The sequence below is a fragment of the Streptomyces sp. NA02950 genome, assembly GCF_013364155.1.
Lineage (GTDB): Bacteria > Actinomycetota > Actinomycetes > Streptomycetales > Streptomycetaceae > Streptomyces.
Genome location: NZ_CP054916.1, coordinates 1,313,131 through 1,370,801, shown reverse-complemented (window position 1 = coordinate 1,370,801; position 57,671 = coordinate 1,313,131). Strand labels below are relative to the sequence as shown.

The following is a 57,671-nucleotide window of genomic DNA, read 5'->3' as shown; positions in this document are numbered from 1 at the left end:
GACCACATCGACGTCCGCGCCAGGATCCGCGACGGGCTGATCCACCACGTGGTGCTCCAGCTGTCCGGCGACGGATTCACCGCGCTCGGGGTGATGAACCGGATGAGCGGCTCCGCCGAAGAGGTCCTGGAGGTCTCCGGCCAGGACACCAAGCGCCAGGTGCTCAACCTCGCCGAAGTCGTCGACCACAAGGGCCAGCCGAGTGTGCGCCGCCGCGGCGACTGGGTGCCCGTCGCCCGGCAGCGCGGTATCGAGCAGATCACCGACGCCTTCCTCGACGCCGTGCGCGGCGGCACCCTGCTCACCGCCGAGGACGCCCTGCGCACCCATGAGCTGTGCGAACGGGTCATCAGGGACGCGATGGAATGCGCCGGCCCGACGGCCTCCTGAGCGCCCGTACCCCCTCGTACCCGGCGTAGCCGGCCAGCGCGGCCAGCGCCCCGTACACGATCCACGGCCCGGTGCGGACGTACGGGCTGGTGCCCTGTCCCAGCGGCACCGTGTAGACCGTGGCCGCACTGGCGTCGGTGCCCATCCGGTCGCCCACCGGCTCACCGCGCGGCCCGTAGACCGCGCTCACCCCGGTCAGGGTGGCGTGCACCATCGGCCGCCAGGTCTCCGCCGCCCTCAGTGCCGCCAGCGAGGCGTGCTGCTCCGGCGCCCAGCTCTGCTGGAACGTCGAGGTCGCCGACTGCACCACCAGCACCTGGGCGCCGTCCCGCGCCAGGGAGCGGCTCATATCGGGGAACGCGGACTCGAAGCACACCAGCGGCCCGATCCGGAAGGCCTCCGGCAGCCGCATCACCACCTGCTCGGTGCCGCGCCTGCGGTCCTCGCCCGCGGCCTTGCCCACCGAGGTGGCCCAGCCCAGCAGCGGCCGCGCCGGGATGTACTCGCCGAACGGCACCAGCCGCATCTTGTCGTAGCGGTCGCCGGTGGGCCCCTTGGGGCCGATCAGCACCGAACTCTTGTAGATCCCGGGCCGGTCGCTGCGCCTCGCGTCCACGTTCACCAGCAGATTGGCGTCCACCGTGCGGGAGAGCGCGGCCAGTTCGCGGCTCAGCCGCGGCCGCTGCCCCAGGTCCTCACCGACACTGCTCTCACCCCACACCACCAGGTCGAGGCCGCGCCCGGCCAGCTGCCGGGTCAGTTCCGCGCTGCGCTCGAAACGGGGCAGCGGGCCGCGGATCACCCCCGGCTGCACCACCGCGATCCGCGCCGTACCGGACTCCTTCGCCACCGGCGCCCAGGCCCACACCGCACCCGCGGCCATCCCGCACGCGGTGATCCCGGCCACCGCCACCGCACGGGCCCGCTCCACCGCGATCAGCACGGTCAGCGCCACGTTCACCAGCACCAGCAGATAGCCGATCAGCCAGACCCCGCCCACCGAGGCCAGCCGCAGCGCGGCCGGGACCTGCCACTGGCTCGCGCCGAGCAGCCCCCACGGCCCGCCCAGGTACTCCCAGGACCGCACGAGTTCGACCATCAGCCACGCCGACGGCACCAGCACCAGCGCCGCCGCCACCCGGCCGGGACCCGGCCGCCCGTGCAGCAGCCGGTGGGTCAGCAGGCCCCACGGCGCCCACAACAGCCCCAGCAGCGCGGCCAGCACCACGATGAACACATGCAGACTCGGCATCAGCCAGTGGTGTACCGCGAGCAGAAAACCCGCCCCGCCCAGCCAGCCGTCCAGCATCGCCCGGCGGCCGGTGGGCGCCGAACGGACCAGCAGCAGCCACGGCACCAGCGCGACGTACGCCAGCCACCACAGCGATGGCGCGGGAAACGCGAGCGCGGGCAGCGCACCCGCCGCCACGGCCATCCCGCCGCGCCACCACCGCGAGGCGAGCCGAGGCCCCCACCGGTCCCCGCCACCGACCGACCACCGCACCCCGGATGCCCCCCTCCGCACGGACTTCGTCCTGGCGGACGGCCAGGCAGACGACCAGTGTGCGACAGGAAGCCGATCATCGATAGGGCACGGCCGCGCCCGAGCGGATCTCCGTGCCCTCATACCGCTTCCGGGAGGTCTTGTTCGGCCCAGATCAGCTTGCCGCCCTCGGTGTAACGGGTACCCCAGCGACGGGTCATCTGCGCGACGAGGAACAGTCCGCGGCCGCCCTCGTCGGTGGTGCGGGCGTGGCGCAGCCGCGGCGAGGTGTTGCTGGTGTCGGCCACCTCGCAGATCAGCATGTCGTGCCGGATCAGCCGCAGCCGGATGGGACCGGTGCCGTGCCGGATGGCGTTGGTGACCAGCTCGCTGACGATCAGCTCGGTGGTCGGCACCAGCCCGTCCAGCCCCCATTCGGCGAGCTGGCGTACCGCGAGGGAGCGGGCGTTGGCGACCACGGCCGGGTCCGAGGGCAGATCCCAGGAGACGACATGGCCGGGACCCAGCGCGCGGGTGCGGGCCAGCAGCAGCGCCACGTCGTCGTTCTGCCGCCCGGTCATCAGGGTGTCCACCACCGTCGAGCACAGCTGCTCCAGCGGCATCCCGGGCTGGCCGAGGGTGTTCTTCAGCCGCTCGAGCCCCACGTCGATGTCCTGGTCGCAGGTCTCGATCAGCCCGTCGGTGTACAGCGCGATCAGGCTTCCCGCGGGCAGCTCCAGCTCCGCGGACTCGAACGGCAGCGAGCCCAGACCCAGGGGGGGACCGGCGGGCAGCGGCGGGAAGGACACCTCGCCGTCGGGGTCCACCAGCGCCGGGGCGGGGTGGCCGGCCCGCGCCATCGTGCAGTGCCGGGTGACCGGGTCGTAGACCGCGTACAGACAGGTGGCGCCCAGCACGGCGGCGGCGAGGCCCTCCTGCCCGGTCTCGACCCCGGCCTGTTCGGCCTCCTCCTCGGTGAGCCGGATGACCAGGTCGTCCAGATGCGCCAGCAACTCCTCGGGGGGCAGGTCCATATCGGCGAGGGTGTGCACGGCGGTGCGCAGCCGCCCCATCGTGGCCGCCGCGTTGAGGCCGTGTCCGACCACATCGCCGACCACCAGCGCCACCCGCGCCCCGGACAGCGGGATCACATCGAACCAGTCGCCGCCGACCCCGTTGCGTGCGTCCGTCGGCAGATAGCGCGAGGCCACCTCGAGGGCCTGGCCGCCGGTCAGGGCGTGCGGCAGCAGACTGCGCTGGAGCGCCAGCGCTGCGGTGTGCTCACGGGTGTACCGCCGGGCGTTGTCCACGCACAGCGCCGCCCGCGCCACCAGCTCCTCGGCGAGCAGCAGATCGTCCTCCTCGAACGGCACCGGATGCCGGGAGCGGATGAACGAGGCCACGCCCAGGATGGAGCCGCGGGCGCCGATCGGCGCCACCATCAGCGAACGCATCCCGAACTCCCGGACCTTCGCGGTACGTGCCGGGTCGTCCCCGCTCCACGCCCCGATGGACGCGTCCATGGCCGGGTCCAGCAGCGCCTCCCCGGAGAAGAAGCAGCAGGCGAACGGGGACGCGGGGGAGATGGCCACACCGTCCCCGCGCTCCGCGATGGACTCCGGGCACCCCTCGCGGATGGAGCTCTGCCCGGCGCGGCAGAACGCGGGCAGGGTCTCACCGGGCTCCGACAGCGGCTCCTCACCGCGCAGCACCGACTCCAGCAGATCGACGGTGACGAAGTCGGCGAGGTGCGGCACCGCGAACTCGGCCAGCTCCTGGGCGGTGCGCATCACGTCCAGGGTGCTGCCGATCCGGGCGCTCGCGTCGTTGAGCAGCGCCAGCCGCTCCCGCGCCCGCCAGCGGTCGGTGACGTCCATGCCCATGTAGCACACGCCCACCGCGTTGCCGTCCGCGCCGTCGAGGCGGAAGAAGGAGGTGGAGTAGGCGTGCTCGCGGTGCGGGTCGGCCAACGTCCAGCCCTGGTACTCGTAGTCGATCACCGGTTCGCCGGTCTTGAGCACCTGCCGCATCTGCGCCTCGATCGCCTCGGTGTCCAGACCGGGGAGCATGCTGCTGGCGATCCGGCGGCCCAGCCGCTCGGTGCGCGGCACCCCGCCGTAGCGCTCCAGGGTGTCGTTGATCCACACGTACCGCAGATCGGGGCTGAGCACGGCCATGCCGATCGGGGCGCGGGTGAGGAACGCGGTGAGCAGTGAGCCGCTCACCGCCCAGGTCGGGATCTTCGCCATGTCGATGGCGGAGACCAGCCAGCACTGCCCGCCGTCCGGTCCCGGCATCGAGCAGACCCGCAGGCCCACGTCGATCCGGCGGCCGTCCCGGTGCCGGATCTCCTCCATACCGCCCCAGCTGCCGTGGGTACGGCACCGCTCGGCGACGGCCAGGGCCTTCGCCGTGTCCTCCGGTGTCGCCAGCAGTGTGGTGGCCGGCCGCTTCAGCGCCTCGGCCGACGGATAGCCGAGCAGCTCCTCCGCCGCGGCGGTCCAGCCGATGACGGCCCCCGTCGCGTCGATCAGTGCCGTAGCCGCATCCGCCATGTCGAAGGGGACATGCGTCTCGGTCGGCGCGATTCCCTCGGGGATGGCCATCGCACCCGTCCCATCTGCGGATACATTTCTCTTAATACTATGACTTCTTTCCCTTCTGGTCCCGGTGCTCACCTCCGACGGCGCGGGACGGTGGAAGTGATCCAAGGCCGCCCAGTACCGCCTCCCGGAATCTCATCGTCCGGAATCTCTTGACAACGTTCAGGTGTGCGATCGAGGATCGGCCCGTGAACTTGTCAGACAGCCAGACAGGCGGGAGCCCGCTCCGTCGAGTCAGCGCGATGGAAGCGGTGCTCGCCCACCTCCGGAGCGCCATCGAGCGCGGTGACTACGCGGTGGGGGACAAACTCCCCTCCGAGGCGGAGCTGTGCCGGCGCCTGGAAGTGAGCCGTCCGGTGCTCCGCGAGGCCCTGCGGGCCCTCCAGACCATGGGCCTCACCGCCTCGCGCACCGGCAAGGGCACCTTCGTCATCTCCAGCGGCCCGGTGGAGGACCCCACCTTCGGTGACTACGCCGCCAGCGACCTGATGGAGGTACGCCGCCACATCGAGATCCCGGTGGCCGGATACGCGGCGCTGCGCCGCTCCGCCGAGGACCTCGACCACCTCTCCCATCTGCTGGAGCGGATGGAGCGGGAGACCGACACCACCGCCTGGGTGGCCATGGACACCCTCTTCCACCTCGCCGTGGCCCAGGCGGCCCGCAACCCGGTCTTCCGCAGGGTCATCGAGGAGATCCGCGACGCCCTGGCCCGGCAGTCGGCGTTCCTGAACGAACTCGGCGGCCGCCGCGAGCAGTCGAACCGGGAACACCGGGCGATCGTCGAGGCGCTCACCGACGGCTCCGAACACGACGCGGTGGAGGCCATGGCCCACCACCTCGAACGGGTCGAGACCACCCTGACCTCCATCGTGCGGCCCGCCGCGGCGGACGGCCCCACGGCCCCGGACGCACCGTAAGCCCCCCCAAGCCCCCGGTCCCCGAGCCCCGTCACGTACCGAAGGCACCACGTACCGAACGCACCAAGCGCACCAAACGGAAGGCGGACAGCAGGCGTGAGCGAGCAGTCCCTCCGGCAGGAAGTACGCCACCAGACCCCCACCGAGCCGCCCCCGCGGCACATCGACGCTGGAGACATCGGTTACAGCAAGTCCCTCAAGGCCCGGCACGTCAACATGATCGCCATCGGCGGCGCCATCGGCACCGGGCTCTTCCTCGGCGCCGGCGGTCGGCTCAAGGACGCCGGACCGTCGCTCGCCGTGGCCTACGCGGTCTGCGGCATCTTCGCCTTCCTGGTGGTGCGGGCCCTGGGGGAGCTGGTGCTGCACCGGCCGTCCTCCGGTGCCTTCGTCTCCTACGCCCGGGAATTCCTCGGGGAGAAGGGCGCCTTCGTCGCCGGGTGGATGTACTTCCTCAACTGGGCCACCACGGGGATCGCCGACATCACGGCCGTCGCCACCTACACCCACTACTGGGGCATGTTCACCGACATACCCCAGTGGGTGATCGCCCTCATCGCGCTCGCCGTGGTGCTCTCGGTCAACCTCATCTCCGTGAAGATCTTCGGTGAGCTGGAGTTCTGGTTCGCCATCATCAAGGTCGGCGCACTGGTCGTCTTCATGGCGATCGGGATCTTCCTGCTGGTCACCCGCGAGCAGGTGGCCGGTCACAGCACAGGACCCAGCCTGATCACCGAGCACGGCGGGGTGTTCCCGCACGGTGCGCTCCCGATGCTGCTGGTCATCCAGGGCGTGGTCTTCGCCTACGCCTCCGTCGAACTCGTGGGCGTCGCCGCGGGCGAGACCGAGAACCCGGAGAAGGTCATGCCCAAGGCGATCAACTCCATCATGTGGCGGGTCGCCCTGTTCTACGTCGGCTCCGTGGTGCTGCTCTCCCTGCTGATGCCCTCCGGCTCCTACTCCGCCGACGAGAGCCCGTTCGTCACCGTCCTGTCCAAGCTGGGCGTACCGGCGGCCGGCGGAGTGATGAACCTCGTGGTGCTCACCGCCGCCATGTCCAGCCTCAACTCCGGTCTCTACTCCACCGGCCGGATCCTGCGCTCGATGGCCATGTCCGGCTCCGCGCCCACGTTCACCGGTGCGATGAGCCGTACCCATGTCCCCTACGGCGGCATCCTCCTCACCTCCTTCTTCTGCGTACTGGGCGTCGGCCTCAACTACGTGGTGCCCAGCGACGCGTTCGAGATCGTGCTCAACTTCGCCGCGCTCGGCATCCTCTCGACCTGGGGCATGATCATGCTCTGCCATCTGCTCTTCTGGCGGCGCACCCAGACCGGTCAGCTGACCCGGCCCGGCTACCGGCTGCCCGGCTCCCCGTACACCGAGATCGTCACCCTGGGCTTCCTCGCCACCGTCCTGGTCCTGATGTGGGCGGACGGCGGACCCAGCCGGATCACCGTCATGTCGCTACCGGCGATCGTGGCGGCCCTGGTCATCGGCTGGTTCGCGGTACGCGCCCGGATGCGCAACCCCCGATGAACCGTCCCCCTCAGGATCCGCGACTCCCCGGCCGGGATCACCCGGCCGGGGAGCCTCCCGTCACCCACCCCTCCGACCACGAAAGCACCGTGATGACCACCTCACTCGGGCTGCCGACCGACGCCGCCCGCCGTACCCCCGCCGAGCCCCCCGCCGTCCGTGCGCCCCGCCATGTGCCGCTGGCGCACGTCGTACGCGGCGGGGTCATCGAGGGCGTGCACCACGGCTCGGCGGTGGTCCTGGGGCCCGACGGCGGCGCGGTGTGCGCGACCGGCGACATCGAGGTGGCGTTCTATCCGCGCTCCGCGCTCAAGCCCGTCCAGGCCGTCGCCCTGACGCGGGCCGGACTGCCGCTGGACGGCGAACTGCTCGCGCTCACCGCCGCCAGCCACTCCGGGCAGGAGGGCCACCAGAAGGGGGCGCGGCAGATCCTGGAGCGGGCCGGACTGACCGAGGACGCGCTGCGCAACGTCCCCGATCTGCCCTACGGCGCGGCCGAGCGCGAGGCATGGCTGCGCGCCGGACACGGGCCCACCCGGCTCGCCCAGAACTGCTCCGGCAAGCACGCGGCGATGCTGCTGACCGCCCGCCTCAACGACTGGCCGCTGGAGGGATACCTCGATCCGGCCCACCCCCTCCAGCAGCTGATCGCCGAGACCGTGGAGGACCTGACCGGACAGCGGGTCGCCCGGGTCACGGTCGACGGCTGCGGCGCACCGCTGTTCTCCATATCCCTGCACGGACTGGCACGGGCCGCCGCGCGGATCGCCACCGCCGCCCCGGACACCCCCGAGGGCCGGGTCGCGGCCGCCCTGCGCGCCCACCCCGAGATGCTCTCCGGCACCGGACGCGATGTCGCCCGGCTGATGCGCGCCGTTCCCGGACTGATCGCCAAGGACGGCTTCGAGGGCGTCCAGATGGCCGCGTTGCCCGACGGGCACGCCGTCGCCGTGAAGATCTCCGACGGCGCCGACCGGGCCCGGATGCCGGTCACCGCCGCACTCCTCGCCCGCTGCGGCGTCGGCCCCGAGCTGCTCGCCGAGTTCGCCACCGCCCCGGTGATCGGCGGCGGTGCCACCGTCGGCCGGCTTGCCGCCGTCGACACCCTCGCCCCGCCCGCCGTCTGACCCGCCCCTCCGCCACCCGCTCCTCCGCGACACAAGGAAGCACGTACAGCCATGACCTCCACCGTCGGCCACCGCCGCGAACACGATCTGCTCGGCGACCGCGAGGTCCCCGCCGACGCGTACTGGGGCATCCACACCCTGCGCGCCTCGGAGAACTTCCCCATCACCGGCACCCCGATCGCCGCCTATCCGCACCTGGTCAGCGCCCTGGCCGCGGTCAAGGAGGCCGCGGCCCGCGCCAACGAGGACCTCGGACTGCTCACCCCGGCCAAGGCCGATGCCATCGCCGCCGCGTGCGAGGAGATACGCCGGGGGCGGCTGCACGACCAGTTCACCGTCGATGTGATCCAGGGCGGCGCCGGCACCTCGACCAACATGAACGCCAACGAGGTGATTGCCAACCGGGCCCTGGAGCTCCTCGGCCACGCCAAGGGCGACTACGGCCGTCTCCACCCCAACGAGGACGTCAACCTCAGCCAGTCCACCAACGACGTCTACCCGACCGCCGTCAAGGTGGCCACCATCATCGCGGTGCGTGAACTCCACGCCGCCATGGAGACGTTGCGCGAGGCGTTCGCCGCCAAGGCCGAGGAGTTCCGCGACATCCTCAAGATGGGCCGCACCCAGTTGCAGGACGCGGTGCCGATGACCCTCGGCCAGGAGTTCTCCGCCTACGCCGTGATGCTGGAGGAGGACCAGAGCCGGCTGCTGGAGGCCGCCGGACTGGTGCACGAGATCAACCTCGGCGCGACCGCGATCGGCACCGGCCTCAACGCGCCCGCGGGCTACGCCGAGGCCGCCCGCGGCCATCTCGAGGCCATCACGGGACTGCCGCTGGTCACCGCCGCCAACCTGGTGGAGGCCACCCAGGACTGCGGCGCCTTCGTCCAGCTGTCCGGTGTCCTCAAGCGCATCGCGGTCAAGCTCTCCAAGAGCTGCAACGATCTGCGGCTGCTCTCCTCCGGGCCGCGCGCCGGACTGGGCGAGATCAACCTCCCCCCGATGCAGGCGGGTTCCAGCATCATGCCCGGCAAGGTCAACCCGGTCATCCCCGAGGTCGTCAACCAGGTCGCCTTCGAGGTGATCGGCAACGACGTGGCCATCACCATGGCCGCCGAGGCCGGCCAGCTCCAGCTCAACGCCTTCGAACCGATCATCCTGCATTCCCTCTCGGAGAGCATCACCCATCTGCGTGCGGCCTGCCTGGTCCTCGCCGAGCGCTGCGTCGCGGGTATCACCGCCAACACCGCACAGCTGCGCGCGACCGTCGAGAACTCCATCGGCCTGGTCACCGCGCTCAACCCGCACATCGGCTACAGCGCGGCCACCAGCATCGCCAGGGAAGCCCTGGCCACCGGCCGCGGCGTCGCCGAACTCGTGCTGGAGAAGGGCCTGCTGCCGCCGGAACGCCTCGCCGCCGTGCTGCGCCCGGAGGAGGTCGCCGGACAGCGCTGAGACGGTGCCGGGCGGGGGAGGGCCACGGTGGCCTCCGGTCCGGTGTCACTCCCGCCCGGCCGGTGTCGCCCCCGGCGCCTCCCGCAGCCGGACCACCGCCGGGGCCGCGCTCAGCGGCAGCAGGTCCCGGGGCCGGTCCGGCCGGGTCACCTCCAGCCGGATCCCGTCGGCGATGCGGTACGGGCGGTGCGCCAGCACCGCCCCCAGCCGCTGGCGCAGCCGGGACATCGCGGCCCGTACGGTCACCGTGCGCGTCGGATCGCCGAACAGGTCCAGGGCGAGCTGCGCCGCCGTACGCCCCTCGGGGTGGGCGGCCAGCACCAGCAGCACTTCGGCGTGGCGGGCGCCCAGCTGATGGGTCCAGGCGCCCGCGGGGCCCGAGAAGGTCAGCGACCAGTGGTGCGGATGGCGCACGTCCAGCAGCAGTCGGCCGGCCGCGGCGGGGGCCCCGTCCTCGCCGTACTCGCCCTCCAGGACCCGCAACAGATACCCGCCCGGGAGCGGTTCGACCGTGCAGGTGCCCAGCGCGGGCAGCCACACCGGTCCGTCCGCCGCCTTGGGCAGCAGCAGCCGGCGGTCCTGGGGGTTCACCCCGGTGACCCCGGCGACCCAGCCGTGCGGATCGACAGCGACGGCCTTGTCCCGGATCCGGGCGAGGACCGGCGCTGCGATCGCGCGCAGCCGGTCCAGCTCCCGGCTGTGGGCCAGCCGCAGTTCGCCCTCGGCCCACCGGGCGGTCGCGGTGACCAGGGAGAGCACGGTCGGATGGGCGGTGGAGGCCGGTCCGCTGATGTCGATGACGCCCAGCAGCCGCCCGTCCCGCGGGTCGCGCACCGGCGCGGCGGCGCAGCTCCAGGTGTGGAAGGCGTGGACGAAGTGCTCCGCCGAGTGCACCCGGACCGGGGCGCGGACGGCGAGCGCGGTGCCGACCCCGGTCGTTCCGGCGACTTCCTCGGCCCACTGAGACCCCTCGACCAGCGCGATGCCGTCGGCGTGCCGGCGGATGCCGCGATGGCCGTCGATCCACAGGATCCGCCCCTCGGCATCAGCGATGATCATCAGATGACCCGCCGCCTCCGCCGCCTCCAGCAGCCCGCTGTGCAGGGTGGGCAGCACATCGGTCAGCCGGGTCTGCCGCCGCCGCAGCTCCAGTTCGTCCAGGCTCAACGGACGCGGAGCGCCCCCGCGGTCCGGATCGAGTCCCAGCCGCAGCATCCGGTCCCAGGACTGCCCGATCACCGGGCGCGCGGGCAGCGGGAGCCGACCGCGGCTCAGCGCGGTGTCACGCATGACCGCCATCAGACGGGCCGATTCGGCCGGACTCAGCGCGGCCAAGGGATCGGCGTGGCGCGGGTGCTGGATTCGCATGGGTTGCGGCCTTTCGTTACACCGCGGCCCGCCACGGTGGCGGGCGGCGTGTCCGCCGGGCGCCGGGTGCCATGGTGCAGCCTCACATCCGTGCTGAACAGGGCTTCGTTCTCCCGGTGATTGTAAGGTGGCCGCCACCCCCGAAGGCACCGTGCGCGAGCCGGATCCGGCCCCGGTGCGGGCCGCGGCGGGCGGAACCGGCCCCGGGCGGTCCGCAAGATCGTCCGGATGGGTGACCGGACCGGCGGACGGGAGCGATCCGGCTGCTGAGAGCACATGTCCGTGGCGACCCCCACCGCCTCTCCGATCGAACTCGTCTCACCGAGCCTGGCCGGACTCGCGGCCGAACGGGCACGCTCGGTCTGGTGCGGCCGCTTCGGCAAGGGGCTGGCCCGCCGCCTCGGCACCGCCCAGGCCGAAGTCCTGCTCGCCCAGGCCGGATTCGAGGTGGTGCGGCCCGCCGGGGGAGGTGCTGGCCGTCGCCTTCGATCTGCACCGCTTCGACCTGCTGACCGCACTTCAGCTGCCGCTGCCCGACGACCGCGCCGCCGAGCGCACGGCCAACGCCGAGCTCAGCAGGCTGTGGCGGCAGGGCGCGGGAAGTCCGGCCGCGATGCGCTACGCACACCCCCCGCAAGCCCGCGAACCGGCCGCGCCCACACCGCCGCCCCAGCCCACGGGCACCCCTGGCAGCGGGCCTTGAACCGCCCTTTGACGGTCTTCAGTTGGACGGCGGCTCGGCCGTGGGTGCCGCCTCGGGGTGGGGTTCCGGGGTGCCGGGGGAGACGAGTGCCGAGACGGCGCGGGCGTGGAGCGAGTCCAGGGTTGTGAGCTGCCGCCCCGCCGCGTCCAGCAGTTCCGCGAGGCGGCCGGTCTCCAGGCGGGAGTCGTGGACGGCGGTGGCGAGCAGGGTGCGCCACAGGAGGGCCTTGCCCTCCACGCCCAGCCGCATCGCCTCCAGCTCCAGCACCGTGTTCAGCCCGGAGCGGCGGCGCGTCCGGCCGCGGGGCCGGAGCCGGGTGATCCGTTCGCCCGCCCACGCGCCGTAGACCTTGTAGCGGCGGATGGGCACATCGAGCACGGCCATGCACCACAGCAGCGCCTTGCGGTCGTGTGCGACCTCCGCCTTGAGCCTCGTCAGCTCACCGCTGTACGCCGTGTGCCGGTGCTCACGGGACATCCGGCGGGCGAGCCCGACACCGGCCGTGGCACCGGCCAGGTGGTCGTTGAGATAGATCTGGAGCATCCGCGGCGCCGAGGCGCTGCCGGAGCGGGCCAGGGCCGGTACCGCCATGATCGTCCTCCCGAACGCCGGGGCCCCGAGGAACCCGTTCGCGTCCAGGAATACCCGGCCGGACCGGGGACCAAGGCCATGCTCACCCGTGCGGGGGGCCGGAGGCGGCGGACGGCGTACCGCGGTCGCGGGTGGCCCGCTGATGCAGATGTTCGAGGGCGTCACGGACGACGGTGCCCTCGTGCCACTCCAGCCAGGCGCCGCTCTGCCCGGCGAGATGGGTGAGGATCCGCTCCTCGCCCGCGGTCAGGCTCCGGCCGGCCTGCGCCACATGGAGGGAGAACACGCCGACGACCCGGCCCGTACCGCCGGTCATCGGGAAGCTGTGCACGGTGCGGGAGCCCGTGGAGAGGATGAGGGTGCGGGCCGCGTCGGAGAACACCCGGTCGGTGGCGATGTCCGACATGACGTGGCGGGCGCGTTCGGCCGCCTGGGCGCAGGGCGTCTCGCCCTCGCCGACCACGGCGAAGAAGTCCACGAACTCCTGGTCGAAGCCGTGGTGCTGTTCCATCCGCAGCCGCCGTGCCGGGTCGACGAGCTGGAGGTCCCCCATCCCGGAGCCCACCGTCTCCATTGCCTGGTGCAGCACCCGCTTCACCACGGCGCCCCGGTTGGTGCCGCCGGTCTCCAGCTCCGGCAGCAGTGGCAGTGCGGGCGCCGGGCGGCGGACCCGGTCCGGGAACCACAGCGCACTGCCGGGTTCGGGCCGCGGCACGTTCACGAGCGCAGCGGCCAGGGTGCGCAGTTTGACGTTGTGCGCCTGTGAGCTTTCCTTCAGAAGGGTGAACGCCGGCTCCGGGCCGTCCAGCCGGTAGCGCTCCAGGAGGATGCCCTGCGCCTGGGCGATCAGCGGATGCGAGCGCAGCTTTCCGCGCAGATCCGCCGTCTCCCGGCGCAGCCGCTCCAGTTCGGTCTTCGGGGCGTCGGCCGTCTCGGCCCCCACGGCCGCCGCGGCTTTCGGCGCAGCCCGCTGGGCCTCGGCCACGGTGGCGAAGATCTGGACGCCGGTCTCGACGAGCGTCAGCCGCAGCAGCTGCGCCACGGCCTCGGGGGCGGCGGCCAGGAACAGTCTGCCGCCGGTCTCGTGGAGCGAACGCACACAGTCGAGCAGTCCGCGCATACCGTCCGCCGTGATCGTCTGCACCCGGGACAGGTCCACGACCACCGTGCCGGTCCGCGCTTCCAGCCCGGCCCGCAGGACCGCGGAGAACAGCGGATGGTCCGGTCGGTCCAGGTCGCCGTCCGGACGCACCGGTCTCTCGGGACCACTCATCTGGTACATCTCAGCCTCGTTCCCTCGGGGATTCTCATGGGGACGCCACCCCGGGATTCGCCCACCATGGTCGGGCCGGGCACCGGGAGTCAACGCCCGCCCGGACGGGTGGACGCCGGGAGAGGGGGTGCGGAGGACGTCCCCTTCCGGTGGACCCGGGTACGCCGACGGGGCGCGGGCCCACCGTCCGCACACCACTGTGGCGATCATCACGCGGTATGCCATGGCGGAAAAGGTGGGGAAGTTGTCATTGCTGCCATCGGCCGTCGCGGCATGGACCGCATGGAACGGCGCACCGTGAGGCCGAGCCCGCGCGGCGCCGCCGTCCGCACCCCGGCGAACTGCGACAGCCGAAGGGCGCCCTCGCAGACCTGGCCGCCGAAGACGACCGGGAGCCGTGAACGCTTCTGGACCGACCGGAGCGCCTGCGGAAGGCGTCCTCGTCGTCGGGCCGCAGGGAGGTGTCGGTACTCGATTGCCTTGCCACTGCCCCTTTCCGGGGTAGCCGGCGCCTTCGCCCGGCCCGAGGCCACCCTGCCCCTCCCCGACGCGCTGTACCGGACCCGTCGGAGTATGTGCGGCGCTCGGTGGCCAACCACCTCAACCACCTCAACGACATCCCGAGCACCCCGAGGGCCAGCGGTGGCGCCTCATCGGCCCGCAGCACACTCGGCCCGCTGGTGAAGTCGTCGCCGAACAGATCGGCCACCTCGAGCCCGAGCGCGGCGGAGATCTGCTGGAGCGTGGCGATGCTGGGGTTGGCCCGGCCGCGCTCCGTCTGGTTCAGACAGCCCTCGCCGATCCCGGCGGACCCGGCGACGGCCTTGAGCGTGAGACGGCGGGCCTTGCGCAGGGTGCGCAGCCGCTCGCCCACGGATTCGTCCTCGCTCCCGGAGGACGGCCGGGCGGGAAGTCCGTGTTCCACGGCGGGTTTTATGGCGCGTCACCGTGGAGACGGCTGAACGGCCAGTACAAGATGCTGAAGCGAGAACTCAGAAATCCTTACTCGGCACCCGGTGCCCTCCGCGCGCGCCGCCATGGCCGAACCGGGGCGCGCGCCTAGCCTGAGCCGAATGGCAGCACGTCCGCACTGGCTCTTCGGCGATCAGCTCGGGCCGCATTTCCCCGACCCCCGCCACAACGGCCCCGACACCCGGGCCCCACTGGTGATGATCGAGGCCCGCTCGGTGCTGCGCCGCCGCCGCTTCCACCGGGCCAAGGCCCATCTGCTGCTCTCCGCCATGCGCCACCGGGCGGCCGAACTCGGCGACCGGGTGGTCTACGTCCAGGCCGACACCTACCGGGAGGGACTGGCCGAAGCCGTCGGCCGCGACCGCGTCACCGTCTGCCACCCCACCTCCCGCCGGGCGCTGGAGCTGGTCCGCTCGCTCCCCGCCGTCGAGGTGCTGCCCGCCCGCGGCTTCCTGGTCAGCCACACCGACTTCGCCGACTGGGCCGCGGCACACGCCCGCGGCCGGATGCGGATGGAGGACTTCTACCGCTGGGTGCGCACCGGACACGACCTGCTCATGGACGGCGACGCACCCGCGGGCGGCCGCTGGAACCTCGACCAGGACAACCGTGAACCCCCGCCCCGCACGGCCCGCACCCTCGGCGCCCCCGCCCCCTGGCGGCCGACCGAGGACGAGATCGACGAGCGGGTGCGCCATGACCTGGACCGCTGGGAACGCGACGGCACCGTCGCCTTCGTCGGCCGCGACGGACCCCGCGGGTTCCCCGCCACCCGCCGCGAGGCGCTGGCGTCGCTGCGCCACTTCATCACCCACCGGCTGCCGGGCTTCGGGCCGCACGAGGACGCCATGCTCGCGGCCGACCCCGTCATGTGCCACAGCCTGCTCTCCGCGCCGCTCAACCTCGGACTGCTGCACCCGGCCGAATGTGTGGACCGGGCGGAGCGGGCGTGGCGGGACGGCGCCGCGCCGTTGAACAGCGTCGAGGGGTTCATCCGGCAGATCGCGGGATGGCGGGAGTACGTGTGGCACCTGTACTGGCACTTCGGCGAGGACTACCGGAGCCGCAACGCCCTCGGGCACACCGCGCCGCTGCCCGTCTGGTTCCTGGAACTGGACGCGGAGGCGGTGGCCGCCCGCTGTCTGTCCACCGTGCTGGCCCAGGTCAGGGACACCGGATGGACCCATCACATCCCCCGGCTGATGGTGCTCGGCAGCCGTGCGCTCCAGGACGGCTGGGACCCCGCGGCCGTCACCGACTGGTTCCACCGCTGCTTCGTGGACGGGTACGACTGGGTCATGCTGCCCAATGTCGTCGGGATGTCGCAGTACGCCGACGGCGGACTGATGACGACCAAGCCGTACACCTCCGGCGGGGCGTACCTCAACAGGATGAGCGACCTGTGCGGACCCTGTGCCTACCGCCCCCAGGAGCGCACCGGGGAACGGGCCTGCCCGTACACCACCGGCTACTGGGCCTTTCTGCACCGCCACCGCGAACGGCTGTCCCGCAACCACCGCGTGGCCAGGGCGGTCCGGGGGCTGGACCGGCTGGCGGACCTGCCGGAGGTGCTGGAGAAGGCCGCGGCGCGGGGCGACGCCCCGCCGTGAGGGCCATGAGCCGCCCCGGCTCCGCAGCACCCTCGCGTTCTACGGCCCCGGGCAGTGAGCGGCGCCGTTGTCGGTGTCACCTTGTAGCGTGCGTTCCGTGAGCGACGTGTACGAACTGACCCTGGCCATGGATCTGTGTGACGACCTGTCCGAGGAGGAGATCGCCGAGCTCCGATGGCATCTGGGCCTCGGTCCCCAGCCGGAGCGGCTGAGCATCCTGAGCTCGTTCCCGGTCGTGGTGGCGGACGAGTCCGGTGAGCCACAGGTGGAGGACCAACCGGAGGCGCTGCTGAGCCAGCACGGCGCGGCGTGGCGGGTGGGCGGTGTGGTCTCCTCCGAGCTGATCAGGCGGAAAGGACGGGGAGGACGGCGGGGCTGGGCCATGACATCCCGTCAGGAGCTGCATCCGGATCTCTTCGGCCCCGTCGGAGTGCTGCTGACCTGGCTGGCCGGAAAGGCCGACCCGATGCACGCCGACGAGGACGGCGCCGTCCACGTCGGATGTCTGCGTTTTCTGGAGGACCTCGACCCCCGGCCGCTCGTGGTCAGGAACGGAACGGTCGGCTGGCCGGAGTGACGGACGCCGGACGGTGGCCGACGGGGCGGCCGGTGCACCGCGCACCGGCCGCCCGTCACCTCGGGCGTCCCTCAGGAAGCCGCCTGGTCCATGCGCTCGCGGAGGCTGCGGGGCCGCATATCGGTCCACACCTCGTCGACATGGGCCGAGCACTCCTCCTTCGTGCCCTCCTTGCCGACGGGGTGCCATCCGTCGGGCACGTCGAGGTCGGCGGGCCACAGCGAGTACTGGTCCTCGTCGTTGCGCAGCACCTGGTAGCGGGCGTTGTCGTCCATGGTGGTGTTCTCCCGTCGTAGGCGGTGATGATGGGGTGATCGGATCTCAGAAGCTCGGTGTCAGCTGTCCGCGGGCGGCTCCTCCTCCGGACGGTCCCGTGGCAGCCCGCGCAGGGTCGGGCCCGCGGTGGCCAGAACGGCCGCCACGGTGATTCCCGCCGAGCACACCAGGATCGCCCCGTCGCCAGGCAGCACCTCGGTGAGCAGACCGCCCAGCGCGGGCCCCGCCGCCCCGGCCGCACCGCACGCGAGCACCAGCACACTGGTGAGCCGCCCGCGCAGGCCATCGGGGGTGCGCAGCAACTGGTCCGTCATGATGGCGGTGTTCGCCGTCGGCGGGAACAGTGCCATCAGCGCGAACAGGACCCCGGTGAGATAGCCGTCGTGCACCAGCACGGCGACCGGGGTGAGCAGGGCCAGCGCCCAGAACACCGCCACGATGGCGCGGTAGGGGCCGAGCCGGCGGTGCCATGTGGGTGCCACCAGCGCCCCGGCCAGCCCGCCCGCCCCCAGCATGGCCGCCATGACCCCGACCTCCCCGGAGGGCACCCCCCGGGTCCCGGCGAGCACCACCACAACGATGTAGAAGGCGCTGAAGAACAGGTTCAGCACGATGGCGCACAGCACGGTGACCCGGATCGGGCGCTCCCGCCACACCCATCGCAGCCCCGTCAGCACCTCCCGGCCCGGACGCGGTGCCGGGCCCGCGGGGCGCTCCCGCCGCGGCAGCCGCAGGAAGAGCAGGGCGGTGAACGACACCGCGTGGGTGACGGCGTCCGCGAGGAACGGCACAAAGCGTCCCGCGGCGAACAGGAAACCGCCGGTGGCGGTGCCCGAGAGCTGCCCCATCGAGGCGCGAGCCGTGTTCATCGCGACGGCCGTGGGGAGTTGGGACCCGGTCACCAGCGCGGGCAGGGACGCGCTCTCGGCCGGTTCGAAGAGGGCCGCGCTCGCGCCGAACACCGCGGCGACGGCCACCATGTGGGCCACGGTGGCCGTGCCGGTCCACACCGCCACCGCCAGGCTGACGGCGGACACCGTCTGCGCCGCCTCGCACACCAGCATGATCGCTTTGCGGTCGTAGCGGTCCGCCAGCACACCGGCGGGCAGCCCGGCCACCATCTGGGCGGCGGCGATGGTGCCCATGACGAGCCCGGAGGCGGCGCCGGAGCCCGTCAACGCCAGGACCAGCAGCGGGAACGCGATCATCGTCGCGTGGAACCCGAACTCCGACAGTGCCTGACTTCCCCACAACAGCCGGTAGTCGCGGTTCCTGGACAGCGGCACCGCCGGACCGGCCCGCTCCCTCGCTGTGACGTCCGGCGCCACGCCTCTCCGCTCCCCGGTCATCCGTCGCCCCGGCAGTCCCGGGCGATACGCCGCAGCGCGTCCGCGAAGTCCGCGGCCACCGCCTCCACCGTCGACCGTTCGTGCACATCGGGGTGGTAGTACCAGGTGAAGCCCAGCCGCCCGTCCTGTACCGCGCCGACCACCTCCAGCAGATGGGAACCGCCCTGGCGGGGGTCGTGGTCCTGGCCGAACGACCCGTGCTCGGCATGCAACAGACCGCCCTGGGCCTGCGAGGAGCGGGCGTCCCACTGGCCGAGGTAGTTGAACACGATCTGCGGCCCCGGGCCGGTGCCGGTCAGCCGCTCCCGTACCTCAGGCGCCCCGAACGTCCGCAGTGCCCCGAAGCCGAAGCCATTGCCGGGCACGCTCCGCAACTGCCGCCGCACCGACTTCACCAGCGCCCGCCAGTCGGTCGCCGCGAGGTCACCCCGCTCCGGCCCGCCGGGCACCTCGAAGGAGACCGGGTACATCGTGGTGAACCAGCCCACGGTACGGGAGAGGTCGGCGCCCTCGACCACGTCCTCCCGGCCGTGGCCCTCGAGTTCGACGCAGACCCGGCTCCGCTCCGTCCAGCGCGCCAGCGCCAGCGCCAGGGCAGCCAGCAGCACATCGTTGATCCGGGTGCGGTACGCGGTGGGGGCCGAGCGCAGCAGCGCCTCCGTGTCCGTCTCGTCGACCTCCACCGGCAGCGTGTCCGTCTCCGCGCCCGGGGCGGCGGTGGTGCGGTCGACCGGAAGCGGGCGGGCGTCCAGCGCCGCGGCCCAGTGGTCGGCCTCGTGGTCCAGGCCGCCGTCGGCGACATGGGCGGCCAGCCCGGTGGCCCAGTCGCGGAACGACGTGGTCTTCGCGCCGAGGTCGACCGGTTCGCCCCGGAGGCTCTGCTGATAGGCGGTGTCCAGGTCGTCCAGCACGATCCGCCAGGACACCCCGTCGATGACCAGGTGATGGGCGGTCAGGAAGAGGAACGGACGCCGGGTGTCCCCGCGCCGGAACAGCGCCGCCTTCAGCAGCGGTCCCCGGTCCAGCACAAAGCTCGCGTGCAGGGCGTCGGCCGCCCGCTCCATCGCCGTGTCCGCCTCGCGCGCCGGCAGGCCGGACAGATCGTGCCGGGTCAGCACGGTGGCGGCGGGGTCGGGCCCGGGGTTGTCCTGCCGCCACTCCGCCCCGTCCCGGGTGAACCGCATCCGCAGCGCGTCATGGTGGACGAGCAGGGCCGCGAGGGCCTTCTCCAGCGCCGTGTCGTCCGGCTCCTGGTGCAACTCCAGCAGGGCGGACTGGTTGAAGTGGTGCGGATTGACGGTGTGGGTGGCGAAGAACCAGCGCTGGATCGGGGTGAGCGGCAGGGAACCGGTGACCGGTTCCGCACGGGCCTGGTCCCGCTCGGCCGTCACCACCTCCGCCAGCCCGGCCACCGTCTGGTGGGTGAACAGATCCTTGGTGGACATGTGCAGTCCGGACTGCCGGGCCCGCGAGACCACCTGGATGGAGAGGATGGAGTCCCCGCCGAGGTCGAAGAAGTTGTCGTGGGCGCCGACCCGTACCAGCCCCAGGACATCCGCCCAGATCGCCGCGATCCGGCTCTCCAGCGGGGTGCGCGGTGTGACATGGCCGGTGCCGGAGGCGGCCGGTACCGGATCGGGGTCGGGCAGTGCGCGCCGGTCCACCTTGCCGTTCGGGGTGAGCGGCAGGGCGTCCAGGGTGGCGTACGCCGAGGGCACCATGTGGTCCGGGAGGATCCGGCCCAGGAAGTCACGCAGCGACGCGGCGGTGGGGGAGGCGTCCGGCGCCGGGACCACATAGCCGACCAGCCGCTTCAGCCCGGACGGGGGTTCGGTCGCGGCCGCGGTGTCCCGGACGGCGACCACCGCGTCGCCTACCTCGGGGCTGCGCCGCAACGCCGCCTCCACCTCCCCGGGTTCGATACGGAACCCGCGCACCTTGACCTGGTCGTCGGCGCGGCCGAGGAACCGCAGCGTCCCGTCGCCGTCCCAGCGCACCACATCGCCGGTGCTGTACATCCGCCCGCCCGCGGGGCCGAACGGATCGGCCACGAACCGCGCTGCGGTCAGCCCCGGGCGGCCCAGATAGCCGCGTGCCAGACCCGGGCCGGCCACATACAGCTCCCCGGCCACACCGACCGGCACCGGACGCAGCGTTTCGTCCAGCACATAGGCGCGGGTGCCGGGGACCGGGCGGCCGATCGGCGGCACTCCGGAACCGGCGGTCAACGGCCGTGACCAGGTGCTCACCACCGTCACCTCGGTCGGCCCATAGGAGTTGATCATCCGACGGCCGGGAGCCCAGCGGTCCACCAGAGCGGCGGTGCACGCGTCACCACCGACGATCAGCGTGCGCAGTTCCGGCAGTTCCGTTTCAGGGATGGTGGCCAGGGCCGCCGGGGGGATCAGCGCATGGGTGATCCGCTGCCGCCGCAGGACATCGGCCAGCCGCTCACCGAGCAGCGGGCCCTCGTCCGCGACCACCAGGGTGGCTCCGCCGGTCAGCGCGGTGCACAGCTCCAGTACGGAGGCGTCGAAGCTGGGCGAGGCGAACTGGAGCACCCGGTCCCCGGCGTGGACGTCGTAGTGCGCGGCGCAGGCGGCCGAGAAACCGGCGAGCCCCGCGTGGCTGACCACCACGGCCTTGGGCACCCCGGTGGACCCGGAGGTGTAGATGACATACGCCGGGTGGTCCGGCACCAGGCCCGGTACCTCCGGCGGTGCCTCCGGGCCCTCGTCGGCCCATACGGACGCCGGGTCGTCGAGCACCACCGCGGGCGCGGCGTCCTTGAGCATGAACGCCACCCGCTCCTCGGGATAGGCCGGGTCGACGGGCAGGAACGCCCCGCCCGCCTTCACCACGGCCAGCTGGGCCACCACCATCTCCACCGACCGCGGAAGGACGAGCGCCACCAGCCGCTCCGGGCCCACGCCCCGTCCGGCCAGCCGGTGGGCCAGCCGGTTCGCCGCCGTGTCCAGCGCGGCGAAGGTGAGTTCACCCGCCGGGTGGCGGACGGCGACGGTGTCCGGCGCAGCCGCCACCCGCCGTGCGAACAGCTCGGGCAGGGTGGCGGGCGCCACCGGCCGCCCGGTGTCGTTCCACTCCACCAGGGTGCGCCGCAGCTCCTCCGGGGTGGCCAGCGGCAGGGCGCCCACCGGCCGCTCCGGGTCCTCGGCGATACCGGTGAGCAGGGCCTTCAGGGCGCCTCCCATCCGCTCGGCGGTCGCGGCGTCGAACAGGTCGGTGTTGTAGCCGATCAGCGCGCGCAGCGTGCCGTCCCCGGCCTCGGCGAACTCCAGGGTGAGGTCGAAGCTGGCGGTGTGGACGTCGAGTTCGACGTCCTCCAGCACCAGGCCGGGCAGTTCCATCTCCCGGCCGGGGATGTTCTGGAGCACGACCATCGCCTGGAACAGCGGTGTGCGGCTGGTGTCCCGGGCCGGCTGCACCTCGTCCACCACGCGCTCGAACGGCACGCTCTGGTGGGCGAAGGCGTCCAGGACGGTGCCGCGCACCTTGGCCAGGAAGTCGGTGAAGCCACACCGGCAATCCACCGTGGACCGCAGCACCAGGGTGTTGACGAAGAACCCGATCAGCTGCTCCACCTCGGTGCGGTCCCGGCCCGAGGTCACCGTGCCAACGGCGATGTCCCGCTGCCCCGACAGCCGGGCCAGCAGGACCTGGGACGCCGCCACCAGGGTCATGAACAGTGTGGTGCCCCGGGTCCGGCCGTGGTCCTTCAGCCGTCCGCCCACCTCCGCGGGCAGGGCGAACTCCACGGTGGCGCCGTTACGGGTCCGCACCGCCGGACGGGGTCGGTCGGTGGGCAGCTCCAGCGGTGGCACCCCGGTCAACTGGTGCTTCCAGTAGGTGAGTTGCTCCTCCGCGTACGGACCGGACAGCTCGGTGCGCTGCCAGGACGCGTAGTCCGCGTAACCCACCGGCAGTGGGGGCAGCGCGGGCGCCTCCCCGGTCAGCTCCGCCCGGTACAGCTCCCGCAGATCACCGATGAGCACCCCGGTGGACCACCCGTCGGTGATGATGTGATGCAGGGTCAGACCGAGGACATGGTCCCGCGCGTCCAGCCGGATCAACGCGGTGCGCAGCAGCGGCCCGCGCCGCAGATCGAACGGGCGCGCCCGCTCGTGCGCCAGCAGCTCCGCCAGTTCGGCTTCCCGCTCCCCGGCGGACAGCGCCGACAGATCGGTGGGGGTGAGCCGTACCCCGGCGGGCGGGTGCACGATCTGCACCCCGTGGCCGTCCACCGTGTCGAAGGTGGTCCGCAGCGACTCGTGCCGGGCCACCAGCGCGGTCAGCGCCCTGCCCAGCGCCTCGATGTCGAGGTCTCCGCGCATCCGCAGCGCCAGCGGGGTGATGTACTCCGCGCTGTCCGGTTCGAAGGAGTCCAGGAACCACAGCCGCTGCTGGGCGAACGACAGCGGCAGCCCGCTGTCTCGGCCGACCGGCACGATCGGGGTGGTCCGCCGTCCGGTGCGGCCCTCCGGCGCGCCGAGGGCCGCGGCGAGCGCGGCGACGGTCGGGTGGGTGAACACCATCCGGGGCGACAGCTCCCGGCCGAACGCCTCCCGCAGCCGCGAGGTGAGCCGGATGCTGAGGATCGAATCGCCGCCCAGCTCGAAGAAGTCGTCGTCGGCGCCGACCCGTTCCACGCCCAGCACCTCGGCCCAGATCCCGGCCGTCATCCGCTCGGCCTCCCCGCGCGGGGCCCGTGAGGGCGCCCGCTCCGCGGCGGGATCCGGCGCGGGCAGCGCCGTACGGTCCACCTTTCCGTTCCGGCTCAGCGGCAGCGCGGCGAGCGCCACCACGGCGGACGGCACCATGTAGTCGGGGAGCAGGTCCGCGGCGTGGGCGCGCAACCGCGCACCGTCCACCGGCGTACCGTCCGCCGCCACCACATAGGCCACCAGCCGCTTGACGCCCGGACGGTCCTCACGGGCCACCACCGCCGCGTCGGCGACCGACGGATGCGCGGCGAGCACCCGCTCCACCTCACCCGGCTCGATCCGGAAGCCCCTCACCTTCACCTGGTCGTCGGCGCGCCCGGCGAACTCCACCGTGCCGTCCGGCCGCCGCCGCGCCAGATCGCCGGTGCGGTACATCCGCTCCCCGGGCGGCCCGTACGGATCGGCCACGAACGACGCGGCCGTCGGGCCCGGTTGGCCCAGATAGCCGCGCGCCACGCCCTCACCCGCGACGAAGAGTTCCCCGACCACACCCGGGGGCACGATCCGCAGCCGCGCGTCCAGGACGTACACCCGGGTGTGGTCCAGCGGGCGGCCGATCGGCACCGTCTCCGGCACCCCGGCCGCGCCGGCCATCGCGAACGAGGTGGCGAACGTCGTGGTCTCCGTCGGCCCGTAGCCGTCCACGACGGTCAGTCCGGGGCAGGCGGCCAGCACCCGGCGCACCGAGGCCGCGGGCACCACATCGCCGCCCGTCCACACCTCGCGCAGCCCCGCGAAACAGTCCGGGGCGTCCTGGGCCAGCAGCCGGAACAGCCCGGCGGTCAGCCACACCCCCGTCACCCGGTGCTCCGCCACCAGCGCCCGCAGCACCCCGGCGTCCATCTCGCCCGGCGGGGCCACCACCACCTGACCGCCGCGCAGCAGCGGCACCCACACCTCGTAGGTGGCGGCGTCGAACGCCACCGGCGAGTGCAGCGGCACCCGTTCGTGTCCGCCGCCGTCGAAGCCGCGGTGGCGGGCGAGCGCCACCACATCGCGGTGGCGCACCCCCACCGCCTTCGGCTCCCCGGTCGACCCGGACGTGAACATCACATACGCCAGCCGGTCCGGGTGCGCCGGGTCGGACAGCGGGGTCCGCTCGGCATCGCGTGCGGCCGCCACGTCGGCGGCGGTCAGCGTCACCGCCGCGCCCACCCGCTCCAGCAGCGCCTGCCGCCGCTCGCGCGGTGCGCGGGCGTCCACCGGTACGTACACCCCGCCGGCCTTGACCACCGCCAGCTGGGCCACGACCAGTTCGGCCGACCGGTCCATCAGCAGCCCGACCCGGTCCTCGGCCCGCACCCCGGACCCGGCGAGTACCGCCGCCAGCCGGTCCGACCAGTCATCGAGCGCGCGGTAGTCGAGCACGGTGGCGCCGTCGGTGACGGCCACCGCCTCCGGGGTGCGCCCGGCCTGTTCGGCGAACAGCTCCGCGAGCGCACCCGCGGGCAGCGGCCGGTAGGTGGCGGCGTTCCACTCCGTCGTGGCCGCCCGGCGCTCCGGGCCGGTCAGCAGCTCCAGTTCGTCCAGGGTGCCCCCGGCGCCGTCGGCGATCCCGGTCAGCAGGGTCCGCAGATGGCCTGCCGCCCGTTCGGCCGTGTCCGCGTCGAACAGCGCCGGGTCGTAGGCGATGTCGAAGCCGAGCCGGTCGCCCAGGTAGGCGCGCAGACACAGCGGGAAGCTGGTGGAGTCCTCGGCCCGGACCTCGTGGATGACGATCCCGGCCCCGGCCGTGGAGGACTCGTCGAACGGATAGTTCTCAAAGACCACCATGCTGTCGAAGAGCGGCTCGCCGGACGGCAGTGCGCTCACGCCCTGGATCCGGGGGAGGGACACGAAGTCGAAGCGGCGGGAGTCGCTCTGGTGCTCCTGGAGCTCCCGCAGCCATCCCGCCACCTCACGGCCCCCCTCCACCACGGCCCTGGTCGGGACCGTGTTGATGAACATGCCCACCATCGTCTCCACACCGGGCAGTTCGGCCGGGCGGCCCGAGACGGTGGTGCCGAACACCACGTCGGACACCCCGCCGTAGCGGGACAGCAGCAGTGCCCAGGCGCCCTGCACCACCGTGTTGACGGTCAGCCCGTGGCCGCGCGCGGTCTCCCGCAGCCGCGCCGACACCTCCTCGCTCAGCTCCAGCCGGGTCAGCGCGGCCGAGTCGGCGCGGTGGGCCTGGGTGGGCGGCCGGTCGTACGGCAGCGGGGTGCGGGCGGTGAACCCCGCCAGCGCCTCCCGCCACCAGCCCTCGGCCCGTTCCTGGTCCTGGTCGCGCAGCCAGTGCAGGAAGTCCCGGAACGGACGGCGCGCGGGCGGCTGGGGGGTGCGGCCCTCGACGAGCGCCGCATAGCCCTCGCACACCTCGGCGAAGACCTGGCCGGTGCTCCAGCCGTCCAGCATCACATGGTGCGAGGTCCACACCAGGGTGATCTCGTCGTCGGAGAGCCGGGCCACCGCGATCCGGCTCAGCGGAGCCGCCGTCAGCTCCATTCCGGCCGCCCGGTCCTCGGCCAGCAGCCGCCGCAGCGCCGCCTCCCGCGCGGCCGGGGACAGCTCCCGCCAGTCGTGGTGCGCCACCGGCAGCACCGCCTCCCGGTACACCACCTGCACCGGTGCGGCCAGCCCCTGCCAGCGCACCGCGCTGCGCAGCACCGGGGTCCGGTCCACCACACCCTGCCAGGCGGCGGCGAAAGCGTCCGGATCGGTGATCCCGCCGATGCGCAGCGCCATCTGGTCGACATACGCGCCGCCGCCGGCGCCGGTGCCGTTCCCGACGAGCCCGTGGAAGACCATCCCGGCCTGCAACGGGGTCAGCGGACAGATGTCCTCGACCTCGCCGCCGTCGCCCGCGAGCAGATCCACCTGGCGCTGGTCCAGTCCGGCGAGGGGGAAGTCGGAGGGGGTGCGGCCGCCCGCCCCGGGCGCGGCGCAGTGCTCGACGATCTTCCGCAGCGCGGCCATCACACCGTCGGCCAGCGCGCGCACGGTCTTCTCGTCGTACATCCGGGCCGGATAGGTCCAGCCCAGCTCCAGCCGCCCGTCCTGGACCGCCCCGGTGATCTCCAGCAGACAGTCGCGGGTCTCCCCGGGGGCCGCGTCCCGGCCGGTCACCGGCAGCGCCTCGCGGTAGAGGCCGGACGCGGCGCCACCGCCGTCGGACACCTCCCACCGGCCGTGGTAGTTGAAGGAGACCTGCGGCGCGGGGCCGGAGCGCAGCGCGTCGGCCGCGGACCCGTCCGGGGCGAGATGGCGCAGCGCGCCGTAGCCCAGTCCGCGCTGCGGTACGGCACGCAGCTGCTCCTTGACCGACCGCAGGGTGTCGCGCCAGTCCGCGTCGGCCGCTACCGTCAGCGCGAGCGGGAACTCGGCGGTGAACCAGCCGACCGTACGCGACAGATCGACCTCGTCGAACAGGTCCTCGCGGCCGTGGCCCTCCACCCCGATGAGCACCGTGTCCCCGCCGGTCCACCGGGCCAGGGTCCGGCCGAGGGCGCTGAGCAGCACATCGTTGATCCGGGTGCGGTAGACCCCGGGTACGTCGCGCAGCAGCGCGCCGGTCCCGGCCCGGCCGAGGACGGCGGTCACCGTGGCGGCGCTCTCCTGGGTGTTGACGCCCTCGCGGTCCACCGGCAGCGTGGCGGCCGGTGTCCGCGCGGTACGCGTCCAGTACGCCAGCTCGCCGTCGAAGCCACCGGAGCGCACATGCTCCGCCAGCCGGGCCGCCCACTGGGCGCAGCCGGTGCCCACCGGGGGGAGTTCGGGTGTGCGTCCCTCGGCGGCCTGCCGGTACGCGGTCTCCAGGTCGCCCAGGAGAATGCGCCAGGACACCCCGTCCACCACCAGATGGTGGGCGGTGAGCAGCAGTTCGGGCGGCTGCCGGTGCCCGGAGGTGAACAGCAGGACGCGCACCACCACCCCCTCGGCGATGTCCAGCCCGGTCTGGGCCCGGACGGTGGCCTCCCGTACCACCTCGGCCCGCGCCTCCTCGCCGAGCCCCGCCAGGTCGTACCGTTCGAAGATCCCGGCGGGTGCCGCGGGCAGCACCTCCTGCCGCCACTGCCCGCCGGAGACGGTGAACCGGGTCCGCAGCGCCGGATGGTGGGCCACCAGGGCGCGTACCGCGCGTCGCAGCGCGGCCACATCGAGGTCCTCGGTGAGCCGGAGCCGGTGGGTCATGGTGAAGTGGTGCGCCCCGTCCGGCCGCCGTCCCTTCAGATACCCGTGCTGGATCGGGGTGAGCGGCGCCGGACCGGCCGGTGCCGGGGCGGACGCGGGCCGCGGGGCCGCCATGGAGAGGGCTCCGACGGCGAGTTCGGCGATGGTCTGGTGGCGGAAGATGTCCTTGGAGGTGAGCCGCAGCCCGGCCTGGCGGGCGCGGGAGACGATCTGGATGCTGAGGATGGAATCGCCGCCCAGCGCGAAGAAGTTGTCCTCCACGCCGACCCGGGGGGTGCCCAGCACCTCCGACCAGATCCGCGCCAGCTCCGTTTCGGCCGGGGTGCGCGGCGCGGTGTACGTCTCCGCGTCGGGCCGGGCGGGCGGCGCGGGCAGCGCCCGCCGGTCCACCTTCCCGCTGTCGGTGCGCGGAATCCGCCCGAGGGTGACGAAGGCCGCCGGGACCATGTAGTCGGGCAGGGTCCGCTTGAGCCAGGTGCGCAGTTCCACCGGATCGCGCAGCGCCCCGGGCGCCCCGGCCACCAGATAGGCCACCAGCCGCCGGTGGCCGGTGTCCTCCCGGACCACCACCACGGTGTCCTCGATCGCCGGGTGGTCGTGCAGCGCCGACTCGACCTCACCCGGTTCGATCCGGAAACCACGGATCTTGACCTGGTCGTCGGTGCGGCCCAGGAACTCCAGGGCCCCGTCCGCGGTCCAGCGCGCCCGGTCCCCGGTGCGGTACATCCGGCTGCCGGGCGGACCGTACGGATCGGCGACGAAGCGTTCCGCGGTGAGCCCGGGGCGGCCGCGGTAGCCGCGGGCGAGCTGGGCACCGGCCAGATGCAGTTCGCCCGGCACCCCGGGCGGTACCGGCCGCAGCGCGCCGTCGAGCACATAGGCGCGCAGGTTCCGGCCGGGCCGGCCGATGAGCGGCCGGTCGCCGAGGTCGGCCAGCCGCCCGTACACCGCGTCCACGGTGCACTCGGTGGGCCCGTAGAAGTTGTACGCGGCCGTGTGGGGCAGGGCGCGCAGCTCCCGCCACAGTGCCGGGTCCAGGGCCTCGCCGCCCACCATGACGATCCGCGGGTGGTGGCGGCCCGGGGCGAACAGCCCGGCGGCCATCAGCTCGTGGAGGTAGGAGGGGGTGAGGTCCAGGAAGTCCAGACCGCGCGCCCCGACCAGCTCCACCAGGGCGGCCGGGTCGAGCCGTTCGGTGTCGCCGATCAGATGCACCTCCTGCCCCAGGGCCAGCATCAGCGGGCCCTCCCAGGAGGTGTCGAAGGAGAACGCGGCGGTCAGCGCGGTACGCAGCGGGCGGCCGCCCGCGGAGGTGTGCGGCTCGACCAGCCCCGCCCGGTGGTCGTGGCAGAGGTTGACCAGCTGGCGGTGTTCCACGGCCACGCCCTTGGGGCGGCCGGTGGACCCCGAGGTGTAGTTGAGGTACGCGGTGTGCGCCGGGCGCAGCGGGGCCGGCCGGTCGCCGTCGTCCGGATCGGTGGCGGGCAGCCCGTCGAGCGGAGCGGCGGCCAGGGCCTCCGGGGTGAGGACCACGTCGGGCGCCGCGTCCTCGAGCAGGAACCGCAGCCGCTCCTCGGGCAGTTCGGGATCGAGATACAGATACGTCCCGCCCGCCTTGAGCACCGCCAGCAGCGCCACCATCAGCGCGGAGGTGCGCGGCAGCCGGACGGCGGCCACCCGCTCGGGGCCGACGCCGAGGCCGATCAGATGGCGGGCCAGCCGGTTGGCACGGGCGTTGAGCTCCGCGAAGTCGTACCGGGCGTCATCGGCCACCAGCGCGGTGGCGTGCGGGGTCCGGGCCGCCTGCTCCTCGAAGAGCCGCGGGAAGGTGGTGTCCGGCACCGCGAGCGCGGTGGTGTTCCACTCCTCCAGCACCGTGTGGCGCTCGGTGTCCGAGAGCAGCGGCAGCTCGCACACCGTACGGTCCGGGTCCCGCGCCACCGCCTCCAGCAGCAGCCGCAGCTGACGGCACATCCGCTCCACGGTCGCGGTGTCGAACAGATCGGTGCTGTACTCCACGAACGCGGTGAGCGCGTCCCCGTGTTCGACGAAGTCGATCCCGAGGTCGAAGCCCGTGGTGCGGCCCGGCATCCGGACCGCCTCCACGGTCAGACCCGGCAGTCGGGGTACCTCGCCGCCCAGGTTGTGCAGCGCCACCATCACCTGGAAGAGCGGGCCGCGGCTGGTGTCCCGCTCCGGCTGGAGCTCGTCCACGATCCGCTCGAACGGCACGTCCTGGTGGGCGAAGGCGTCCAGCACCGTGGCGCGCACCTCGGACAGCAGCTCCCGGAACGGGCGGTCGGAACGCACCCGGTTCCGCAGCACCAGCGTGTGCACGAACATGCCGACCAGGTGCTCCAGTTCGGGGCGCTCCCGTCCGGAGGTCACCGTGCCCACCGTGATGTCCTCCTGCCCCGACCAGCGGGCGAACAGCACCTGGCAGGTGGCCAAGAGAGCGGTGAACAGGGTGCCGTCGGCGCGGCGGCCGGTCTCCCGCAGCCGCGCCACCAGCTCCGCGTCGAGGGCGAACTCCAGCAATGCCCCGTTCCGGGTCTGCACCGGCGGCCGCGGTCGGTCGGTCGGCAGCTCCAGCGGGACCAGCCCGGCCAGCCGCTCCCGCCAGTGGTCCAGCTGCGCTTCCAGCGCGGCGGCGCCGCCGCGCGGATCGCGCTGCCAGGCCGCGTAGTCGGCGTAGCCGATCGGCAGCGCGGGCAGAGCGGGACTCCGCCCGGCCACGGTGGCCGTGTACAGCTCGCTCAGATCCGTGCTGATCACGGCGGTGGACCAGCCGTCCGTGACGATGTGGTGCATCGTCAGGGTGAGGATGTGCTCGGTGTCCGTCAGCCGGATCAGGGACGTCCGCAGCGGCGGACCGGTGCGCAGTTCGACGGGGGTGGCCGTCTCCCGTGCCAGCAGCCGTTCGACCTCCCGCGCGCGCTCGGCCGCGGGCAGCCCGGTGAGGTCGTGGACGGGCAGCTCCACCCGGTACGGATCCCCGATGCGCTGCACACCGCGCCCGTCCACCTCGGCGAAGGTGGTGCGCAGCGGTTCGTGCCGGGCCACCAGCCCGTCCAGCGCGGCGCACAGCGCTGCGGTGTCCAGCCGGCCGCGCAGCCGCAGCGCGAACGGGGTGAGGTACTCGGTGCCGTCGTCGTCGAAGGAGTCCAGGAACCACAGCCGCGCCTGCGCGAAGGACAGCGGCAGATCGCCGCCGCGCGGCACGGCCGGGATGGCACCCTGGGCCGCCGGTCCGGCCGGTGCGGTCAGCTCGGCGGCCAGGGCCGCCACCGTGGCATGGGTGAACAGCGCCCGGGGGGACACCTCGGCGCCGAACGCCGTCCGCAGCCGCGAGGCCACCCGGATGGCCAGGATGGAATCCCCGCCCAGCGCGAAGAAGTTGTCCTCCGCCCCGACTTCCCCGGCCCCCAGCACCTGGGCCCACACCGCGGCCACGGTCCGCTCGGCCGGGGTGCGCGGGATGATCCGCTCACCGCTGGTGGCGAAGGTGTCCGCGCCGGGGGCGGGCAGCGCCGCCCGGTCCAGCTTGCCGTTGGCGGTCAGCGGCCACGCGTCCAGCGGGACATAGGCGGCCGGGACCATATGCGCGGGCAGGGTGCGGCCCAGCGCCTCCCGCAGGGCGGCGCCGGACGGCGGCGCGGACGCCTCGGCCGCCACCGTGTACGCCACCAACCGCCGTGCTCCCGGCTGGTCCTCGCGCACCATCACCACCGCGTCGGCCACGTCCGGGCGTGCGGTCAGGGCCGCCTCGATCTCACCGGGCTCGATCCGGAAACCACGGATCTTCACCTGGTGGTCGGCCCGGCCCAGGTACTCCAGGGTGCCGTCCGCGGTCCACCGGGCGCGGTCGCCCGTGCGGTACATCCGGCTGCCCGCCGGCCCGAACGGGTCCGCGACGAAGCGGGACGCGGTCAGCCCCGGGCGGCGCAGATAGCCGCGGGCCAGCCCGGCCCCGGCCACGTACAGCTCGCCGACCGCGCCCGGCGGCACCGGTTCCAGACCACCGTCGAGCACATACACCCGCAGATCGGGGATACCGGTGCCGATCCCGCTGCCGGTGGCGCGTGCCGCGCCCTCCCGGTCCAGTGCGGTGTAGGTGACATGCACCGTGGTCTCGGTGATGCCGTACATGTTGACCAGCAGCGGCGCGGTGTCCTCGTGGCGTGCGTACCAGCCCGCCAGCCGCCGCGGATCCAGGGCCTCACCGCCGAACACCACCGTGCGCAGGGCCAGTTCGGTCCCGGGGTGCTCCTCGTCGGCGCGCATCAGCGCGGCGAACGCCGAGGGCGTCTGGCTGAGCACCGTCACCTTCTCGTCCGCCAGCAGCCGCAGGAACTCCTCCGGGGAGCGCGAGACGGCGTACGGCACCACCACGAGCCGGCCACCGTGCAGCAGCGGCCCCCAGATCTCCCAGACCGAGAAGTCGAACGCGTACGAGTGGAACATCGTCCACACGTCGTCCGCGCGGAACGAGAACCACGCGCGGGTGCTGGTGAACAGCCGCACCACATTGGTGTGCGGCACCACCACGCCCTTGGGCAGCCCGGTCGAACCCGAGGTGTAGATGGCGTAGGCGGGGCTGTCCGGCAGCGGCCCGGCCCCGGCCGGGCCGGTGGCGGGGCGGCGCGCCAGGTCGGCGGCCACCGCCGGGTCGTCCAGGCACAGCCGGGGCACCTCCCCGGCGCACCGCCGCGCCACGTCACCGGTGGTCACCACGAGCACCGGCCCGGCGTCGGCGAGCAGATGCGCGATCCGGGCGGCGGGCAGGTCCGGGTCGACCGGCAGATACGCCGCGCCCGTCTTCAGCACCGCCACGATCGCCACGACCAGGTCCAGCGAGCGGGGGAGCGCGAGCGCCACATACCGCTCCCGCCCGGCACCTCCGGCGGCCAGCCGGTGGGCCAGCCGTCCGGCCCGCGCGTCGAGTTCGGCGTACGACAGCGAGGCGTCGGCACATGTGACGGCGGTGGCGTCGGGGGTGCGGGCCACCTGCTCCGCGAACAGGTCCACCACGGTCCGTCCGGGCGACGGCCGGTACGCGGTGCCCCGTCCGGCCCACTCGCCGAGCAGCCGCTCGCGCTCCCCGCCGGTGGTCCACGGCAGCGCCCGCAGCGGACGGGCCGGATCGGCCGCCAGCTGGTTCATCAGCAGACACAGCCGGTCGGCGAGGGCGGCCGCGGTCCGCTCGTCGAACAGCCCGGGGTCGTAGCCGAGGTCGAATCCGAGCCGTTCGGACAGATGCGCCCGCAGGCTCAACGGGAAGTTGGTGGCGTCGGTGGACCGCACGTCGACGATCCGCAAGCCCACCTCGCGCGCCGAGGAGTCGTCGAAGGGGTAGTTCTCGAAGGCCACCATGCTGTCGAAGAGCGGGCTGCCCGCCGGGACCTCGCTCCAGCCGGTCAGCTGGGCCAGCGAGACCGACTCGTAGCGCCGCGAACCGGCCTGGGCCATCTGGAGTTCCCGCAGCCACTCCACGGTGTCCCGGGCGCCGTCCACCCGCACCCGGGTGGGCAGCGTGTTGATGAACATGCCCACCATCGACTCCACCCCGGCCAGTTCGGCCGGGCGGCCCGAGACGGTGGTGCCGAAGACCACGTCCTCCTCACCGCTGTAACGGGACAGCAGCAGCGCCCACGCGCCCTGCACCAGGGTGTTGACGGTGAGCCCGTGGCGCCGCGCGGTACGGCGCAGCTCGTCCGAGGCGCCCTGGGTGAGCGCCACCGACAGGGTGGCGGAGGACCGGGCCCGGTGCGATGCGAGGGGCCTGCGGTCCCAGGGCAGCGGGGTGGGCGCGGTGAACCCCGCCAGCAGCGTCCGCCAGTGCTCCCGCGCCTCCGTGCCGTCCTGGCCGTCCAGCCACTGGAGGTAGTCGCGGAACGGACGGCGGGCGGGCAGGACGGGGCGGCCGCCCCGGGCGGCCGCGGCGTACCGTTCGCACACCTCGGTGAACACCTGCGCCAGGCTCCAGCCGTCCAGGACCAGATGGTGCGAGGTCCAGATCAGCGCCAGCCGGTCGCCGGCCAGCCGGGCCAGGGTCAGCCGCATCAGCGGCGGGGTGCCCAGCTCGACACCGCGCGCCAGGTCCTCGGCCCGGACCCGCTCCAGCTCGGCCTCGCGCCGCTCCTCGGGCAGCCCGCGCCAGTCCAGCTGGGTCACGGGCACGGTCACCGTCCGGCGGACGACCTGCACCGGCCGTTCGACGTCCTGCCACACCACCGCGCCGCGCAGCACGGGGGTGCGGTCCACCGTCTCCTGCCAGGCGTCGGCGAACCCCCGCGGATCGGCCACCCCTTCCAGGATCAGCGTGGCCTGGTCGAGGTAGACGTCCTCCTCGCCGCCGACCAGCCGGTGGAACAGCATGCCCTCCTGAAGGGGCGTCAGCGGGTAGATGTCCTCGGTGTCCCGGCCGTCACCGGCCAGCCGGTCCACCCCCGCCTGGTCCAGCCGGGCGAGCGGGAAGTCCGAGGGGGTACGGCCCCCGGCGTCCGGCCGCCCGCAGTGCCACACGATCTCCCGCAGCGCGCCGAGCATGGCGTCGGCCAGCCGCCGTACCGTGGAGCCGTGGTGCACCCGGTCGGAGTAGAGCCAGGTCAGCTCCAGTTCGCCGTCGGCCACCAGCCCGGACACATCGAGCGCGTAGGTGGACGGCTCATCGGCGGCGAGGTCCCGCCCCAGGGTCTCGCCGGTGAGGGTGAACCCGTTCTCGTCCCCCGTGGAGTCCCACTGCCCGTGGTAGTTGAAGCACACCTCGGGCAGCGGCAGGTCGCGCAGCGCACGGGCGGGGGAGTCCGGAGCGCTGAGGTGGGCCAGCGCCTCGAAGCTGAGCCCCCGGTGCGGCAGGGCGCGCAACTGCTCCTTCACGGATTTCAGCACCGTGCCCCAGTCGTGCCCGGGCAGGGTGAGCGCCACCGGGTACTGGGTGGTGAACCAGCCGACGGTACGCGACAGATCGACGGTGTCGTCGATCTCCTCCCGGCCGTGGCCCTCCATCGCCACCAGCACCCGGTCGCCGCGCGTCCAGTCGCCCAGCACCCGTCCGAGCGCGCTCATCAGCACGTCGTTGACCTGGGTGCGGTACACCCCGGGCACCCGGCGCAGCAGCGCGTCGGTGGTGTCCCGGTCCAGCCGCACCCGCACGGTACGGGTGGAGCCCGCGGTCGCCCGGCCCGGGAGGTCCACCGGCAGCGGGTCGCCGCCGGTCCGCCCGACGCCCTCCCAGTACGCCAGATCGCCGTCCAGTCCGCCGTCGCGCACCCGGGCGTTCAGCCGGTGGGCCCAGCGGGTGAAGGGGGTTCCGGCCGGTTCCAGCCGCACCGGCTCCCCGGCGGCGGCCTGCCGGTAGGCGCTCTCCAGATCGCCGAGCAGGATGCGCCACGAGACGCTGTCCACGGCCAGATGGTGCGCGGTGAGGAACAGCCGCGGCCGGGCTCCCGCCCCGCGCAGCAGCAGCGCGGCCCGCAGCAACACACCCTCGGACAGGTCGAGTTCGGCGCGCGCGGCCTCCGCCGCCGCCTCCGCCGCGGCGCGCTCCGCCTCGCCGCTCAGTGCCGACAGGTCGTGACGGCGCAGGCACGGCCCGGCCAGGGCATCCTCGGCCCGCTGCCGCCACGTGCCGTCGGTGGCGGTGAACCGGGTGCGCAGGGCCGGGTGATGGGCGGCCACGGCCTCCAGGGCTGCCGTGAGCGCGCTCTCGTCCAGGTCGTGGGGCAGCTCGACCACCATCGACATGGTGAAGTGGCGCAGCGGGCCGTGGGTGGCGAAGAACCAGTGCTGGATCGGGGTCAGCGGCGCCGAAGCGGTGTCGTCCGGGTGCGCTGCGGTGGTGTCGGGCGCGGTGCGCTCGGCCACCGCGGCGGCCAGGTCGGCCACGGTCTGGTGGAGGAAGATGTCCCGCGAGGTGAGCCGCAGCCCGGCCTGACGGGCCCGGGAGACCGTCTGGATGCTGAGGATCGAATCGCCGCCGAGCTCGAAGAAGTTGTCCGTGGCGCCCACCGGCCCGGCGCCGAGCACCTCGGCCCAGATCCGTGCGAGCTCCTTCTCCACCGGGGTGCGCGGCGGCACATAGCCGTGCTCCCGCCGGTCCGCTTCGGCCTGCGGGGCGGGCAGTGCCCGCCGGTCCAGTTTGCCGCTGGTGGTCAGGGGCATCGTGTCCAGGGCGGTGAACACCCCCGGGACCATATGGCCCGGCAGGGTCCGCCCCAGGGCGGCCCGCAGTTCGGCGACGGCCGGGGGCTCACCACCGGCGGCGGGGACGTAGTACGCGGCCAGCCGGGTGTGGCCGCGGTCGTCGGCCACCGCGACGACGGCCGCCTCGGCGACGGACGGCAGATCGAGCAACGCCGCCTCGATCTCGCCCGGTTCGACGCGATGGCCGCGGATCTTCACCTGGTCGTCCACCCGGCCCAGGTAGTCCAGCTCCCCGTCGGCGGTCCAGCGGGCCAGATCGCCGGTGCGGTACATCCGGCTCCCCGGCGGGCCGTACGGGTCGGCCACGAAGCGCTCGGCGGTCAGCCCGGGGCGGCGCACATAGCCGCGCGCCAGCTGCTCACCGGACAGATACAGCTCACCCGCCACACCCACCGGCACCGGCCGGAGCCGGGCGTCCAGCACCTGGGCGCGCAGATTGCCCAGCGGCCGGCCCACCACCGGCCGCCCGTCGCCCGTGATGCGGGCGGAGAGCGCGTCGACCGTGCACTCGGTCGGACCGTAGAAGTTGTACGCGGTGGTGCCGTCCGCCCCGGCCAGCTCCCGCCACAGGGTCTGGCCGACGGCCTCGCCGCCCAGCATCAGCACCCGGGGGCGGTGGTGGCCACCGGTGAGCAGCCCGGCCGGAAGGAGCTGCCGCAGATAGGAGGGGGTGAGATCCAGGAAGTCGATCCGCTGCTCGGTGACCCGGCCGACCAGGGCGGCCGGGTCGAGCCGGGTGGCCTCGTCGATGAGGTGCAGCTCATGGCCGTCGGCCATCAGCAGCAGCCCCTCCAGCGAGGTGTCGAAGGAGAACGAGGCGGTCAGCGCGGCGCGCAGCCGTCCGCCACCGGCCTCGGCCACCAGTCCGTGGCGGTGGTTGACCAGCAGATTCACCATCGCCCGGTGGGGCACGGCCACCCCCTTGGGGCGGCCCGTCGACCCCGAGGTGTAGATGACGTAGGCCGCGTTGTCCCGGTGCAGGGCCGCGGTCCGGTCGGTGTCCGTGGGGTCGGTCACCGGCGCGGTGGCGGGCACCGAGCGCAGCGCCGCCTCGTCGAGCACCAGCGCCGGTTCGGCGTCGGACACCAGGAACGCCAGCCGCTCGTCCGGGAGTTCGGGGTCCAGCGGCAGATGGACGCCGCCGGCCTTGAGCACGGCCAGGATCGCCACCACCATGTCGGCGGTGCGCGGCAGCCGCACCCCCACGACCCGCTCGGGACCCACTCCCCGCGCGATCAGGTGGTGCGCCAGCCGGTTGGCGGCCGCGTTCAGCTCCGCGAAGGTGTGCACCGTGTTCCCGGCGACCAGCGCGGTGTTCTCCGGGGTACGGGCCGCCTGTGCCTCGAACAGCGCCGGGAACGTGGCCGGTCCGACGCTTCGGACGGGGCCGCGCCCGGCCTCCGCCATCCGCCGCCGCTCCGCGCCGGTCAGCAGCGGCAGCTCCCGCACAGGACGCTCCGGCTCGGACGTCACCCCGTCGAGCAGGGTCAGCAGATGCCCCGCCATCCGCTCGACGGTCTGCGCGTCGAACAGCTCGGTGCTGTACTCCAGCAGGCCGCGCAGCTCCGCCCCGTCCGCCACGAACTCCACACTGAGGTCGAAGGTCGAGGACCTGCGGGGGACATCGACGCTCTCCGCCGTCAGCCCGGCCGGCCGGGGCGTGCTCCCGGGGTTGCCGTGCAGCAGCACCATCACGTCGAACAGCGGATTGCGGCCCGCGTCCCGACGCGCGCCCACCGCCTCCACCAGCCGCTCGAACGGCGTCTCGTCGTGGGCGAAGGCGTCCAGCACCAGGGCGGCCGCGTCATCGAGGAGTTCATGGAACGAGCGCGCGGTGTCCACCGCCGACCGCAGCACCACCGTGTTGACGAAGAAGCCGACGGCGCGCTCCAGTTCGGTACGGCTCCGCCCGGAGGTGACGGTGCCGATCGCGATGTCGTCCTGCCCCGACCAGCGGGCGAACAGCCCCTGGCAGACCGCCACCAGCGCGCTGAAGAGGGTGGTGCGGCGCCGGGCGGCCAGCTCCCGCAGCCGGGCCGTGGTGGCCGCGGACACGGTGAAGGTGTGCACCGCGCCCGCCGAGGAGCGTAACCCGGGCCGCGGCCGGTCGGTGGGCAGCTCCAGCGGCACGACGTCCTTCAGCCGCTCCGTCCAGTAGCCGAGCTGACGCTCCAGCGCCGCCCCGGACAGCCGCTCCCGCTGCCACACCGCGAAGTCCGGGTACTGCACCGGCACCGGCGGCAGCGGACCCGGCTCCCCGGGCGTGGCCGCGGCGCCGTACAGGGCGCACAGCTCATCGGTGAGCACCCCCATCGACCAGCCGTCGGTGACGATATGATGGGCCGTCAGCAGCAGCACGTGTTCCTCGTCGGCCACCCGTATCAGCAGCGCCCGCACCAGGGGTCCGGTCCGCAGGTCGAACGGGCGCGCGTACTCCTGGAGCAGCAGCCGGTCCAGCTCCGCCGTACCGTCCTCGGTGTCGCCGAGGGCCGCCGACGCCAGTGGCAGCGGAGCGGGCGGACACACCACCTGCGTGGGACGGCCGCCGGTGTCCTCGAACACGGTCCGCAGCGCCTCGTGCCGCGCCATCAGGGCGTCCAGCGCCCGGGAGAGCGCCGGGCGGTCCAGGACGCCGGTCAGCCGCAGCGCCACCGCGCTGTTGTACCCCGCCTCGTCCGGCTGGAGGGTGTGCAGGAACCACAGGCGCGTCTGCGCGAAGGACAGCGGAAGCGGCCGGGTGCGGTCCGCGCGGGGGATCGTCTCGGTGCGTCCGGCCCGGCCCGCCAGCCGACGGCGCAGGGCCTCCTGCAACTCCTCCGGCAGGGCGGAGGCACGGCTTTTCCTCGAAGACGTCATCGTCTGTTGTGTCCTCTACCGTTCGTGGTGGTCGCCGCTCGCGGCGGCGTCTTCGAGTTCGCGCAGGATGTACTCCTCGACCAGGTCGGCGAGGCCCGAGACGGTGCGCGCGGTCAGGATGTCCCGCGGGGTCAGCTCGACACCGAACGCCTCCTTCGCCCGGGAGGCGATCAGCAGACTGCGGACCGAGTCACCGCCCAGTGCGAAGAACTCGTCCTCCGTGCCGACCCGTGCCACCCCCAGCACCTCCGACCAGAGCTCCGCGAGGACCTCCTCGGTGGGGGTGCGCGGCGGGACGTGGCGGGCGGCCGGTGCGGTGGCGGGGGCGGGCGCGGGCAGGGCCGCGCGGTCGGTCTTGCCGTTCTCCGTGAGCGGTAGCCGGTCCAGTACGGCGAAGGCCGACGGAACCATGTGATCGGGCAGTGTCCGGCCCAGCAGGGCGCGCAGTTCGGCACCGTCCGGGGCGGTGGCACCGGCCGCGGGGACCACATGGGCCACCAGACGGCGCACCCCGGGCTCGTCCTCCCGGACCGTCACCACCGCCTCCGCCACCTCCGGATGGCCGCAGAGCGCGGTCTCCACCTCACCGGCCTCGATGCGGTAGCCGTGCAGTTTGATCTGGTGGTCGGTGCGCCCCAGGTGGTGGATCCGGCCCCGGGCGTCGTAACGGGCCAGATCGCCGGTGCGGTACATCCGGCTCCCCGGCGGGCCGTATGGGTCGGCCACGAAGCGTTCCGCGGTCAGCCCCGGACGGCCCAGATAGCCGCGGGCCAGCGACGGACCGGAGATCCACAGCTCTCCGGGCACCCCCGGGGGCACCGGGCGCAGCCGCCGGTCGAGCAGCTGGACGCGGGTGTTCGGCACCGGCCGTCCGATCGGCGGCGGGGTGCCGTCGGCGGTGAGCGGATCGGACCAGGTGGCGACCACGGTAGCCTCGGTGGGCCCATAGGAGTTGATCATGCGGTGGCGGGGTGCCCACCGGGCCGTCAGTTCCGTACCGCAGACGTCCCCTCCGACGATCAGCGTGCGCAGCCCCGGCAGCTCCTCCTCGGTGCCCGGAGCCAGGGTGGCCAGGGCCGCGGGCGGAATGAGGGTGTGGGTGACGTGCCGCTCCCGCAGCACCCGGGCCAGCTGCCCGCCCAGCAGCGGACCGGGCTCGGGCACCACCAGCGCGGCCCCGGCGGGCAGCGACATGCACAGCTCCAGTACGGAGGCGTCGAAGCTGGGCGAGGCGAACTGGAGCACCCGGTCGCCCGGTTCCACCCGGTAGTGCTCGGCCTCGGCGGCGGCGAGGCTCCCGAGCCCGCGGTGGGTGACCACCACACCCTTGGGGGTTCCGGTGGAGCCCGAGGTGTAGATGACGTACGCCGCGTCGTCCGGGCCGACGGGCCGGTGCCGGTCCGTGTCGCCGGGGCGGTGGTCCGGTCCGTCGGGCACGTCCACCGCGTCCGGACCCTCCAGGGTGACCAGCGGTGCGGCGTCCTCGAGCATCAGGGCAATCCGCCCGGGCGGGTAGCCGGGGTCGACGGGCAGATAGGCGCCCCCGGCCTTGGCCACCGCGAGCTGGGCCACCACGATCTCCACCGAGCGGGGCAGGACCAGGGCCACGATCCGGCCCGGGCCGACCCCTTGGCCGATGAGGTGGTGGGCGAGGCGGTTGGCCCGGCGCTCCAGCTCGGCGTAGGACAGCTCGACGTCCGGCGAGACCACCGCGGGCGCGTCGGGCCACCGGTCCGCCGCCGCCTCGAACAGCTCGGCCAGGGTGGCCGCCGGCGCCTCGCGCGCGGTGTCGTTCCACTCGGTCAGGATCCGCCGGCGCATCTCCGCGGGCAGGATGTCGATCCGGTCCAGCGGCAGGTCGTCGGGGGCCGCGGCGAGGGCGCCGAGCACCTGGGTCAGCTGGGCGGCCAGCCGCTCCGCGGTGATCTCGTCGAACAGCCGCGGATCCCAGCCGAGTTCCACCGCCAGCTCGGTGCCGGGGGAGACCACCACGGTCAGCGCGTAGTTGGTGCTCTCCAGGGCGTGGAGATCGTGGATCGCCAGGCCGTGTTCCGCCGCCGCCGAGCTGTTGATCGGGTAGTTCTCGAACACCACCAGGCTCTCGAAGAGAGGGGACCCGCCCGGCACTCCGCTCCAGCCCTGGATCCGGGAGAGCGGCACATGGCCGAACCCGCGCGCCTCCGCCTGCCGGGTCTGGAGCGTCCGCAGCCAGGCCGCGGTGGCGGCGCCGCCGTCCACCTCGGTGCGCACCGGCAGAGTGTTGATGAAGATGCCGGTGATGCTGTCGGCGCCGGGCAGTTCGGTCGGCCGCCCGGAGACCGTGGCCCCGAAGCACACGTCCGTCTCACCGCTCCAGCGCGACACGAGCAGCGCCCAAGCGCCCTGGACCACAGTGTTGAGGGTGAGCCGGTGGCGCCGCGCGAAGTCCTGGAGGGCCGTGGTCTCCCGCTCACCGAGCCGCTGCGAGAGCCAGCGCGAGGAGCGGGTCGGGGTGTGCGGCGTGGCCTTTCGGTCGTAGGGCAGGGGAGTGGCCGCCGCGAACCCCGCCATCGCCGTCCGCCAGTGCTCTTCGGCCCGGGCACGGTCCTGGCGGCCGAGCCAGGCCGCGTAGTCCGCGAACGGCCTGCGGGAGGGCAGCCGGGGTGTCGTCCCCTCGGCCAGCGCGGCATGCGCCGCGAACACGTCCGACAGCACCTGGAAGACGCTCCACCCGTCGAGCAGCACATGGTGGAACGTCCACAGCACCCGCACCTCGGTGGGCGACAGCCGGGCCAGGGCGACCCGCAGCAGCGGCGCCGCGGTGAGGTCGAGCCCCCGGGCCCGGTCCTCCTCGAGCAGCCGCTCAAGAGCGGCGGCGCGCCCCTCTCCGTCCAACCCGCTCCAGTCGTGTTCCTCGACCGGCACGGCCGCGGCGGGCCGCACGATCTGGAGGGGTTCGGGCACCCCGCGCACCACCACCTCGCTGCGCAGCACCGGGGTGCGGTCGACGACGTGCTGCCACGCGGCGGCGAGTACGGCGGAGTCCCGGACCCCGTCCAGGACGAAGGTCGCCTGCTCCACGTACAACCCCTGGCCCTGCTCGGCCAGTCCGTGGAAGACCAGCCCGGACTGGGTCGGGGTCAGCGGATAGATGTCCGCCACGTTCCGCCCGTCGCCCGCCAGCCGGTCCACGGTCTCCTGGTCCAGGGCGGCCAGCGGGAAGTCCGACGGTGTCCGGCCGCCCGCGCCCGGAGCGGCGCACAGGGCGACGATCGCCCGCAGCTCCCCGGCCATCTCCTCGGCGAGCCGCAGCACCGTGGCGCGCTGGTGCAGACTGCGCGCGTACGACCAGGACAGCTCCAGTTCGCCGGCCGTCACCCGGCCGACCACATCGATCAGATGGGGCCGGGGCGCGTCCGCGCTCATCCCGCCGTCCAGCCCGCCGCGCAGCGTGTGCAGCAGCCCGCCGTCCGGGCCCGCCCCCGGGAGCTTCCAGTCCAGCTGCCCCAGGTAGTTGAAGCTGATCCGCGGCGGCGCGGCCGGGAGGTTGGGTGCGGTGCCGGGCAGCAGACGGCGCAGCGCGCCGAAGCCCAGCCCGTTGCGCGGCACCGCCCGCAGCCGCTCCTTGACGGCCTTCAGCGTGTCCGCGAGCCCGCTCGCCGACGAGCCCTCCAGCGCGACGGGGAACATGCTGGTGAACCAGCCGACGGTACGGGAGAGATCGACGCCGTCGAAGATCTCCTCGCGGCCGTGCGCCTCCAGGTCCACCAGCACCCGGTCCCGTCCGGTCCAGCGGCCGAGCACCCGACCCAGCGCACACAGCAGGACGTCGTTGATCCGGGTCCGGTAGACATCCGGTACGTCCTGGAGCAGGGCGCGGGTGGTGTCCGCGTCCAGCCGGACGGCCACGGACTCCTCGAAGGCCACGGTATTGGGCCCCTCGCTGTCCGTGGGCAGGTCGGCGCAGCCGTCCACGGCCGCCCAGTGGTCTTCTTCGGCGGCGAAGCCACCGGCCGCGGTGTGGTCGCGCAACCGCAGCGCCCACTCGCGGAACGAGGTGGTCTTCGGCCCGAGTTCGGCCGTACGGCCCTCGGCCAGGGCGCGGTACGCGGTGTCCAGGTCCTCCAGCAGAACGCGCCACGAGACGGCGTCCACCACCAGGTGGTGGGCGGTGAGCAGGAGGACGGGACGCTCCCCGTCGCCCCGGGTGAACAGGGCCGCCCGCAGCAACGGCCCCCGGGCCAGGTCGAACCCGGCCTCGAGCCGCGCCGCGGTCTCCCGCAGCGCCGTCTCCTGACCCGCGGGCTCGAGGCCGGACAGGTCGACCACCTCGAGCACCGGCTCCTCACCGGGCGGTGCGTTGTGCTGGCGCCACCGGCCGTCCCCGGTGCGCTCGAACCGCATCCGCAGGGCGTCGTGGTGGTCCAGCAGGGCCGCCAGCGCCGCGCCCAGCGCGGTGGTGTCCACCGACCAGGTCAGCTCCGCGGAGAGCGACTGGGTGAAGTGCCAGGGGCTCTCGGCCAGGCTCTCGAACAGCCAGTGCTGGATCGGGGTGAGCGGCACCTCGCCCAGGACCGGCCCCTGTTCGGCGGTGGCCGCCGGGGACACCGCGCCCTCAGCGGCGGCGGCCAGGGCCGCCACGGTCTGGTGGACAAAGAGATGACGTGGTGTCAGCTCGATACCGGCGCGGCGCGCCGAGGACACGATCTGGATGCTCAGGATGGAATCGCCGCCGAGCGTGAAGTAGTTGTCCTCCACGCCGACCCGCGCCACGCCCAGGACCTCGGCCCAGATCCCGGCGAGCACCTTCTCGGTCTCGGTACGCGGTGCGAGGCGTCCCGCCGCCGGGGCGGCCCAGTCCGGCGCCGGCAGCGCCCGCCGGTCCAGCTTGCCGCTCGGCCCGAGCGGCAGCCGCTCCAGGGGGACCACGGCCGCCGGAACCATGTGGTCGGGCAGGCTGCGGGCGAGGAACTCCCGCATCGCGCCCGGATCCACCGAGGCGCCCGGGGCCGGGACCACATACCCGGCCAGCCGCTTGTGGCCCGCGGTGTCCACCACGGCCGCGGCGGCCCCGGCCACCTCCGGGTGGCGCGCCAGCGCGGCCTCGACCTCGCCCAGCTCGATCCGGAAGCCCCGCACCTTGACCTGGTCGTCGGTTCTGCCCAGGTACTCCAGCTGCCCGTCGGCGTCCCAGCGCACCAGGTCCCCGGTGCGGTACATCCGGCCGCCCGCGGGGCCGAAGGGGTCGGCGGTGAACCGGTCCGCGGTCAGCCCCGGCCGCCCGGCGTAGCCCCGGGCCAGCCCGGCCCCGGCGAGATACAGCTCCCCGGGCACCCCCACCGGCACCGGCCGCAGTTGTGCGTCCAGGACGTACGCCCGGGTGGCGGCGACCGGGGACCCGATGGGCGGGGTCCGGCCGGGGTCCGCCGGGTCGCAGGTCCATGCGGTGGCGTAGACGGTGGCCTCGGTGGGGCCGTAGATGTTCGCCACCCGGCAGCCCGGGATGGCCGCGCGCACCTCCTGGACGGTGCGGGCGGCGAGCCCCTCGCCCGCCAGCACCACGGTGTCGGCGGTGACCGACACCGCGCCCTTGCCGACCACCTGCCCCAGCGCGGACGGCACCGCGCTGAGCAGACTGGCCGACCACGGCCCGGTCCGCTCGGCCAGGGTGAGCAGGTCGCGGACGATCTCGATGGAGCCACCGGCCAGCAGCGGGCACAGCATCTCGAAGACCGACACATCGAAGTTGAGCGAGGTGGAGGCCACCACATGGGACAGCCCCGGCGCGCCGAACTCCGCCGCCGCCCACTCCGCCAGCGCCGCCACACTCGCGTGGGTGACCACCACGCCCTTGGGCGTGCCGGTCGACCCCGAGGTGTGGATGACATAGGCCGGATGGCCGGGGTCCAGCGGGTGCCGCCGTTCGGTGTCGGTGAGGTTGCGGGCGTCCTCACCGGCCATCCGCTCGGTGAACTCCGCGCCATCCAGAAGGAGGTGAGCGGCCTTGCCCGCCGGGATCCGCGCCGCCGACTCCTCGGTGGTCAGCACGATGTCCGGGGCGATGTCCTCGAGCATGAAGGCGATGCGCTCCGCCGGATACGCCGGGTCCACCGGCAGATATCCGGCCCCGGACTTCAGCACCGCCAGCAGCGCCACCACCAGATCCGGGGTGCGCGGCAGCGCGAGCGCCACAAAGCGCTCGGGGCCCGCGCCCGCGGCGATCAGCAGCCGGGCCAGCCGGTTGGCGCGCTCGTTCAGCTCCCGATAGCTGAGCGAGGTGCGGGAGCCGTGCCCGCCCCGTACGGCCACCGCGTCCGGGGTCCGGGCCGCCCGCGCCTGGAACAGCTCCGGCAGCACCGCGTGCGGCGCCGGGGCGACGGGGCCGCTGAACTGAGTGAGGATCCGCCGGGTCTCCGCCACATCCGCCGGCGGCAGCTCCGCCACCCGGCGCGCCGGGTCGACCGCCATCTCCTCCAGCAGTCCGCGCAAGCCCGCGCCCAGCCGCTCGACCGTCGGCGCGTCGAACGTGGCCGGGTCGTAGTCCAGCGAGATCGACAGCCGCTCCTCGGGCGCCACCACCACACTGAGCGCGTAGTTCGTCGGTTCGAGGTCCCGTTCCTGCCGGATGCCCAGACCGTGCTCCGCGATGGCCTCGCTGTCGAAGGGATAGTTCTCGAACACCACGATGCTGTCGAAGAGATTCATCCCCCCGGGCACATCGCTCCAGCTCCGCAGCTGCGCCAGGGACACGAAGTCGAAGCGCCGGCATTCCGACTGGGCCGTCTGGAGCTCACGCAGCCAGACCGGCAGCGGAGTACGGCCGTCCACCCGCACCCGGGTGGGCACCGTGTTGATGAACACGCCGACCATCGACTCCACACCCGTCAGCGCCGCCGGACGCCCGGAGACCGTGGTGCCGAACACCACGTCGTCCGTGCCGCTGTAGCGCGCCAGCAGCAGCGCCCACGCCCCCTGCACCACGGTGTTCATCGTCAGCCCGTTGTGCTGGGCGGCGGTCCGCAGCCGGGCCGACTCCTCGGCCCCGAGGGTGACCCGGTGGGTGCCCGAGGAGGCCGTACGGTGCGCCTCCACCGGGGGCCGGTCGCGGGGCAGTTCGGTCGGCGAGGTGAAGCCCGCCAGCGTTCCGCGCCAGAACCGCTCGGCCTCCGCGGTGTCCTGCTCGGCCAGCCAGCCCAGGTAGGCGCGGAAGGGACGGCGGGCCGGAACCGCCGCGGCGCGCCCGGTGGTCAGTGCCGTGTACCGCTCGCAGATCTCGTCGAAGACCTGTGCCGCGCTCCACCCGTCCAGCAGGACATGGTGGAACGTCCAGATCAGCCGGACCTCGTCCGTCGACAGCCGGATCAGGGCCAGCCGCATCAGCGGGGCGGTGCCCAGGTCGATCCCCTCGGCCCGGTCCTCGGCGAGCAGCCGGTCCAGTTCGGCGTCCCGCCACCGCTCCGGCCGCGCGGTCCAGTCGTGGTGGACGATGCGCACCGCGGCCCGCCGCCGGACGACCTGGAGGGGTTCGGGCGTGTCCGCCCACACCAGATGGGTGCGCAGGATGGGGTTGGCGTCCGCGGTCCGTTGCCACGCGGTGGCCAGTGCCCCGGGGTCGCTCACCCCGGTCATCGTCAGCTGCACCTGGTTGACATAGGCGTCCGAGGCCGGGTCCACGAGGTGGTGGAACAGCATGCCCGCCTGCATCGGGGTCAGCGGATAGACATCCGCCACCTCGCGGCCGTCGCCGGCGATCCGGTCCACCGCCGCCTGGTCCAGCCGGGCCAGCGGGAAGTCCGACGGGGTGCGGCCACCGGCGTCGGGCCCGGCGCAGTGGCCGACGATCTCCTCCAGGGCGCGCACCATCTCCCGGGCCAGCCGGGCCACCGTCTCCCCGGAGTGCGTCGCCGTGCCGTAGTACCAGGTGAGTTCCAGGCGGCGGTGCTCCACCCGGCCCACCACGTCGAGCAGATGGGCCCGCGAGGACTCCGCCGCGGCGTCACCGCCCAGCCCGCCCCGCACGGTGCGCACCAGGGACGCGGTGTCCTCACCCGGCTCCGACCAGTCGAACTGTCCGAGGTAGTTGAAGCTGATCCGGGGCTCCGGGGCGTCCCGCAGGGTGGTGTGCACCGGCGTGAGATGGCGCAGTGCCCCGTAGCCGATGCCCCGCGCGGGCACCGCCCTCAGCTGCTCCTTGACGGACTTCAGCGTCTCGCCCCAGCCGCCCGCCGGGAGGTCCAGGGCCACCGGGAACATCGTGGTGAACCAGCCGACGGTACGGGACAGATCCACTCCGTCGAGCAGATGCTCCTCCCGGCCGTGGCCCTCCAGGTCGACGGCGATCCGACGGCGTCCGGTCCAGTCGGCCAGCACCCGGCCCAGCGCCGCGAGCAGGACGTCATCGACCCGGGTGCGGTAGACCCCGGGCACCTCCTGGAGCAGTGCGGTGGTCAGCTCGCGGTCCAGCCGTACGGTGACCGACCCCATGGCCGCCACCGTGTTCTCCCCGGTGCCGTCCACGGGCAGGCCGGTGGCGCACTCCGAGGCCACCGCCGTCCAGTGGGGCAGTTCGGCGTCGAAGCCGCCCGCGGCGGTGTGCTCGGCCAGCCGCCGGGACCAGTCCCGCAGTGAGGTGGTCCGCGCGCCGAGGACGATCGGCTCCCCGTGGAGCGCCTGGCGGTAGGCGGTGTCCAGGTCCTCCAGCAGCACCCGCCAGGACACCCCGTCCACGACCAGATGATGCCCCGTCAGTAAAAGCGCCGGTGGCTCGCCGGGTGTGCCGCGCAGCAGCCGCGCGGCCAGCAGCGGCCCCCGCTCCAGCTCGAATCCGGCGTTCGCCTCGGCCATGGCCGCGTCCTCCGCGGCCCGCCGCTCCGCCGTGTCCGGGTCCGGCAGCGTCACCTCCCGCAGCGGCACCGGGTCCTCCGGGTCCGGTGGCGGGCAGTACTGCCGTACGCTGCCGTCCGACCGCCGTTCGAAGCGCATCCGCAGCGCGTCATGGTGGACCAGCAGCGCCGCCAGCGCGGCGCGCAGCGCGGGGAGGTCGGGGTACGCGCCGAGTTCGGCCACCACGGACTGGTTGAAGTGGCCGGGCCGGGCGGTCTGGCTGGTGAAGAACCAGTGCTGGATCGGGGTGAGCGGCAGCTCCCCGGAGACCGGCCCGGTGTCGGCCGCGGGCCGTGCGCCGGCGCGCGCCACGGTGGCCAGCGCCGCGATCGTGGGATGCCGGAACAGCTCCCGGGGCGTCAGCGACAGCCCGGCCTGCCGGGCGCGGGAGGCCACCTGGATGCTGAGGATCGAATCCCCGCCCAGCATGAAGAAGTTGTCCTCGACCCCGATCCGGTCCCGGCCCAGCAGGGCGCCCCAGATCTCCGCGAGTGCCCGTTCGGCGTCGGTGCGGGGCGCCACGTGTCCGGCGCCGGCCGCCGCCGTCCAGTCCGGTGCGGGCAGCCGCCGCCGGTCCACCTTGCCGTTGCCGGTGAGCGGCAGCTCGTCCAGGGCCGTGAACACCGCGGGCACCATGTAGTCCGGCAGTGTGGCGCCGAGGAAGGACCGCAGCTCCTCGGCCCCGGGCAGGGCACCGCCACGTACCGGGACCGCGTAGCCGGCCAGCAGCTTGCGCTCCCCGTCCCGGGCGAGTGTCACCACCGCCTCCGCCACGGCCTCGTGGCGGACGAGCGCGGCCTCGATCTCCCCCGGCTCGATCCGGAAGCCCCGGACCTTCAGCTGATCGTCCGCCCGCCCCACGAAGGCCAGTTCACCGTCGTCGGTCCACGCCACGATGTCCCCGGTGCGGTACATCCGGGACCCGGGCGGGCCGAACGGATCGGCCACATACCGCTCGGCCGTGGCACCCGGACGGTTCCGGTAGCCGCGTGCGAGTCCCGCGCCCGCGATGTACAACTCACCCGGGATGCCCGGCGGTTGGGGCTGGAGGGCGGGGTCCAGGACATGGACCCGCATATTGCCCAGCGGTCGGCCGATGGGCAGTGCGCGCGGCAGCTCCTCCCCGGCCCGGAAGGCCCGCCGGGTGGCGAAGGTGGTGGTCTCGGTGGGCCCGTAGCCGTCGACGACCGTCAGTCCCGGGCAGGCGTCCAGCACCCGGCGCACCGCCGCGGCGGGCACCACGTCACCGCCGGTCCACACCTCCCGGGCGCCGCGCAGGCATTCCGGCGCGTCCTGCGCGAGCAGCCGGAACAGTCCGGCGGTCAGCCACAGACAGCTCACCTTGTGGGTGTCGATCGCCCGGCGCACGGTGTCCGCGTCCACGTCCCCCTCGGGGGCGAGAACGGCGGTGCCGCCGCGCAGCAGCGGCACCCATACCTCGTAGGTGGAGGCGTCGAACGCCTGCGGGGAGTGCACCAGCACCCGGTCGTGCCCGGCGAAGGCGCGATCGGCGGCGAGGGCCGCCACATCGCGGTGGCGCACCGCGACCCCCTTGGGCCGCCCGGTGGAGCCGGAGGTGAACATCAGATACGCCGCGGAGTCGGGGAAGACCGCCACGCGCGGCGGATCGCAGGGACCGTCCCCGTCGTCGCCGGGCGCGACCACCACGGTCCGTCCCTCGTGCGGGACGTCCGCCGCGGTGCGCGCCCAGGCGCGGTCGGTCAGCAGGACGTCCGCCGCCGTCTCGGCCAGCACCGTGCGCAACCGGTCCTCGGGGGCCCGGATATCCAGCGGGACGTACACCCCGCCCGCCTTGACGACGGCCAGCTGCGCCACGAGCAGCTCCACCGAACGGTCCATCAGCACCGCCACCGGGTGCTCGGGCCGTACGCCGAGCCCGATGAGCCGGTGGGCCAGCCGGTTGGCGCGGATGTCCAGCTCCCGGTACGTCACCGGGCCGCCCGCGCCGTCCAGCGCCGGTGCGTCCGGGGTCCGCCGGACCGACGCGGCGAACAGCTCGGGCAGGGTGCCCTCGGCCACCGGGACCGCGGTGTCGTTCCACTCCTGGAGCACCTGTCGGCGGCGGTCGGGGGTGAGCATCGACAGCCGGGCGGGCGCCCGGTCCGGGCTCTCCGCCATGTTCGCGAGCAGCACCGACAGATACTCCGCCGTCCGCTCCACGGTGGCCCGGTCGAACAGCGCCGGGTCGTAGCCGAGCCGCAGTGTCAGCTCCTCACCCGGGTAGACCACCAGGCTCAGCGGGTAGTTGGTGGTCTCGACACCGTCGAGCTCCCGCAGCGCCAGCCCGTGCGCCGCGGCGAGGTCACCGCCCACGGGGTAGTTCTCGAACACCACGATGCTGTCGAAGAGGCTGACCCGCTCGGCGAGCCCGGTCCACGACCGCAGCCGGGGCAGCGGTACGAAGTCGAACCGCCGGTCCTCGGTCTGCGCCGACTGCACCTCCCGCAGCCAGCCGAGCAGGGTGGCGCCCGACGGCACCCGTACCCGGGTCGGCAGGGTGGCGATGAAGAGCCCGTTCATGTCCGGCGCGCCCGGGAGTTCGGCCGGACGCCCGGAAACCGTCGTGCCGAAGACCACGTCCGCGCGGCCGGTCTGCCGGGACAGCAGCAGCGCCCACGCCCCCTGGAGGAGGGTGTTCAGCGTCAGCCCCTCGTCCCGGCCCAGCTCCGTCAGCCGCCGGGAGGTGCCGGCGGGCAGGGTCACCCGCACCGCCTCGGTGGACTCCGCGTGATGGGTCTCGGTGGGTTCCCGGTCGAAGGGCAGCGCGGTGGGCTCCGACAGACCGGCGAGCCGGGCCCGCCAGTGCTTCTCGGCCCGCGCTCCGTCGCGCTCCCGCAGCCAGGCCACGTAGTCGCGGAACGGACGGCGGCTGGGCAGCCCGTCGGCCATGGCCGTGCCCGTGGCGCCCTCCCGCGCCCGCGCATGGCAGTGGAAGACGTCCGACAGCACCTGGAACAGGCTCCAGCCGTCCAGGATCAGATGGTCGAAGGTCCACACCACCTGGACCTCGGTGGCCGACAGCCGGGCGAGCACCAGCCGCGTCAGCGGCGCGGTGCCCGGGTCCAGACCGCGTTTCCGGTCCTCGGCGAGGAACTCCCGCAGAGCCTCCCGGCGTTCGTCCTCGGTCAGTCCCCGCCAGTCGAGATGGCTGACGGGCATCCGAACCCCGCGCTCCACCACCTGGAGCGGTTCGGCCACCCCGTCCCACACCGCGCGGCTGCGCAACGTCGGTGTCCGGTCGGTCACCTGCTGCCAGGCGGCCGCCAGCGCCTCCGGGGCCGGCACACCGTCGAGTACGAAAGCCAACTGCTGGAAGTAGACGCGCCGGTCGTCCTGGGACAGCCGGTGGAACAGCATGCCCGCCTGGGTGGGCGTGAGCGGGTAGACGTCCTCCACCGCACCGCCGTCACCCACCAGCCGGTCCACGGTGGCCTGGTCGAGCGTGGCGAGCGGGAAGTCGGACGGGGTGCGGCCCCCGGCGCCGGGCTCGCCGCCGTGCCGGGCGATCTCCACCAGCGCCCCGCGGAACTCCTCCGCCAGCCGGGCCACGGTCTCCTCGTGGTGCAGATGGGCCGAGTAGAACCAGGTGAACTCCAGGGTCCGCCCCTCGACCCGGCCGACCACCTCCAGCGGATGCGGCCGGGGACTCTCGGGGTCGGCGTCCAGGGACAGTTCGCGGTGGGTGGCCCGGAACAGCCCCTCGCGCTGCCCCTCAGCACCGCCCGGCAGCTCGAACCGGCCCAGGTAGTTGAAGCTGATGCCCGCCGTGGGTCCGTCCGGGAACCCCTCGGGGCGGAGCAGATGGCGCCGCACCCCGTAGCCCAGACCGCGCCGGGGCACCGCCCGCAGCTGCTCCTTGACCGACTTGAGGACGGCGCTCCAGTCGCCGTCGGGCAGTTCCAGCGCCACCGGGAAGCGGGTGGTGAACCACCCGACCGTACGGGAGAGATCCACGTCCTCGAAGAGCTCCTCGCGGCCGTGGCCCTCCAGGTCCACCGGGACCCGGGTCCGCCCGGTCCACCCGGTCAGCACCCGGGCCAGCGCGCTCAGCAGCACATCGTTGACCTGCGTCCGGTACACCTCGGGCAGGGTCTGGAGCAGGGCGGTGGTCTCGTCCTCGCCGAGCCGGACGGCGACCGAGCGGGCCGAGGCGTAGGTGTTCTCGCCCTGACGGTCCGTCGGCAGGGCCGGATCGCAGTCCTTCGCCACCCCGGCCCAGTACGCGGTCTCGTCGTCGAACCCTCCGGCCTCCGCGTGCCGGGTCAGCCGCAGTGCCCAGTGGCGCAGCGAGGACGACTTCGCGGGCAGCCGGACCGTGCCGCCAGCGGCCAGGTCGCGGTAGGCGGTGTCCAGGTCCTCCAGCAGGATGCGCCAGGAGACCCCGTCCACCACGGCGTGGTGCGCGGTGAGATGGAGCACCGGCGGCCGTCCGCCGGCGCCCTCCTCGAACACCGCGCGCAGCGGCGGTCCTTCCGCGAGATCGAAGCCGCCGAGGTGGCGGGCGCCGTCCGCGGCGGCGCGAAGCGGTGTCTCCCCGGCCCCGCCGCCGTCGATCCAGTGGCCGCGGTCCGGGCCGCCGTCGCACAGCGGGAAGCGGGAGCGCAGCGCGTCGTGGTGGGCCAGGAGCGCCGCCAGGGCGCCGCGCAGCGCCTCCTGGTCCACGTCCTCGGCCAGCACCACGGACACGGTCTGGTTGAAGTGCGCGGCCCGCTCCGGGTCGTGCTCGAACAGCCACCGCTGAATGGGCGTCAGCGGAAGCTCCCCGATGGCCTCCTGGTCCTCGGTGGCGGCGGGCCGCTCGGCCGGGGCGGAGGTGTCCAGATGCAGCGCGAGCGCGGCGATCGTCTGATGGCGGTAGACATCGCGCGAGGTGAGCGGGAGCCCGGCCTGCCGCGCCTGGGAGACGACCTGGATGCTGAGGATCGAATCGCCACCGAGGGAGAAGAAGTTGTCCTCGACGCCGACCCGCTGCACCCGCAGGATCCCCGCCCACACCGCCGCGAGGGCCCGCTCGGTCGCGGTCCGCGGTGCCACATAGCCGCTCGCCGCCGTGGCGCTCCAGTCCGGGTCGGGCAACCGGCCGCGGTCCAGCTTGCCGTTGGGGTTGAGCGGCATCCGGTCCAGCACCAGTACGGTCGCGGGCACCATGTAGTCGGGCAGCCCGCGCCGCAGGAACCGGCGCAGCCCGGCCGGGTCCGGGGAGGCCCCCGGCGCGGCCACCACATAGGCGATCAGCCGCTTGACATCGCCGGACTCCTTGGCGACGGCGGCGGCCCCGGCCACCTCGGGGTGGCGCAGCAGCGCCGTCTCCACCTCGCCCAGCTCGATACGGAAACCACGGATCTTGACCTGGTCGTCGGCCCTGCCCATGTACTCCAGCTGGCCGTCGCCGTTCCACCGCACCAGATCGCCGGTGCGGTACATCCGGCTGCCGGGCGCGCCGAAGGGGTCCGCCACGAAGCGCCGGGAGGTCAGCGCGGGCCGATTGAGATAGCCGCGCGCCAGCCCCTGCCCGCCGAGGTACAGCTCCCCAGTCACCCCGGGCGGCACCAGCCGGAGCGTCGGATCCAGCACATAGGCGCGGGTGTCCGCCACCGGCCGTCCGATCGGCGGGGCCTGCTCGGGAGCCGCGCCGTCGCAGAACCACGCGGTGGCGTACACCGTGGCCTCGGTCGGCCCGTACAGGTTGGCGATCCGGCACGACGGCATGGCGTCGCGGACGTCCCGTACGGTCTGGGCGGGCAGCGCCTCGCCCGCCAGCGCCACCGTCCCGGTCGCTCCCTCCGCCCAGGCCGCCGTGTCCCCGCCCAGGATCCGGCCGAACACCGACGGCACCCCGCTGATCAGCCCGGGAGTGTGCGGCCGCTCCCGCGGATCGATGAGCGCGGGCAGATCGCGGACCACCTCCACACTGCCCCCGGTCAGCAGGGGGCACAGGATCTCGAACACCGAGACATCGAAGTTGAGCGAGGTGGAGGCCACCACATCGGTCAGCCGGCCCCGCCCCAGCTCCGCATCGGCCCAGGCCGCGAGAGCCGCCACACTGCGGTGGGTGACCACCACACCCTTGGGCCTGCCGGTGGAGCCGGAGGTGTAGATGACATAGGCGGGGTGGGCCGGTGCCAGCGGCCGGGTCCGCTCGGCGTCGGTGATGTCGCCGTCCGGGCGCGCGGCCAGGTCGGAGCGGACCGCGGTGTCGTCCAGGACCAGGATGTCCGCGCCCGGGGGCAGGGACGCGGCCGCCTCACCGGTGGTCAGCGCCACCGCGGGCGCGGCGTCGTCCAGCATGAACGCGATGCGCTGGGCCGGATAACCGGGGTCCACCGGCAGATAGCCCGCGCCCGCCTTGAGCACCGCCAGCAGCACCACCACGAGGTCGGCGGTCCGCGGCAGCGCCAGCGCCACCAGGTCCTCCGGGCCGATACCCCGGGCGATCAGCAGCCGGGCCAGCCGGTTGGCCCGCCGGTTCACCTCGCCGTAGGTGAGCCGGACGTCCCCGTGGGCCACCGCAGGAGCCGAGGGGCGGCGGGCCGCCTGTGCCTCGAACAGCTCGGGCAGCGTGGTGTCCGGGGCCGGAAGCCCCCGCCCGTTCCAGGAATCGAGCATCGTGCGCCACTCGGCGTCGGTCAGCATCTGGAGCTCGATCAGGGGTGTTTCCGGAGCCGCCGCCATGGCCCCCAGCAGCCGGTGCAGATGGGTGGCCATCCGCTCCATCGTCCCGGCGTCGAACAGATCGGAGTTGTACTCCACGGTCAGCCCCAGCGAACCGCTCTCCCGCGGCAGGAACTCCAGCACCAGATCGAACCGCGCGGCGGGCCGCGGCAGCGCGTGCTCGGTGATCCGCACCGCCCCGGCCTCCCGGGTCGGCACCATCGCGCCCTGCTGGACGACCAGCGCCTGCACCAGCGGATTGCGGCTCGGGTCGCGCTGCGGGACAAGCGCCTCCACGACCCGCTCGAACGGCAGCTCGTCGTGGGCGAACGCGTCCAGCACCGTTTCGCGCATGGTGTCGAGGAACTGCTCGACCGTGGTGTCCCCGTCCACATCCGCGCGCAGCACCAGGGTGTTGACGAAGAACCCGGCGACGGAATCCAGTTCTCTGCGGTGGCGTCCGTTGGTGACGGTGCCGAAGGAGATGTCGCGCTGCCCCGAATAGCGCGCGAACAGCACCGACACGGCCGCCGCGAGCAGGGTGAACAGCGTGGTGCCGCGCTCCCGGCCCAGCCGTACCAGGTCCGCCACCAGATCGGCGGGCAGTTCATGGCGGTGGACCGCGCCGGCGGTGGTGCGCACCGGCGGCCGGGGGCGGTCGGTGGGCAGCTCCAGCGTCTGCATCCCGGCGAGCCTCGTCCGCCAGTACTTCAGATCCGTCTCCTGCCGCGGCGGGGCCGGACGACTCCGCTCCCACACGGCGTAGTCCGGGTACTGGAGGGGCAGCGGCGGCAGTCCGGCGTCCGTCCCCGCCACCTGCGCCCCGTAGAGCGCGGCCAGTTCCCGCACCAGCACCCCGACCGACCAGCCGTCGGTGACGATGTGGTGCTGGGCCAGCAGCAGGATGTGGTCGTCGGCGGCGAGCCGGATCAGCAGCGCCCGGGTCAGCGGCCCCCGCTCCAGGTCGTAGGGGCGGCTCAGCTCCTCGGTCAGCAGCCGGTCGACGGCCGTGGCCCGCCCGGCGGCGGGCAGTCCGCTCAGATCGGCGCGCTCCAGCGGTACGGTGCCCCGCCCGGCCACCCGCTGCACCCCGTGTCCGTCCACCGTGGCGAAGGTGGTCCGCAGCGCGTCGTGGCGGGCGGCCAGCCCGTCCAGCGCGCGGCACAGCGCCTCCGTGTCCAGCGGGCCGCTCAGCCGCAGCCCGGCCCCGGTGTTGTACTCGGTTCCGCCGGAGGTCAGGTCGTCCAGGAACCACAGCCGCCGCTGGGCGGCGGACAGCGGCAGCGGACGGTCGCGCGGCGCGCGCGGGATCGGCGGGTCCGCGGCCACGGGCTCGGTGGGCAGCGCCCGCGCCAGCCGCGCCACCGTCCGGGCGTCCAGCAGCTCACGCAGCGTCAGTTCCGCGCCCAGCTCCGCCCGGACCCGGGACAGCAGCCGGACCCCCAGGATCGAGTCGCCGCCGAGCCCGAGGAAGTCGTCCTCGACACCCACGGTGTCCACCGGGAGCACCTCGGCCCAGAGCCGGGCGAGGGCGGTCTCGGCCGGGGTGCGCGGGGCGATGTGCCGGGCGTCCCCGTCCGGGGCGGAGCGCGGTGCGGGCAGCGCCGCGCGGTCGATCTTGCGGTGCGGGGTGAGGGGGAACGCGTCCAGCGGGACATAGGCGGACGGCACCATATGGGCGGGCAGCAACCGGCTCACCGCGGCCCGCAGTTCCGCGGCTCCCGGCGGGGCCCCGCCACCGGCGGGTACCACGTACGCCACCAGCCGCCGGTGCCCCGGCTCGTCCTCCCGGACGGTGACGGCGGCGGCCCCCACCTCCGGATGACGTGCGAGCGCGGCCTCCACCTCGCCCAGCTCGATACGGAAACCGCGCACCTTGACCTGGTGGTCGGTCCGGCCGAGGAACTCCAGCTCCCCGTCGGCCGTCCAGCGCGCCAGGTCGCCGGTGCGGTACATCCGGGTGCCCGGCGGACCGGAGGGGGCGGCGACAAAACGTTCCGCCGTGAGCCCTGGCCGGTCCAGATAGCCGCGGGCCACCCCCAAGCCGCTGATGTACAGCTCGCCGGTGGTGCCGACCGGCACCGGCCGCATCGTCCCGTCCAGGACGTGCACGCGGGTGTTGGGCAGCGGACGGCCGATCGGCGGGGTGCCGGAGCCCGCGCGCAGCGCGCCGGTCCAGGTGGCCACCACGGTGGCCTCGGTCGGACCGTAGGAGTTGACCAGCCGCCGGTCCGGCGCCCACAGATCCACCAGCCCGGCCGGGCACGCCTCGGCGCCCACGATCAGCGTGCGCAGGTCCGGCAGCCCCCGGCGCACCTCCTCCGCGGGCACCGTGGCCAGCGCGGCCGGGGGGATCAGGGCGTGGGTCACCGCGTGGTCCCGCAGCACCGCGGACAACTCGGTTCCCAGCAGCGGCCCTTCCGGCGGCACCACCAGCGCCGCCCCCGCCATCAGCGAGGAGCACAGCTCCAGCACCGAGGCGTCGAAGCTGGGCGAGGAGAACTGGAGCACCCGGTCGCCCGGCCGTACGGCGTAGTGTTCGGCGGTCGCGGCCGAGAAGTTCCCCAGGCCGCTGTGGGGCACCATCACCCCCTTGGGCACACCGGTGGACCCCGAGGTGTAGATGACGTACGCCGGATGGTCCGGCAGCAGCGGGGCGAGCCGGTCCGCGTCACCGGGTGCGTGGGCCGGGCCGGTCACGGACCGGATCGCCGCCGGGTCCTCCAGCACCACGGTGGCTCGGGCGTCGGCCAGCATCATGGCCCGGCGCCCCTCGGGGTGGGCCGGGTCCACCGGGAGGAACGCGCCTCCGGCCTTCGCCACCGCCAGCTCGGCCACGACCAGTTCGGCCGAGCGCGGCAGCACCAGGGCCACCACCCGCTCCGGTCCCACACCACGTCCGATCAGCTGGTGGGCCAGTCGGTTCGCCCACTCCTCGACCTCGCCGAAGGACCATGTCCGGTCCTGCGCCACCAGCGCCGGAGCGTCCGGGGTGCGCGCCGCCCACACGGCGAAGAGGGCGTCCAGCGGGGCACGGGAGACGTCATGGCCGGTGGCGTTCCACTCCGCGGGGGGCAGGCCCGGGGCGTCCTGGGGTGCGGAAGCCGGATCGGCGGTGGCCGAGTCGATGGTGCCCGAATCGGTGGTGGCCGGGTCGGCGGTGGCCGAATGGGCGGGGGCTGAACGGGTGGTGGCCGAACCGGCGGTTGCCTGACCGGATGACATCTCGTGGCGGTCCATCATGATGGGGCTGCCCTTCGGAGCGGTGATCGGGCGGGGAGGGGGACGGGGTGCCGCGCGGCCTGGGCGGTGAGCGTGGGGGAGTCCGCCGCGGTGGGGAGGTCCGGTGGGGAGGTCCGGTGTGGGGAGGACCGGACGCCGGAGCTCAGACCAGGGCGTTCTTGCGGGCCATCCGGCCCGAGAGCTGAATGCGGTCGACCGCGCCGGTCCGCGGATCGCGTACGAAGCGGCCACCGGGGATCCGGCGCCCGGAGGACGGGTCCACCAGGTCACAGGTGAGGTCCTCGTGACAGACCAGGGGAGCGGGCAGATCGCCGTCCACGGACAGCGCGAGACCGCCGCTGTCGCTCATCGTCACCTGGTACTCGATGTCGCCGTTGAGATAGATCCCGGTGCACTGGGCCGTCGCTGCCATCGGGCTGGCCGCGGCCGGGCGGGCCGGGGTGGCGGGCACCCGGATCCCGGTGATGTCCTCGAGCCCGTCGGCGAGTTCGTGCCACAGCTCGGTGCCACCGCTCGCGTTGCTGGTGAACGCGACCACGGCACCGCTGACCGGATCCGCCCGCAGATGGCAGGAGGTCCCCTGGGCGTTGCCGTCGTGGCCGAACCACAGGGTGTCGTCCCGCCGGAACAGCGCGAACCCCAGGCCCCAGCCGTCGGCGAGCACACCGGGATCGGCGCCGGA

The 57,671-nt window shown here is 73.8% G+C and carries 17 protein-coding genes and 2 pseudogenes (2 of these 19 only partly in view); 8 read left to right on the top strand and 11 right to left on the bottom strand.

Annotation, left to right across the window (positions count from 1 at the left end):
* A protein-coding gene (locus tag HUT19_RS05505) for a Gfo/Idh/MocA family protein (RefSeq protein WP_176179358.1) crosses the window boundary here: on the top strand, positions 1–390 show its final stretch. The gene continues 528 nt to the left of window position 1, outside the view; 390 of the gene's 918 nt are visible here — the last part of the coding sequence; its start codon lies beyond the left edge, outside the window; its stop codon occupies positions 388–390.
* On the opposite strand, the gene lnt is transcribed toward HUT19_RS05505, so the two are convergent.
* Positions 350–1,825 carry an apolipoprotein N-acyltransferase gene (gene lnt, locus HUT19_RS05500; protein WP_176179357.1) on the bottom strand — a complete coding sequence of 492 codons (1,476 nt, stop codon included), beginning with the start codon at positions 1,823–1,825 and terminating at the stop codon, positions 350–352. The genes HUT19_RS05505 and lnt overlap by 41 nt on opposite strands.
* A gap of 188 nt (positions 1,826–2,013) precedes the next feature.
* Positions 2,014–4,479, bottom strand: a complete 2,466-nt coding sequence (locus tag HUT19_RS05495) for a SpoIIE family protein phosphatase (RefSeq protein ID WP_176179356.1) — start codon at positions 4,477–4,479, stop codon at positions 2,014–2,016.
* 185 nt (positions 4,480–4,664) lie between these two features.
* Between HUT19_RS05495 and HUT19_RS05490 the strand changes: the two genes are divergently transcribed.
* From HUT19_RS05490 to aspA, 4 genes are all read left to right on the top strand, one after another.
* Positions 4,665–5,396: a FadR/GntR family transcriptional regulator gene (locus HUT19_RS05490; protein WP_176179355.1), complete on the top strand. Its 732-nt coding sequence runs from the start codon at positions 4,665–4,667 to the stop codon at positions 5,394–5,396.
* 96 nt (positions 5,397–5,492) lie between these two features.
* Positions 5,493–6,935, top strand: a complete 1,443-nt coding sequence (locus HUT19_RS05485) for an amino acid permease (protein WP_176179354.1) — start codon at positions 5,493–5,495, stop codon at positions 6,933–6,935.
* A 92-nt stretch (positions 6,936–7,027) separates the two neighbouring features.
* Positions 7,028–8,062, top strand: a complete 1,035-nt coding sequence (locus HUT19_RS05480; RefSeq protein WP_176179353.1) for an asparaginase — start codon at positions 7,028–7,030, stop codon at positions 8,060–8,062.
* 51 nt (positions 8,063–8,113) lie between these two features.
* Positions 8,114–9,517 (top strand): aspartate ammonia-lyase, encoded by a 1,404-nt coding sequence (aspA, locus tag HUT19_RS05475; protein ID WP_176179352.1) that lies wholly within the window; start codon positions 8,114–8,116, stop codon positions 9,515–9,517.
* A gap of 45 nt (positions 9,518–9,562) precedes the next feature.
* Here aspA and HUT19_RS05470 read toward each other — a convergent pair whose 3' ends face one another.
* On the bottom strand, positions 9,563–10,885 hold the full coding sequence (locus HUT19_RS05470; RefSeq protein ID WP_176179351.1) for a GAF domain-containing protein: 1,323 nt from the start codon (positions 10,883–10,885) through the stop codon (positions 9,563–9,565).
* 469 nt (positions 10,886–11,354) lie between these two features.
* Between HUT19_RS05470 and HUT19_RS05465 the strand changes: the two genes are divergently transcribed.
* Positions 11,355–11,588, top strand: a complete 234-nt coding sequence (locus HUT19_RS05465; protein WP_176179350.1) for a hypothetical protein — start codon at positions 11,355–11,357, stop codon at positions 11,586–11,588.
* A gap of 18 nt (positions 11,589–11,606) precedes the next feature.
* Here HUT19_RS05465 and HUT19_RS05460 read toward each other — a convergent pair whose 3' ends face one another.
* The 3 genes from HUT19_RS05460 to HUT19_RS44185 all read right to left on the bottom strand — a co-directional run bounded on the left by HUT19_RS05460 (position 11,607) and on the right by HUT19_RS44185 (position 14,326).
* Positions 11,607–12,179 carry a hypothetical protein gene (locus HUT19_RS05460; protein WP_176179349.1) on the bottom strand — a complete coding sequence of 191 codons (573 nt, stop codon included), beginning with the start codon at positions 12,177–12,179 and terminating at the stop codon, positions 11,607–11,609.
* An 82-nt stretch (positions 12,180–12,261) separates the two neighbouring features.
* Positions 12,262–13,452 carry an ANTAR domain-containing protein gene (locus HUT19_RS05455; protein WP_176179348.1) on the bottom strand — a complete coding sequence of 397 codons (1,191 nt, stop codon included), beginning with the start codon at positions 13,450–13,452 and terminating at the stop codon, positions 12,262–12,264.
* A 247-nt stretch (positions 13,453–13,699) separates the two neighbouring features.
* Positions 13,700–14,326, bottom strand: coding sequence for a helix-turn-helix domain-containing protein (locus tag HUT19_RS44185; protein WP_368661742.1), 627 nt, complete (start codon positions 14,324–14,326; stop codon positions 13,700–13,702).
* Positions 14,327–14,525: 199 nt separating this feature from the next.
* Here HUT19_RS44185 and HUT19_RS05445 point away from each other — a divergent pair, with 199 nt between their 5' ends.
* Complete coding sequence (locus tag HUT19_RS05445; RefSeq protein ID WP_176179346.1) at positions 14,526–16,034, top strand: cryptochrome/photolyase family protein; 1,509 nt, start codon at positions 14,526–14,528, stop codon at positions 16,032–16,034.
* 97 nt (positions 16,035–16,131) lie between these two features.
* Positions 16,132–16,611 carry a hypothetical protein gene (locus HUT19_RS05440; RefSeq protein WP_176179345.1) on the top strand — a complete coding sequence of 160 codons (480 nt, stop codon included), beginning with the start codon at positions 16,132–16,134 and terminating at the stop codon, positions 16,609–16,611.
* 71 nt (positions 16,612–16,682) lie between these two features.
* Here HUT19_RS05440 and HUT19_RS05435 read toward each other — a convergent pair whose 3' ends face one another.
* The 5 genes and pseudogenes from HUT19_RS05435 to HUT19_RS05415 form a co-directional block, all read right to left on the bottom strand.
* Complete coding sequence (locus HUT19_RS05435) at positions 16,683–16,886, bottom strand: MbtH family protein (protein WP_176179344.1); 204 nt, start codon at positions 16,884–16,886, stop codon at positions 16,683–16,685.
* A 60-nt stretch (positions 16,887–16,946) separates the two neighbouring features.
* Complete coding sequence (locus tag HUT19_RS05430) at positions 16,947–18,215, bottom strand: MFS transporter (protein WP_254885452.1); 1,269 nt, start codon at positions 18,213–18,215, stop codon at positions 16,947–16,949.
* Between the two features lie 17 nt (positions 18,216–18,232).
* Positions 18,233–24,460, bottom strand: a pseudogene (locus tag HUT19_RS42820) (amino acid adenylation domain-containing protein); the annotation flags it as partial.
* Positions 24,461–56,971 (bottom strand): annotated as a pseudogene (locus tag HUT19_RS43910) (non-ribosomal peptide synthase/polyketide synthase); the annotation flags it as partial. It lies immediately after the preceding pseudogene.
* Positions 56,972–57,131: 160 nt separating this feature from the next.
* Positions 57,132–57,671: the 3' portion of a serine hydrolase gene (locus HUT19_RS05415; RefSeq protein ID WP_254885451.1), read on the bottom strand. Its footprint extends 825 nt past the window's final position; 540 of the gene's 1,365 nt are visible here — the last part of the coding sequence; the start codon falls outside the window, past its right edge; it ends in the stop codon at positions 57,132–57,134.

Coding starts and splice junctions, on each gene's coding strand:
- HUT19_RS05445 (WP_176179346.1), top strand. CDS start 14,526: ATGGCAGCACGTCCGCACTGGCTCTTCGGCGATCAGCTCGGGCCGCAT.
- lnt (WP_176179357.1), bottom strand. CDS start 1,825: ATGGCCGTGGCGGCGGGTGCGCTGCCCGCGCTCGCGTTTCCCGCGCCA.
- HUT19_RS05435 (WP_176179344.1), bottom strand. CDS start 16,886: ATGGACGACAACGCCCGCTACCAGGTGCTGCGCAACGACGAGGACCAG.
- HUT19_RS05495 (WP_176179356.1), bottom strand. CDS start 4,479: ATGGCCATCCCCGAGGGAATCGCGCCGACCGAGACGCATGTCCCCTTC.
- HUT19_RS05480 (WP_176179353.1), top strand. CDS start 7,028: ATGACCACCTCACTCGGGCTGCCGACCGACGCCGCCCGCCGTACCCCC.
- HUT19_RS05470 (WP_176179351.1), bottom strand. CDS start 10,885: ATGCGAATCCAGCACCCGCGCCACGCCGATCCCTTGGCCGCGCTGAGT.
- HUT19_RS05455 (WP_176179348.1), bottom strand. CDS start 13,452: ATGAGTGGTCCCGAGAGACCGGTGCGTCCGGACGGCGACCTGGACCGA.
- aspA (WP_176179352.1), top strand. CDS start 8,114: ATGACCTCCACCGTCGGCCACCGCCGCGAACACGATCTGCTCGGCGAC.
- HUT19_RS05460 (WP_176179349.1), bottom strand. CDS start 12,179: ATGGCGGTACCGGCCCTGGCCCGCTCCGGCAGCGCCTCGGCGCCGCGG.